The sequence below is a fragment of the Litoreibacter roseus genome (genome assembly GCF_009811795.1).
Taxonomy (GTDB): domain Bacteria; phylum Pseudomonadota; class Alphaproteobacteria; order Rhodobacterales; family Rhodobacteraceae; genus Litoreibacter; species Litoreibacter roseus.
Map to the genome: position 1 here is coordinate 627,932 of NZ_BLJE01000001.1, position 54,722 is coordinate 682,653.

A 54,722-nucleotide genomic window follows, 5' to 3' on the forward strand; every position below is an offset into this window, starting at 1 on the left:
GGTCGATTATCGCAGCGGTTTGGGTGATCCGCGGGGGCAGGCGGGCAATGCGTTGTCCGTCGACATGCACATGCTGACAGTCGACCGCTCACCCATTGAAAACCTGCTTTATTGTATCAAACGGTGTGATCTGGATCTCGCCGGGATCGCCTCTTCGTCCTACGCGGCGGGTATCTCGTCACTGGTTGAGGATGAGCAGGAGTTGGGCGCCGCGTGCATTGATCTGGGCGGCGGTTCTACCGGGCTGTCGATCTTCATGAAGAAGCACATGATCTACGCCGATACGGTTCGGATCGGCGGTGAGCACGTGACCTCTGACATAAGTCAGGGTCTGCAAGTTCCGTTGAATACCGCCGAGCGGATAAAGACGTTTTACGGTGGCGTGGTTGCCACCGGTATGGATGACCGGGATGTGATCGACCTAAGCAGTGATACCGGTGATTGGGAGCATGACCGTCGGTCCGTCAGCCGCGCCGAATTGATCGGAGTGATGCGCCCCCGGATGGAAGAAATTCTGGAAGAAGTGCGTGCGCGGTTGGACGCGGCTGGATTTGAACATCTTCCATCTCAGCGCATCGTTTTGACGGGTGGCGGCAGCCAGATTCCGGGGCTGGACGGCTTGGCAACGCGTATCTTGGGGCAGCAGGTGCGGTTGGGTCGCCCGCTTCGGGTTCAGGGTCTTCCACAATCTGTTACGGGCGCTTCGTTTGCGTCCGCGGTGGGCACATGCCTTTTTGCCGCACACCCTCAAGACGAGTGGTGGGACTTCGATATCCCGGTTGAAGGCTATCCCGCACGATCTTTGAAGCGCGCCGTGAAATGGTTCAAAGACAACTGGTGACCGCTACATTTCCGCAACGTGGCAACATCCCGCCGAATAGTAAGCTAATTCTTCCACATTTTGTGGCATATTTGTCATTTTTCACGTGACGGGTCGCCTGACCTTCGATACTGTGTCTGTCAAAGAGGCAGAAAAATAAGGGCCAAAAATCGGCCCAGCAGTGAACAGTAGTCAAGCAGGCGGACCAATTATGACCCTTAATCTTCGGATGGCAGAGCAAGTGGATTTGAAACCCCGGATCACCGTTTTTGGTGTCGGCGGGGCTGGCGGAAATGCCGTCAACAACATGATCGAGAAAGAACTCGACGGGGTTGAGTTCGTTGTCGCGAACACCGACGCACAAGCCCTTCAACAAGCACAGGCGCCTGCGAAGATTCAGATGGGTGTTAAAGTAACCGAAGGCCTTGGCGCTGGTGCGCGCCCTTCGGTTGGGGCGGCTGCCGCTGAAGAGACGATCGAAGAGATTGTTGACCATCTGGCGGGCGCACACATGTGTTTTATTACAGCAGGTATGGGCGGCGGTACGGGCACGGGCGCCGCACCGATTATCGCGCAGGCCGCGCGCGAATTGGGCGTGCTGACCGTCGGTGTTGTGACCAAGCCGTTTCAGTTTGAAGGCGGCAAGCGGATGCGTCAGGCCGAAGACGGCGTTGACTCCCTGCAAAAGGTTGTCGACACGCTGATTATCATTCCCAACCAGAACCTCTTCCGCCTGGCCAACGAGAAGACGACCTTCACCGAAGCATTCTCCATGGCGGACGATGTTCTCTATCAAGGTGTTAAGGGCGTAACCGATCTCATGGTTCGTCCGGGCCTGATCAACCTCGACTTTGCCGATGTGCGCGCTGTCATGGACGAGATGGGCAAGGCGATGATGGGCACCGGCGAAGCCGAAGGTGAAGATCGCGCCGTTCAGGCCGCGGAGAAAGCCATCGCCAACCCGCTTCTGGATGAGATCTCGTTGCGGGGCGCCAAGGGTGTTCTGATCAACATCACAGGCAGCCACGATTTGACATTGTTCGAACTGGATGAGGCCGCGAACCGCATTCGGGAAGAAGTCGATCCGGAGGCCAACATTATCGTCGGGTCAACGCTCGACACAGGAATGGAAGGCCGCATGCGCGTCAGCGTCGTAGCGACGGGGATCGACGCCAGCGAAGAGCTGCTGGAAACTCCGGTAACGCGTCGCAGCTTGGCTCGACCACTGGAAACAGCCACGACGGCAGAACCTGAAGCAGAAGAAATCGTAGAAGTCCCGCAGGTCGCAGCAGCAGCCTATGGTGAGCCTGCCCCGGAGGCTCAGGAACCGTCCCTTTTTGAGCGGATGCCGGACGCTGCAGGTGCAGAAGACACAGTGCCTGAACCGGTATACCAACCGGTGCCGCAGCAAGAGTATCTGGAAGCGGCAGAACCGGCTGAGGCGATCTACGAAGCTGCACCGCAGCAAGTTCGTGCAGCGGGCGAGCCATCCCCTGAAGCACTCGCGCGCCTTCGCGCTGCTGTGGGGCACGCAGCACCCTCTCAAGCACAACCGCAACAGCGTCCGACAGCAGTCCATCCTACGGCGGCAGAACGTCCTCGATTTGGGGGGATCAATTCATTGATCGGTCGGATGACAGGCGCGGGTGAGGGTGGCGAAGAGCAGGCACACGCGCGCAGACAGCCCCCCGTCAGCGGTCAGGAACAGGCGCCCGACGTCGATCCAGAGCGGGAAAAGATCGAAATTCCCGCCTTCTTGCGGCGTCAGGCTAACTGACAGAACGCCACGTAGTTTTCAGAGAATGGCCGGGGAGACCCGGCCTTTTTCGTTTAAGATCATATGGTTATAATCCCAAGATCGAAGTGTGACAGTTCTGTTGCAATCAGACATAAAGAGTGAATTGTCGCTCACACCCCGGGCGTCTATCTAATGTCTAACGAAACAACAGCGCAATTTGCGTGTTGGTCATTAGAATTTGAGGCAATGACCTCAGGGGTACTTACGGTGCAGGCAACGCTTAAATCAAAAGTCACCTTCAAAGGTGTCGGACTCCACTCCGGAGAGCAGGTGACGATGACGGTGAACCCGGCATCTGCGCGCTATGGCATCTGGTTTCGCCGGACGGATGTATTGGACCGCGACGGTTTGATCCCTGCGATCTACACGGCCGTTCAGGAAAAACCTCTCTGCACCCGCATCATGAATGAAGACGGCGTCGAGGTATCGACCATCGAACATGTCATGGCTGCGTTGGCTGGCTGCGGGATCCACAATGCGCTGATCGAGATTGATGGCCCTGAAGTTCCGATCCTTGACGGATGTGCGGCATCGTTCGTCCGTGCCTTCGTTGCACGCGGTTTGCGCCATCAGGACGTCCCGCAATACGCTCTGGAAATTCTGAAGCCGGTCTCGGTTGAAGAGGGCGGCGCAACGGCAACCTTGAGCCCTGCGGATACGTTGGAAATCGACTTCCGCATCTCCTTCGAAGATCGGGCGATCGGCACCCAGTCCAAAGCACTTGTCATGGAAAACGGCACCTTCGTACGTGAACTGAGCGACAGCCGGACATTCTGCCGTAAGGCTGATATCGATATGATGCACGCGCAAGGTCTGGCCTTGGGCGGCACCTACGAAAACGCTGTAGTCATTGATGGCGACGCTGTGGTCAGCCCGGGCGGTCTACGTCATCGGGATGAAGCCGTGCGTCACAAGATGCTGGACGCGTTGGGTGATCTTGCCTTGGCAGGCGCACCGATCCTTGGACGTTACACAGGCGTCCGGGCAGGCCATGCGATGACCAATCGGTTGTTGCACAAGCTCTTTGCAACGCCTGATGCCTACCGGGTCGTCACATGCAGCCCGGAGCAGCTGAGCCGCTTGCCCGGTGTCGGCGTGCGTCGTGCTGATCTGGCATTGGTTGCGTAACACGCAGGTGATGCGCGAAACGGCGTCAAAGACGTTTTGCACCGCAATTCTATGTGCTAGACCTCACCGAAAGAAGGCGCAGGCTAAGGGTGCGCCGTGTCGCTTCGGGGTTTTCTGGGAATGAGTTCAACTAAATCTGCGATGAAGCTGATCGCCGTCGGCCTTTTGGGTATCAGCCTTACCGCATGTGCCGGGGGACAGGACGGCGAGCGGCGCGAACTGTTCGGCGGCTTTTTTAGTAGCAATCAGGAAGCGTCGCTTGAGACACTCACCCCGGAACAGATCTATCGTCGCGCGGAAGCGGAACTTGAAACAGGGGATATAGATGAGGCGGTGCGCCTTTTCGGCGAGGTAGAGCGGCTCTATCCCTACTCAGAATTTGCCAAGCGCGCTTTGATCATGTCAGCTTTTGCCTACCATGCGGACAGGGACTACGAAAATTCCCGTGCATCGGCCCAACGGTTTTTGGATTTCTACCCAGCTGATGAAGACGCGGCCTATGCGCAATACCTTCTCGCCATCAGCTTTTATGATCAGATCGATCAGGTCGGGCGGGACCAAGGTCTGACGTTCCAGGCACTTCAGTCCTTGCGTACGGTGATCGAGCGGTATCCTGACAGCGAATACGCCAAATCCTCGATTCTGAAGTTTGATCTTGCCTTTGATCATCTCGCTGGGAAAGAGATGGAGATCGGGCGTTACTATCTAAAACGCGGGCACTACACCGCCGCCATCAACCGGTTCCGTGTTGTAGTGGAAGAGTTTCAGACGACCACACATACACCCGAAGCACTCCACAGACTGGTCGAGGCCTACTTATCGCTTGGTTTGACAGACGAGGCACAAACCGCCGGTGCAATCCTCGGGTTCAACTACCAGTCTTCGCCGTTTTATCAGGACAGCTTCAACCTGCTGAAGGGTCGCGATCTCGAGCCAGAAGCGCGCGGAACGGGCTGGCTGCGCGATATCTACCGTCAGGTTGTTCGGGGTGACTGGCTCTGACACCAGTCAACACCAGGATGGCCTATGCTTCTTAGTCTCGACATCCGCGATATGCTGATCATTGACAGGCTCTCGCTGGAATTCGAGCCGGGCCTCAACGTGCTGACGGGCGAGACGGGGGCCGGCAAGTCTATTCTCTTGGACGCTTTGGGTTTTGTTCTAGGCTGGCGCGGCCGGGCGGAGCTGGTGCGTGCTGGTGCGGAACGGGGCGAGGTGGTTGCAGCGTTTGATCTGCCCGCAGACCACGGGGCGTTTGCAGTCCTTGAAGAGGCCGGGTTCGAGGCCGATGGTGAGCTGATTCTGCGACGAGTGAATTATCCCGACGGGCGCAAACAGGCCTATGTCAACGACAGGCGGGCCAGTGGCGAAGTTTTAAGGGCCTTGTCGGATACGCTGGTGGAACTTCACGGCCAACATGACGACCGTGGATTGCTCAACGCACGCGGCCACCGTGCCCTTTTGGATGTGTTCGCGCAGGTGGATTTATCGGCCATCCGGACCGCCTGGCGCTATCTGTCAGACACGCGCAAGGCTTTAAGCGCGGCAGAAGACCGACTTGCCGCCGCGAAGGCGGAAGAGGATTTTCTTCGTCACGCCGTCGAAGAGCTAGACGCCCTTGATCCAAAACCGGGCCAGGAGGCGGAGTTGGATGCCCAGCGTCGGCTGATGCAAGCGGGGGAGCGTATTCGTGAAGATATCAGCAAAGCACTGCAGGCCATGGGGCCGAATGGGGCGGAAGGTCAGTTGGGTGACGCAACCCGCTGGTTGGACGGAATTGCAGACAAGGCCGAGGGACAGTTGGACGAGGGCCTCAGCGCTTTGGAGCGTACGTTGACCGAACTGGGGGAAGCCACGCAAAGTGTCGAAACTTGTTTGAGCGCCTTGTCTTTTGACCCCCGAGAACTTGAGGCGGTGGAGGAGCATCTTTTTGCCCTTCGCGGGCTCGCACGAAAGCATAACGTGCTGGCGGATGACTTGGCGGCATTTGCAGAAGATTTGCGCGCCCGACTGGCTGCTATTGATGGCGGCGCGGCTGAGATATCCGGATTGCGGGCAGAAGCAGATGCGGCCGCTACCGAGTATCAAGCGCAAGCGCAGAAACTTCGAAAAATACGTAGTACGGCAGCGGCACGTCTCGACAAGGCAATGGCGAAGGAATTGGCGCCCTTGAAGATGGAACGCGCGGTTTTCGCGACCGAACTGGCCGAGGATGCGGCGGGACCGGATGGCATCGACAGCGTTGCCTTTACCGTGGCCACCAACCCCGGCGCGCCGTCCGGCCCGTTGAACAAGATCGCGTCAGGGGGCGAACTGTCCCGGTTTCTGTTGGCGCTCAAAGTCTGTCTGACGGGCGGGGCGAAAGGCATCACGATGATCTTCGACGAAATTGATCGGGGTGTTGGCGGCGCGACAGCAGATGCTGTGGGCCGGAGATTGGCGGCGCTTGCTGACGGGTCTCAGGTCCTCGTTGTTACGCACTCGCCTCAGGTTGCAGCGCTTGGTGACCACCACTGGCGCGTTGAGAAACAGGTGCGGGGCGATCAGACATTTTCCACCGTTGTGCCTCTGGATGAGACAGCACGTGTCGATGAGATCGCTCGTATGGTGTCCGGCGACAAAATTACGGAGGCCGCGCGTGCTGCGGCACAGGCGCTGCTTGAAGGGTCTGCGGCCTGAGGCGAGGGCTTGGACCCCCTCCGCCTTTGGCCTAAGAAAGAGCAAAACCACGGTGCTGCAGACGCAGCGCGTATTTACTGAGTGACCGGATCCTTGTGTCTTGTGCGGGGGTCTCAACCGAAAGAGCCAGGGCAGAAATGGCCGAGCCCCAAACATCGCCCAAAGGCGCCAGTCTGAATAAAGTGGTTCAGGCCTGTAAAGATGGCTGGCACATTCTGCTTCACAAGGGCCCATCCCAGCTTCAGTTCTGGTTCATCGCGCTTGCCATCGGTATCGCTGCGGGGTTTGCAGCACTTCTATTTCGCAAGGGGATCGAGGCGCTGCAGGCGCTGCTTTATGGCACCGAGGACGTGCGCACGCTATCCACGGTTGTAGCGGATTTGGCGTGGTACTGGATTGTTCTTATCCCGATTTGCGGTGGCCTTGTGACCGGCATCATCCTTCATCGTTTCACGCGGGATGGAAGGGTGCGGTCTGTGGCCGACGTGATCGAAGGGTCCGCGCTGCACAATGGTCGCGTGGAAAAGCGTGCGGGTCTTGCCTCTGCAGCGGCATCGTTGATTACGTTGTCATCGGGGGGCTCAACCGGTCGGGAAGGCCCTGTCGTGCATCTGGCTGCGGTGATCTCAAGCTGGGTTTGCGGCCTGATCAAGGCGGACGGCATAACGGGCCGTGATCTGTTGGGCTGTGCGGTGGCGGCGGCCGTGTCGGCCAGTTTCAACGCACCAATCGCCGGCGCGCTCTTCGCGCTGGAGGTTGTGCTGCGCCATTTCGCGGTGCACGCCTTTGCCCCGATTGTCATCGCCAGCGCGGCGGGTACGGTGATCAATCGGCTTGAGTTCGGTGACGTTACGGAATTCACACTGCCAACCGACAACATCCTCAGTTTCTACGTCGAGCTTCCGGCATTTCTTATGCTGGGCCTTCTGTGTGGATTGGTCGCCGTTGTGTTGATGCGTACGATTTTCTGGGCGGATGATTTCGCCACCGATATTCAGTCTCGCACAGGCCTGCCGCGATGGTTACGTCCAGCCGTCGCCGGTTTGTTTCTGGGGCTGATCGCACTTGTCTATCCGCATATCATTGGGGTGGGATACGAGACGACCTCTGCCGCGCTGACTGGCGAATTGCTGTTTCGTGAAGCGGTCGTGTTTGCCATTATTAAAGTTGTCGCTGTCGCGATCACCATGGCCGGGCGCATGGGCGGGGGCGTGTTTTCTCCGTCACTCATGCTGGGCGCGTTGACCGGGCTGGCATTCGGCTGGATCGCTACAGGTATTTTCCCGGACGTCTCGGGATCGGAAACCTTGTATGCGCTGGCAGGCATGGGCGCGGTCGCGGCTGCCGTTCTCGGCGCACCAATCTCGACCACGTTGATCGTGTTCGAATTGACAGGCGACTGGCAAACAGGGCTCGCCGTGATGGTGGCGGTGTCTCTCTCGACGGCGCTGGCCAGTCGGCTTGTGGACCGTTCGTTCTTCCTGACCCAGCTTGAACGTCGCGACGTGCATCTGGCCGCGGGGCCTCAGGCTTACTTGCTGTCAATGTTCAGGGTTGCGAATGTCATGCGGATGCCGGACCATGCGAATGCGGCTGATCAGGCGCAGATTTGGGAAGCTATCGAAGACAATGTCTTTATTGCGCCCGATGCTACGCTGGAGGATGCTATGCCGGTCTTCGAAAAGACAAACCGGGCATTTATCCCCGTTGTTCGACTAGGGGCGGAGGGTCAGCCGCCCGAAATACTCGGCGCGCTTTTTCAGGTGGATGCACTGCTCCAATACAATCGCGCATTGGCCGCAACGGCCGCCGAAGAGCATTCCTAGGCTTTAGATTTCTTCTACCGTGACGCGGTCGGTGTAGAAAGCCAAATGTCCGGCGATATCCTCCAGACCCTCTTTCGGGGTTTCGTAGGACCACGCCGCGTTTTCGATCGGGCCGCTCTTGGCTTGTATTGTGAAATAGACCGCGTCGCCTTTATGCGGACAATGGCTTGTTTTGTCGGTCTGGTCGAAAAACGCCATCGCAAGGTCCCCGCGCGGAATATAGAGGACGGGCGCAGCGCTGCCTTCGCTCAGTTCAATCACTGCATTGCTTTCACCCAACACCGCTCCGGCGGCTCGGATCGAGTATCTGCCAGACGCTTTGCGCAATTTGATGTGATCGGCCATGGCCTTCCCTCCTCGAAATGAACGTTGTCGGAAAATGAAGGTTGAGCATGACAGGTATGTGTCATTTCGCAAGGGCACATTTACAGCGGTGCGGTCGCTTTTTTTAGCCAGTCTTCGGCCTCGGGCGAGGGAGTAACTCGCTTCAAGATGTCCGCGTGATAGTCGTCAATCCACGACCGCTCACCGGGGGACAACAGGTCCGTCGCAATCAACCGACGGTCAATTGGCACATAGGTCAACGTTTCAAAAGACAGCATGTCGCGATGATCGCCACCGGGAAGATCAGGCGCGGGTTCGACTACGATGAGGTTCTCGATCCGAATACCGAACGCACCCTCCCGATAGTAGCCGGGCTCGTTGGACAGGATCATGCCCGGTTGAAGTTTGGTCTCACTTTGACGGCTCAGACGTTGCGGCCCTTCGTGGACCGACAGATAAACACCAACTCCGTGGCCCGTGCCGTGGTCGTAATCAAGCCCAGCCATCCAAAGGGGGGCGCGGGCCAAAGCGTCAAGATCCCGGCCAGACAGACCTACAGGGAAGCGCGCCCGTGAAATCGCGATCATCCCCTGCAGCACGCGGGTGAAGCAGGCCTTCTGTTCATCGGTTGGCGATCCGATGGCGATTGTCCGGGTGATGTCAGTGGTGCCATCGACATATTGCCCGCCACTGTCGACCAACAGCAGATCGCCGTCGATCACGGTCCGATTGCTGTCCTCGGTGACCCGGTAATGGACAATTGCCCCATTTGGTCCGGAGCCGGAAATCGTCTCGAAGCTGATATCGCGCAGGGTGTTGGACGCAGTGCGGAAACCTTCCAGCGCGGATGCGGCATCGATTTCTGTAAACCCTCCGGCAGGTTGCCGATCCAGCCACGCCAGAAAATCGATCATCGCTTTGGCATCGCGAAGATGCGCGGACCGCGTACCGTCTATCTCCACCGGGTTTTTGCGTGCTTTTGGGAGGATGCATGGGTCGTCCGCATAGGCGATCTCCACCCCGCCTTCGGTCAGAATATCAGAGACCTTGAGGGGCGCTGTAGCCGCATCGACCCGCACTGGACCAGATAGATGGGTCAGCGCGGCCTCAAATCCGTCGTTGGGCAAGATGGTGATGTCCGGGTCTGTTTCTATCTCTGACAGCTTGGTCGCATCGATAAATAGGTCGACTTTCGCAGTGTCGTAGACAATCGCAAAACACTGGACGATAGGGATCCGGGCGATATCGGAGCCGCGGATATTCAGAAGCCACGCGATGCTGTCGGGCAGCGTCAGCACAGCGGCCCGGTGCCCGGCATCCTTCAAGAGTGCAGCTGTCTCTGCTCTCTTCTCAGACGATGGCTTTCCTGACAGCTCCAGTGGATAAGCTTCCACTTTGCCCGACGGACGTGGCGGGCGGTCGTCCCAAATGGCATCGATTAAATTGGGTGATGGCCTCAAACTGATGCTGCTGCCGTCAAGCCCGGCACGGATTTCATCAATCTGTCTTTTCGTGAAGAGCCAGGGATCAAAGGCAATAACGCCTTCGCTCAGCATGTCCTTCAACCATTCATGCGGTTTCGTTTCAGGCCACGCGACCGGTGTGAAATGATCGGTATCGACCTGCTCTTTTACCTGTACCCGGTAGCGGCCATCCACGAAGACGCCTGCCTTGTCCTTCAGAGCGATGCAAAATCCTGCCGATCCCGTGAATCCCGTCAGCCACGCAAGCCTTTCATCACAGGGGGCAACATACTCGCCTTGATGCGCATCGGCACGGGGCACGATGAACCCGTCAATTCCGTCCTTCTCCATCCGATCCCGCAATTTCGCAAGGCGAGGGGGACCCTGCTCTGGGGTGGTCGTGGGTGTGAAGGTTTGAAACATCAACTGGCCCGTTTCATTCCCATGACCCGCGCGCGCGCCCTTGGATCACTGTCGAATAGCGCGGCCAGCTGTTCCGTCATTGCCCCCGCCAATTGCTCGACATCCGTAATGGTGACCGCCCTGTCATAGTAGCGCGTCACATCGTGTCCAATCCCAATGGCGATCAGTTCAACGGCCTTGCGTTTTTCGACCATCGCAATGACGTCGCGCAGGTGTTTTTCCAGATAGTTCGCCGGGTTCACCGACAAGGTCGAGTCGTCCACTGGCGCGCCATCTGATATCACCATAAGCACTTTGCGGCTTTCGGGGCGTGCCATCATGCGGCGATGCGCCCATTCCAGCGCTTCGCCGTCGATGTTTTCTTTCAACAGCCCCTCTTTCATCATGAGCCCCAGATTGGGCCGGGTCCGCCGCCATGGCGCATCAGCGGATTTGTAGATGATATGACGCAGGTCGTTTAGGCGACCGGGTTGCTGCGGGCGACCTTCTTTCAACCATGTCTCGCGGGACTGGCCGCCTTTCCATGCCCGCGTGGTGAACCCCAAAATCTCGGTCTTGACCTGACACCTTTCCAGAGTGCGGGCCAACACATCCGCGCAGATCGCAGCGATTGAGATTGGGCGACCTCGCATGGAGCCCGAGTTGTCCAATAGCAACGTAACGCATGTGTCCCGAAATTCGGTGTCTTTCTCGACCTTGAAGCTGAGCGGTGTCGTGGGGTTCGCTACGACACGGGCAAGACGGCCGGCGTCGAGGATCCCTTCTTCCAGATCAAACTCCCAGGACCGGTTCTGTTGGGCCTGAAGCCTGCGCTGAAGCTTATTTGCGAGCCGAGAGACCGCCCCTTTGAGCGGATCAAGTTGTTGATCCAGATAAGCGCGCAACCGTTCAAGTTCTTGCGGCTCCGCGAGATCTTCTGCCCGAATTTCTTCGTCATACTCAGTCGCGTAAACAACGTAGTTGGGGTCCGCATCGGAATGAGGCGGCGGCGGGGGCGGGTCCATCGGCGCTTCGCCTTCTGGCATCTCAGCCTCGTCACCCATTTCTGCGTCGGCCATGTCATCAAGCTGAACAGTGGCTTGCGAAGCATCCTGTTCCTGCTCTTGGCTTTGCTCCGGTGCGGCGTCCGCATCTTCTGAGTTGTCCTCTTTGTCCGGGTTTGCGTTGTCGTCGGCGTCCTGCTCTTCTTCGTCCGCCTGCGCTTCGTCCTCTTGGTCATCATTTACGTCGTCTGGATCGTCGCCCAATTGATCACCATAGCCCAGATCCTCAATGATCTGGCGCGCGAACTTGGCGAACTTCGACTGATCATCAAGCACATCCTGCAGGTTTTCCAACGTGCCGCCCGCAGCACCCTCAATAAAGTCCTTCCAAAGGTTCATCACGTTTTGCGCGGCATCGGGCAGATCGCGGCCGGTGGCCAGATGGCGGATCAGATATCCCGCGGCCGTCGACAGAGGCGCTTGCCCTGCATCGGTGATCTGGCCGTAACCTTTCCTCTCGGCTTCGGAGCCGATCTTGGCGTCGATATTACCGGCGGTCCCGGGCATGGATCGCGCGCCCATCGCCTCGCACCGCGCGGTTTCCATCGCCTCATAGAGATCTCGCGCCATGTTGCCCTGCGGCTCGTAGCGATTGCTTGTGTTTTCGTTGTGGAACCTGCGGCGCAGTGCATAGGCGTCAGCTGTCCCACGCGCCAACAAAACCTCATCCCGCGTCATGCGACGCGTCACCTGGGGCAGCCGCACCTGATCATTAGTCATACCTGGGGGATCGACTGAGAATGCAACGCCAAGATCGGGATCATTGGCAAGCGTCTTGGTAGCCTCGGCCAAGGCCTTCTTGAATGGATCAGCGGGGTTGTCGTTCTTGTTCATGCTTCGTCCATTCGTGGCGGTGTCACTCCGAATTTCCGAAAAGGTCGCATAACTCGCGATCCTTCGAAACAACGCCGTTGTCGAACTCGGGGTCAGCTACCGTGTCTTCATAGGCCTGCGCCAAGCGCGCGATTTCCGAGTCAGCTGCGTCCTCAAGGGCTGCCCCTGTCAACGTGTCGCCGATCCCGTTCACAAGCGCAATTGCCCGCTTCTTGAACTGCGCCACATCGTCGATCCGCTCAGCCTCACCGTTCTTTGCATCATAAGCTGCCAGCGCGGCACATCTTATAGCGTAATCGGGGCCCTGCAGCGCGCCTGTCGGTGCTTCAGCCATCGGGATCAGACGCCATCCTTCGGCACCCGCTGGGTGCGCGGAAACAGCGACAAAGACAAGACCTATGGCCAAAAGCTGTTTCATCCGAGGCTTACGCTCGCGGCGCTTTCCGGCAATTCCTCGTCGAAGCAGCGCTGATAGAACTCCGCCACTGTTTCGCGCTCAAGCTCGTCACACTTGTTCAAGAAGCTTGTGCGAAACGCGTAGCCTACGTCTTTGAAAATCTGCGTGTTCTGCGCCCATGCAATGACGGTCCGAGGGGACATGAGCGTTGACAGATCTCCGTTCATGAAGGCCGTCCGTGTCAGGTCGGCGACGGTGACCATTTGGCTGACCATCTTGCGACCATCGGCCGTGTTGTAGATCGGGTTCTTCGCCAAAACGATGGCGGCCTCCGCATCATGGCTGAGATAATTGAGCGTCGTCACAAGGCTCCACCGATCCATCTGACCTTGGTTGATCTGCTGTGTGCCGTGGTAAAGACCCGTCGTGTCGCCCAGACCCACGGTGTTCGCCGTTGCGAAAATCCGGAAAAACGGATGGGGTTCGATGACTTTGTTCTGGTCGAGAAGCGTCAGCTTGCCGTCCACTTCCAGCACACGCTGGATCACGAACATCACGTCGGCACGGCCCGCATCATATTCGTCAAACACAATCGCGGTCGGATTCCGCAGCGCCCATGGCAGAATGCCTTCCTGAAATTCGGTCACCTGCACACCGTCTTTCAGTTTGATGGCATCTTTCCCGATCAGATCAATCCGACTGATGTGGCTGTCGAGATTGACCCGAACACAGGGCCAGTTCAGGCGCGCGGCCACTTGTTCAATGTGAGTAGACTTACCGGTTCCGTGATAGCCCTGGATCATGACGCGGCGATTATGCGTGAAGCCTGCAAGGATCGCGAGGGTGGTATCGCGGTCAAACTTGTAGGTGCTGTCAATCTCTGGCACGCGATCCGAGCGCTCGGCAAAGGCTTTCACCTTCATCTCGCTTTCAATCCCGAAGACCTCGCTGACCGAGATTTCTTCCGTCGGTTTTGCGCCCAAATCCATGCTGCCGTCTGCCATGCGTCGTATCCTTCAGGTGATCCACGTGGGGATGCTATATTTTCGGGCGAGGGGCAAGAGGAACTGGCCGTGCCCGGGCGCGAATGCCGCGCCTCTTTGCCCTGGTTACTTGCAGAAGCTCGATCCGACGCCGAGTGCTGTACTGGTGGCCAATTTCAGCTTACATGACCGCCAAAATTTTGTGACCAATGCTTACACGCCCAATCAGACAACCTAGTCCGCGAAGTTGCGGCTTTCCTTAATCTGATCCCAAGCCCAGACAACCTTCTGCAGCTGGTCTTCGTCCGCACGGTTGCCGCCGTTCATGTCCGGATGAAGGTCTTTGACGAGGCTCTTATACTGTTTTCGCAGATCGGCCTTCGTCATCGCGGCGTTGCCGTCCAGAATTTCCAGCGCCTGACGTTCGGTCGGCGGCAATTTCCGCCCCATTCCGCCAGATCCCCGACCGGGGTTGCGGGTCGCGTTCGCGCCCAGCACCGACATAGGATCGTCCACACCAAGCCGAGACCATGCACGCTGCTCTTCGCCTTTTTTCATGGGCTTGGTTTCACGCTCCCACACACGGTCGGATGACATCTGCCGTTCCATCTCTTCCTGCGTGTGCGTTTCGAAGAAGTTCCACTTCAGGTTATATTCGCGGGCGTGATCTTTGCAGAACCAGTAGTAGTCATCCAGCACGTCAGGGGACTTCGGCGCGCGGTACTTTCCCGCTTCCTCGCAGCCGGGCGCTTCGCATTGTTTTTGCGATGTTTCCACGGCGCCGGACATGCCGCGACGGCCGCGCGCGCGGCGCTTCTTGTCAGTCGACACCGAAATGTCGAACTCGAAAGGATCAAAGGGGGGACGTCCTGCCATGGCTACACCTTTCCGACTCGGAGCCAAGAGTTTAGGGTTATCTGAGCCGAGTTGAAGGGGGCATCGCACAAAAATGCCGACAGGTATGCCAATGGTTGAGCGGATTGAGACACGACTGCGCGAGGCGTTCGCGCCTTCGGTCTTAGCAGTCGTGGATGATAGCGAGGCCCATCGGGGTCATGCGGGCTATCAGGAGGGTGGTGAAAGCCATTTTACGGTGAAAATCGTCTCTGGCGCTTTTCAAGGGCAGACGCGACTTGCGCGCCACAGGGCGGTCCACAATGCCTTAGGTTCTGAAATCATTGGGCGGATTCACGCGTTGGCGATGGATATCTCGGCTGAGTGACGCCTACTCTGCGGCAAGCCCGGCGCTGTCGGATTTCGGAATATTCTTCTGAACACGACGCAATTTCGGTTCGGCGCGTTTTTCTGATACCTCGGCCTCTGCCATGGCCTCTGCCTCGGCAAGAACGCGGTCTTCCCACTCATCTATGGATTGGGGTTCTTTTGCGATGGTCGGGCTTGGCAAGGCCAGCTTCGGGGTAGCCGGTTCGGCTTCTCTAACTTTGCTGCCAACTGGCCTGCGGAACACGAGCATAGAATGATAATTTACGGTTTTGCCTGTGAGCCCCTGACGTTCTTCGCATGGCAGCGTGTCAGCTCGGACATATTCCCATCCGTCCGCGCCCAATTCGTTCATGACGCCTCCGACTGTATGCGCAAAGCGTTCCGGCACGCCGCGAATACCTTTGACCGCTTTGCTTTGCCGTGGCGCTGGAATAACGCGATACTCGAATTCAGACATATCTAGACCCCTCAGACGTGGGCTTGATATAGTAGATGGCTTAAAAACCTGTCTATCGATCCCAACTGATATGTCCCATAACGACTGAGAGGTGGTGCAGTTCCACAACGATAGCAGGTATTTCGCCTTATTATCGCCAAACCTGTTAACGATTAACGCCTTGATCTTAACCAGATCGTCGCCGCGATCAGGATCCCAGCTTCTTTGCGACAATCTCGTTTACGGCTTTCGGATTGGCCTTGCCGCCCGTGGCTTTCATGACCTGTCCAACAAACCAACCCGCAAGTTTCGGATTCGCTTTCGCTTTCTCGACCTGAGCGGGATTGGCTGCGATGATCTCATCCACCGCTGCTTCGATCGCGCCGGTATCGGTCACCTGACGCATACCGCGCGCGTCCACGATCTCTGCCGGATTACCGCCTTCCGTGTAGACGATCTCGAACAAATCTTTAGCGATCTTACCCGAAATATCCCCTTTTGTGATCAGCGCGATAATATCCCGCAACTGGCCGGGGGAAACCGGGCTGTCGGTAATGTCCTTGTCATCGTCCTTTTTAAGACGTCCGAAAAGCTCGTTGATTACCCAGTTCGCAGCGAGTTTTCCGTCGCCCGCCTGCGCGACCTCTTCGAAATAGGCTGCATTTGCGACATCCGCAGTCAGGACGGAGGCGTCGTATTCCGACAGCCCGAACTCCTCCATGAACCGTAGGCGCTTTTCGTCTGGCAGTTCAGGTAGACCGGAGGCGATGTCATCGACCCAGGATTGTTCAATTTCCAGTGGCAGAAGATCGGGATCCGGAAAATAACGGTAGTCATGGGCCTCTTCCTTTGAGCGCATGGACCGCGTTTCGCCTTTGTCCGGATCGTAGAGGCGGGTTTCCTGCACAACCTCGCCGCCGCCTTCAACGATCGCGATCTGACGCTTGGCTTCAACATCAATGGCCTGCTGGATGAACCGCAGAGAGTTCATGTTTTTGATCTCGCACCGGGTGCCCAAATGTGAGAAATCCTGTGTCTCCTGATATCGTTCATAGGCACCGGGCTGGCAAATCGAGACATTCACGTCGGCACGCAGGTTTCCATTTTGCATGTTGCCATCGCAAGTCCCGAGGTAGCGCATGATCTGACGCAGCTTCGACACATAGGCCGCGGCTTCTTCCGGGCCGCGGATGTCCGGCCGGGACACAATCTCCATCAGGGCGACGCCGGTTCGGTTGAGATCGACGAAAGACATTGTTGGGTCCATGTCATGGATGGATTTGCCAGCGTCCTGCTCAAGATGGATCCGCTCGATCCGCACCACGCGCGCGATGCCCGGAGCCATATCAACCAGTACCTCACCCTCACCGACGATGGGGTGGTACAGCTGACTGATCTGGTAGCCTGGCGGCAGATCGGGATAAAAATAGTTCTTTCTGTCGAAAGCGGAATAGAGGTTGATGTCAGCTTTCAGGCCAAGACCTGTGCGGACGGCTTGCGCCACGCATTCCTCATTTATAACGGGCAACATCCCCGGCATTCCGGCATCGACGAAAGCGACGTTCGAGTTTGGCTCGGCCCCAAAAAGCGTGGAGGCGCCTGAGAAAAGTTTTGCGTTGGTGGCTACTTGTGCGTGAACCTCAAGGCCTATGACCAGTTCCCAATCCTGCTTTGCGCCAGCGATGATCTTCGGTTTCGGAGCGTCATAGGTGAGGTCAAGCATGGGGCAGGGCCTTTGGTTTGGGTTGCGCAGGAATTAGCCTTTGGCAGATGAGAGTGCAATCCGAACTTGCGCCAGTGGCCCACTGCGGCAGAGTGCCGTTATGGTAAGACAATTCCTGACCCTTCTCGCGTTGCTTGTAACAATCTCAATGGCGTCGGCCGAGACGGAAAGTCCCTTGTGGGGCGGCCGCCCGGAGGCTTCTGTTTGGAGCAAGGCGACCCGTGATGCTCTGAGCAGTCACGGTAAGGGGCTTTTGGAGACCGTGCCGCAGGATATTCGGACATGGTGCCCGGCGTATCCGCGCAACGATAAAGCGGAACGGGCGGCCTTTTGGACGGGGTTCCTGTCCGCCTTGGCCAAGCACGAAAGTACGTGGCGGCCTGCGGCGGTTGGCGGCGGGGGCAGGTGGTTCGGGCTTGTGCAAATTCAGCCTTCAACGGCCCGGGCCTATGGGTGCGCAGCGCGAACGGGATCAGCACTGAAGGACGGGACGGCCAACCTCAGCTGTGCCATCCGCATCATGGCGAAGACGGTTCAGCGCGATCAGGCCATTGCCAGGCGTGCCGGTGCGCGGGCGGGTGTTGGTGCCGACTGGGGCCCTTTGGTGCAGCCACGCAAAAGGGCGCAGATGATTGCCGCTGTGAAATCTCAGCCCTATTGCGAGGATATCCGCAGCGTGGTGCCAGCAATCCGCCCGGAGGAGGCAGGTTAGCGCCCGCCTGTGACATCCAGAGATGTGCCGGTGATGTAGCTGGCATCTTCAGACATCAAGAACAGGATCGCCGCGGCGCATTCCTCAGCCGTTCCGGCCCGCTGCATAGGGACAGATGGCGCCATGTCGTCCGCGCGGTCGGGCAGTCCGCCTTTGGCGTGGATTGCCGTTTCGATGATACCGGGGCGAATGGCGGCCACTCGAATCCCCTCGTTGGCAACTTCGTCGCTCAAACCCTTCGTGAATATGTCGATGCCCGCCTTGGTGGCCGCATAGTCCACGTATTGGTTCGCAGACCCAAGTCGTGCCGCAGCGGATGACAGGTTCACGATCACGCCACCATCGCCCCCATATTGCGTCGACATTCTGAGAACCGCTTCTTTCGCGACCAGAATGGCGCCGACCAGATTCACGCTGACCATGCGATGCAGGCGCATGGGCGTCATTTCATCCACGCGAGCGGGCACATCGACAATCCCTGCGTTGTTCACCAGCGCATCCATCTTGGGAAATGCGAGATCGAACTCGTTGAAAAGCCGCGTGATGTCATCACTGTCGCCCACATTTGCCTGAAAAACCCGGGTCGTTGCGCCGACTTCCTGACAGAGCTGCGAGACCAGAGTCGCGCCCCTTTCATCAGAATTGTAGTGGATTCCGACGTCGTAGTTTGATTTCGCAGCCAGCAACGCTGTGGCCGCCCCAATGCCCGAGCTGGCACCGGTGATCAGCACTGTTTTACGGGTCATACCTTGCACCTTCTAAGTGCCAGCCAAGCGCCTTCCCCAAGTCGCCTGCTGGCGGCTCAAGTGTACGAGAAGATTGGTTAATGTGAAAGGGCATGGTGAGAAACGGACTGTTTTGCGGCTGGCTCGACCTGCTGCCATCAGGACCCCATTACGTTAACGAAGAATGAAGCGCCCGGAGGGCGTCGCGAACAGGTCTTTTATTGCCTACAATTTAAAGGCGCGCTTCACGTCATCCAAGGCATCTCGCTGCTTTTTGTTCAGGTCGCCATCGGACGCGGCGAGAATGCTTTTGAGTATTTCCATCAGCGGTGTGATCTCGCCTGGACCGCCGATCTTGTGCAACTTGCGCGACAGCCGAGGAATGGCTGCATCCGGACCGTTGCATTCAGTCATCATCCAGCGCCCAAGCACGGTCAGTTCTTCCGCGGCAGTCAAGTTGATCCGCAATTCGTTCTGCAGTGCCCGCAGCATCGCGTGGCGCTGCTCCTGTGCGGGGTAGTCGTCCAACTCAAGAAAAGACACCGCAATGCCCGCGATGGCGATATTGGGGTCTTCAATGTCCTCGACCGGGTGGCGTGCAGTGTTCCGCTTGAACCCGAACCGGCGCGCAGCGGCTTTGACATCCTGTGCGACGTCCAATAGCTCGCGCCCGGCATCAGCGGCATGCCTGGCGCGCATGCTCCAGTAGATAACGGCACCAATGGCCCCAATAACCGCGAGAATAATAGGCATAGCGACCCCTTTTCTGCGGGGAAGATATTACCAAAAGGTGAATAGATTACGGCATCATGCGGACAATATTCGGGTGACCATCTCCGTCACATCGCGGCTGAGGCCGTCGGCGCTTCTGATCCTTTGCAGGGCCGCACGCATCAAATCCTGACGGTCCGCATCATAACGTTTCCATGTTTCGAACACGGTCGACATGCGCGCGGCGGTCTGTGGGTTCTTCTCATCCAGCTTGATGAGCCAATCTGCCATCAGATCATAACCCGCCCCCGATGGGTCGTGAAACCCGGCCGTGTTTCCTGCGAGTGCCCCAAACACAGACCGAAAGCGGTTCGGATTGGTCATGTCGAAGTCGGGGTGAGCGGTCATTTCAGCCGCTTTCGGCGCCGCTTGATCAAGCTTGGCGAAGGACACCTGCATCGCGAACCATTTATCGATCACCAGTCGGTCCTGCTTCCACTGATCATAGAAGGCGGCGTTTTGCGTATCCCCCTTTTCGATCCACAACAGCGCGGCCAGCGCACCCATCTGCTGGGTCATGTTGTCCGCTTGCGCGTATTGCTGCTTTGCCTGCGTACCGCCGTCCATGCGGTTGAGATAGGCGAGCGCCCGGCCTTGCAGGGCGCGCTTGCCTGCGGCTTCCGCGTCAGGGGAATACGGCCCCTCCACCGCCATTTCCGCATAAAGCCGCGGCAGGATATCCTGCAAATGCTGCGCGACGGTTTGCGCCAGTGTATCAGCGGCGTGAAAGATTGCGGTCGGGTCAGGGGTCTGCCCGCCATCAAACAGGGTCTGCGCAATGTCGTCCTGGCTGGGCAGCGAAAGGGCCAATGCGCGGAATGCGGGGTCGAGTGTGTCGTCGCGGGCCACGGACAAAAGCGCCTCTAGATAGGCGGTGTCAGGTGGCGTGTCGTCGACCACCATGCGGACCATCACGTCTTTGCCCAAGGCGCGACCGGCATCCCATTTCACGAACGGATCCGTGTCATGGGCCAACAGAAACGCACGCTCGGCATTTGTCTGGTCACGCTCAAGAATGACGGGTGCCGAAAAACCGCGCAAAATCGAAGGAATGGGCGTTCCATTCAGCCCCTCGAACGTAAAACTCTGCTGCGCCTCCGTCATCTCAAGCACGGATGTTTCCTGAACCTCGCGCCCGTCCGCATCCAAGAGCCCGACAGCGATCGGAATGACCTTCGGGTCCTTCTGATCTTGGCCGGGGGTTGGCGGCGTGGATTGGGAAAATGTGAGGGTGTAGCTGCCGTCTGCATACTCTTCATCGACCCGAAGGCGAGGCGTGCCGGCCTGTTCATACCACCGTTTGAACTGAGTCAGGTCGCGGCCGGTCGTGTCCTCGAAACATTTGAGCCAATCCTCGATGGTGCAGGCCTGTCCGTCGTGGCGCGTGAAGTAGAGATCGCACCCTTTGTAATAGGCTTCATCTCCGATCAACGTCTTCAGCATTGCGATGATCTCTGCGCCTTTTTCATAGACGGTCGCGGTGTAGAAATTATTGATCTCTACGAAGCTTTCAGGTCTTACGGGGTGGGCTAGGGGGCCGTTGTCTTCACGGAATTGACGCGCCCGCAGGGTCAGAACATCGCTGATCCGCTTGACCGCATGTCCCCGCATATCCCCGGTGAATTGCTGGTCGCGGAAGACGGTCAGGCCTTCCTTCAGGCACAACTGGAACCAGTCGCGGCATGTGATGCGGTTGCCTGTCCAATTGTGGAAGTATTCATGTGCGATGATCGCCTCTATGCGTTCGAAATTTCCGTCGGTCGAGGTTTCAGGACTTGCCAACACCGCGGAGGAATTGAAAATGTTGAGGCCCTTGTTTTCCATCGCCCCCATGTTGAAGTCGTCGACGGCCACAATATTGAACAGGTCAAGATCGTACTCGCGCCCGTACACCTCCTCGTCCCATGTCATGGAGCGCTTCAGAGCTTCCATTCCGAAGGCACATTTGCCGATGTCGTCCTTTCGGACCCAAATATTCAGATCAACATCGCGCCCTGATTTCGTTTTGAACGTATCGGCATGGGCGATTAGATCACCGGCGACGAGTGCAAAGAGATACGCAGGCTTTGGCCACGGATCGTGCCATTTCGCTATCCCATTCTCATCCGAAATCGGGTTGCCGTTTGACAATTTGACCGGTTCGTCGCCCTCGATCTGCACCGTGAAGACCGCCATGACATCGGGCCGATCCGGGTAGTAAGTTATCTTGCGAAATCCCTCTGCCTCGCACTGGGTGCAGTACATCCCCTTCGACATGTACAAGCCCTCCAGCGCTGTGTTGGTAGATGGGCTGATCTCGACTTCGGCCTCCCAAAAGAACGGCGCGTCGGGCACTTGGGCGGTCAGACCCAGATCCGTGATGTGAGGCGAAATTGCCGTCCCATCAATCTTGGCTGATATGAGCTTGAGTGCTTCGCCATGAAGGTAAAACGTCTTGTCCTTGGCATCCGGGTTGGGCCGGAACTTTATCCGGCTGTTCACTCGCGTTTGGGTTGGGTGCAGCCGGAACGTCAGGTGCACCTCATCCACCAGAAATGCGGGGACCGTGTAGTCGCTGAGGTAGATTGCCTTGGGGCTTGCGTCTTTCATGGCTTGGACCTTCGCATTTGGGTTGGAACTTCGTGGCGCTGCCAAACGTTATGGGCATAGGAAACGCTGCGCAATGTGTGCAGCATCACGCCAGATGATTGGAGATAGAACATGTCTGCACCCGATACCAACCTTGAAACACAAAAGAGCCGCCATCGCGGACCGTTGGGTGGTATGGCGATAATCTTGACCTTCGCTGGAATTTTGCTCTTGGCACTTCTGGTGTGGACATTCTTCAACGGGCTCGAGCCCGGTGGCACGGATGCTCAGATTGACGGCCGGACGGGCGCAGCCGTCGAAAGCGAATAAACTGACCGGTCTCGATGGGGCGGATGCGAAAAAAATCTGATCTGCCTCAGAAAGTCTGTGCGTATTGCGGATTACCATTCGCATGGCGTAAGAAATGGAAAGATGATTGGGAGCATGTAAAATATTGCTCCCAACGCTGCCGAAATTCCCCAAAACAAACAGAAGCACAGCCGAAAGAGCGGTAATATTCTTTTACCAATCCTTGTTGCCTATCGGAAACTTTCTGATAACAAACGCTACAGAACACCAGTGTTCTGCACTGGGAAGTAGCCGAGGAGGATGTGCTTTTGACCGATCGCGTTGAGAAATCTGGCTTGCAGGTCGATAAGGGACTAGCAGAGTTCATTGAAAAATCCGCTTTGCCGGGAACGGGTATTCTCGCCGACCATCTTTGGCGCAGTTTTGCCGATCTTGTTGCCGAGATGGGGCCGCGCAACCGAGATCTTTTACAGGTCAGGGAAGATCTCCAAGCCAAGATTGACGCATGGCATATTGAGCGACGAGGCCAGGACCATGACCCGGAAGCCTACCGAGCCTTCATTGAGGATATCGGTTATCTCGTTCCAGAGGGCACTGAGTTTCAGATCGAGACACAGAACGTAGATCCTGAGATTGCGAATATTCCCGGCGCTCAGCTTGTCGTGCCGATTATGAATGCGCGGTATGCTTTGAACGCTGCGAACGCCCGCTGGGGCAGTCTTTACGATGCGCTCTACGGAACGGATGCCATGGGCGATCTGCCAGAGGGGCCGGGCTATGATCCACAGCGGGGGCAGCGGGTCGTCGCGTGGGCGAAAGAATTTCTGGACGGTGCCGTTCCGTTGGTCTCGGGCAGTCATGCGGATGCGCAAGGCTACCGTGTGGTCGATGGCAAGCTCGAAGCCATCATGCTTCTGAGCGAAGACTTCCGCGCAGGACAGACAACTCAGGATGCGGATCGGTCGCCAAACGGCGATGCGCCAGAAGCGTTTACCGGAATGCAACTGGCCAATCCCTCTGCCTTCGTTGGATATCAGGGGGGGGCGGAAGCTCCGACGGCTGTGGTTCTGCAGAACAACCACCTCCATATCATTATTGAGATTGATCGCGACAATCAGATCGGGGCGACCGATGCGGCTGGGGTTGCGGATGTCCGGCTTGAATCTGCGATTTCGACTATAATGGACTGCGAGGACTCCGTCGCAGCAGTGGACGGTGAAGACAAAACGCTGGCCTACTCGAACTGGCTCGGCCTGATGAAAGGTGATCTGTCTGAGACGCTTGAAAAGGGTGGGCAGACACTTACCCGCAAGCTGAATGAGGACATCGTCGCGACCGCGCCAGATGGCAGCGAGATGGCCCTTAAAGGGCGCGCATTGATGTTGATCCGCAATGTGGGCCACCTGATGACGAACCCCGCCATTCTGGACACCGAGGGGAACGAAGTCGGCGAAGGTCTGATGGATGCCATGTTCACCACGCTCATCGCGATTCATGACCTGAAGCGCGACGGCGGAAACTCAGTCGAGGGATCGGTGTATGTGGTGAAGCCCAAGATGCACGGACCCGAAGAAGTGGCCTTCACAAATGATATATTTACGGCTGTCGAGAACGCACTCGGATTGCCGCACTATACGGTGAAAATCGGGATCATGGACGAGGAACGGCGCACCTCGGTCAATCTCAAGGAATGTATCCGCGCGGCCAAACACCGGGTTGCCTTCATCAACACTGGTTTCCTTGATCGCACCGGTGATGAAATCCACACATCCATGGAGGCGGGGCCGTTCCTGAAGAAAGGCGACATGAAATCAACGCCTTGGATCTTGTCTTATGAGGACCGGAACGTTGATATCGGCTTGGCTTGTGGCCTTCAGGGCAAGGCACAGATCGGCAAGGGGATGTGGGCGATGCCAGACCGAATGGCTGAGATGCTGGAGGCAAAGATCGGCCACCCCATGGCAGGGGCCAATTGCGCTTGGGTGCCGTCGCCCACCGCCGCGACACTTCACGCGACGCATTATCATAAAGTCGATGTTTTCGCGCGGCAGGATGAGATCAAAGCTGGCGGCGCCCGCGGCACGCTTGAAGATCTGCTGACCATACCGGTGTCCAAGGGGCAAAACTGGTCGGATGAGGAGATCGCGACTGAGATCGAGAACAACGCGCAAGGTATTCTCGGCTACGTGGTCAGATGGGTCGACGCCGGTGTCGGGTGTTCAAAGGTGCCTGACATCAATGACGTGGGCTTGATGGAGGATCGTGCGACGTGCCGGATCAGTTCTCAAGCTTTGGCAAATTGGTTGCATCACGGGGTCGTCTCAGATGAACAGGTAATGGCCGCCATGCAGAAAATGGCTGCCGTCGTTGATCGCCAGAATGCAGGTGACCCGACCTACACGCCGATGGCGCCCGGCTTTGACACCATCGCCTTTCAAGCCGCCTGTGATTTGGTCTTCAAAGGCCGCATGCAGCCGTCAGGCTATACCGAGCCCGTGTTGCATCAACGGCGCCTTGAATTGAAGGCAAGCTGATCGACTGGGAAATCAAGGAAAGGAAGGGGTGAGGCCATGGCCAGCATATCACTTAACAAAGCACGTACGATAATTCGCAAGGCATTGGCAAAAGGACGTGAGATGGAACTGAAGCCGCTGTCCGTCGTTGTGCTCGACGCGGGCGGGCACGTTCTCGCTTTCGAGCGAGAAGACGGCGCGGCGCCGGGCCGTTTTGACATTGCGCGCGGCAAAGCCTACGGGGCCGTGATGCTGGGCATGGCGGGCGAGGCGCAGATGGCCCGCGCGGAACAGCAGCACTATTTCATGACCGCGATGAACGGGCTGTTCGGCGGTGCTGTTGTGCCCGTGCCTGGTGGTGTTCTTGTGCAGGACAAACGCGGCGAAGTGATCGGCGCTGTCGGTGTAACGGGCGATACGTCTGATAATGATGCGATTGCCGCCGTCGCGGGTATAGAGGCCGCCAATCTGACCGGCATTACTTGACACGATCAGACACTCTTCATTCTTTGATGCGATAGTTTCTGCAGGGTGTTTGTGCGCTGGCTCATATCGACGGGGCTGGCAAAACGCCTTAGAACGATTCGAAATAGAATGCAGGAGTGGCCAAGGATGAGTGCGCGCCCCGTTATCGGGATCATTGGAAACAGCTATCTTATCAACGATGAATACCCGGCTCATGCTGCGGGTCTGATGAACTCCGCCGCTGTGGCAGAGGTTTCCTGCTGTACGCCGCTTATCGTGCCCTCTGATCCTTCGCTTGTGCAAATCAACGATTTGCTGGCGACCTGTGACGGCTTCCTCTTCACAGGCGGACGGCCCAACGTTCACCCCGAGGAATACGGTGAAGAAGAGACGGAAGCGCATGGCACGTTTGACAGGGGACGCGACCGGGTTGCGCTGCCGTTGATCCGGGCGTGTGTTGATCGGGGGCAGCCTATTTTGGGCGTTTGCCGTGGGTTCCAGGAGGTAAACGTCGCGATGGGTGGCAGCCTTTATCCTGAGATCCGAGATCTGCCCGGTCGCATGAACCACAGGATGCCGCCTGATGGTACGCTTGAAGAGAAATTTGCCCTTCGTCATACAGTGACGTTTAGTGCGGACGGGCCGTTCACAGCGCTCATGGGTGCGCAAGAAGTGATGACCAATACGCTCCATGGCCAAGGTATTAAAACCGCAGGTTCGCGGGTGGTAATCGATGGCACTGCATCTGACGGCACACCTGAAGCGATTTACATCAAGGATGCGCCGGGTTTCGCATTATCTGTGCAATGGCACCCAGAATATCGCGCGGCGGACGATCCGGTTTCGAAGCCGCTCTTCGAAGCCTTGGGCAACGCAGCACGTGCGTGGAAAACTGATGCGCGTCCAAACTTACAGTTGAAGTCAGCCTAAGCCGTCAGGATAGAACTGACTTTCAGCGCGCGGGTCGTGTTTCCATCAACCTTTAGTTTGCCGGACATGAACGCCATCACCGGGTTCTGAGATCCATCAAGGATGGCACGAAACGTATCTTCGCTGGCCATCAGCGTCACATCCGCCAGCTCGTCGCCTTCGTATGCACCTGTCTCGGACAGCATAATTGTGCCATGAATGCCGATCTGTAGCTTAGCGGTGCCTTTGATCTGACCTTTTGCCTTGGGGTGCAGCGTTTCAACAAAATTCTCGATAACAGCGGACATCGTTCAATTCCTGAAAATGGATAACCGGAGTAATCAATGCTGTCAGCTTAACCGGTTGACGCAAGCAGTACGTCACGTCACAGGATCAAATCCATATAGCTGTTCAGGCGTCTCAACCATGATGCGTCGGCGCATGTCCGCATTAGTCACAACCCGGTGTAATGCATTGAGCAAATCCGCAGCATCCGGCATCTTCGCCCCGTTTAGCATGATGTAGGGGTAATCGCTGCCCCAGAGACAGCGCTCCGGGTTCGCGCGGACCAGCGCGGCAACGAAATCGTCGGTCGCCTCATAGGGTGCGCTTGCGAGGCGGTAGAGCCCCGACAGCTTCACGTAGACATGTCCTTCTGCCATCAATGTGCAGAGGGTTTGGAACCCGGGATCGTCTGCACCTTTGGCGAGATCGGGCCAGCCGATGTGGTCAATAACCAGTGGGACCGGCAGGGCGCGAATGTCGTCAGCCAGATCTACGATGTGCTCGTCGGTATTCAGCAACATCTGGATGTGCATGTTTCGATCGGCGAGGGCAGGGGCCAGCGCTTGAACGCCGTCCCAACTGAGAACGCCGCCGTGCACGAAGTTCAGGCGAATGGCCTTGATGTGAGCTTCGGCAAGCGCGTCGAGTTCCGTTTCTGCTGCACCGTCCTTGACCAATCCCACCCCGCGCGCAGCGTTCGATCCCAGCCTGCGGATAGCTTCAAGCGTGACACTGTTGTCGGCGCCGTAAAGGATGGAGTGGACGATGACCGCGCGTGCGATCCGCAGACTGTCCATCTGCTGGCGGTACCGGGCAATAAACCCGTCCATGTCGAGCCCCTCGGCAGGATTTTCCCCGCGTGTGTGTGACAACGCCGCCTCTTCCGGTCCGGCAAGGATATGGATGTGACTGTCGATTGCGCCGACCGGCGCCGCTTTCTCTGGTGCGCTTGACGGGCGTGGTGGTTGGCTCGTGGGGATCATAGCGTCCTCTTTAGCCATAGGTTTCGAGCATTTCTTTCAGGTCGTCCAGAGTATTGGCCTCTTGAATGGGTTTGTCGTGCCGCCAGCGCGACATGCGTGGAAATCTCAGCGCCAAACCGGATTTATGCCTGGGCGAGGCTTGTATACCTTCAAAGGCGATCTCGAAGACATGTTCGGGGGTCACTTGCCGGACCGGTCCATAACGTTCCAGCGTGTTCTTGCGGACCCATGCGGTGATCTTGCGAAACTCAGCGTCCGTCAGGCCGCTATAGGCCTTTGTGAAGGGCACCAGATCATTGCCATTCCAAACTGCAAAGGTGAAATCGGTGAAAAGGTTCGCCCGCCGTCCATGTCCCGCTTGGGCGTAGATCATGACCGCGTCGATCACTAAGGGATCAACCTTCCATTTCCACCAGTCCCCTTTCTTGCGCCCTGACAGATAGGGGCTGGACCCGCGTTTGAGCATTACACCCTCGGCCATCCGATCCCGAGATGTCTCACGTGTCGCGGCAAGCGTGTTCCAGTTGTCAAAATCAAGGGACGCCGACAAGCGAAGCGGTACAGTCGGCGGCAGATCGGCGATCAATGCCCTGAGATGATCGCGTCTCGTGTCATATCCCGCGTCCCGAATATCTTGCCCTTCGTGTTCCAAAAGATCGTAGGCATAGAGAATGGCGGGCGCTTCGCTCAGCAGCTTCTTCGGGACCGTCTTACGGCCGATCCGTTTCTGTAGCGCGTTGAAGGGCAGGGGTACTTCATCGCCCCACGCAAGAATTTCGCCGTCGAACACCGTGCCGTTGCCGATGAAATCCGGGATTTGCGCGAATTCCGGGAAGCGGTCGGTGATCAACTCTTCCCCTCGCGACCAGAGAAAGTGCTGACTGTCCCGGACGATCAATTGGCCCCGGATGCCATCCCATTTGAACTCTGCCCGCCAGTCTTCGGGCGATCCAAGGTCATCCAGATCATCCAGTTGATAGGCGAGGTAGAAGGGATACGGCTTGGATGCATCCGCCGTCGGATCCTCCGTCAACACCAGCGCTTCGTAGGTTGTGCTGTGGGGTGTCCAGTCGCCCATGATCCGATGCGCCAGCGCGGTTTCTTCGATACCGGTTGCTTTTGCGAGGGCGCGGGTCATCAACTTTTGACTTACGCCAATACGCATGCCGCCCGTAATGAGTTTGTTGAACAGAAATCGCTCAATGGGCGGCAAGCTGTTCCACGCGGACAATACTCGTTCTTTTTTATCGGCGACCTCCAATTTTCCGAGGCCCGCAACTACCTGCATCCAGTCGGTCAGTGTCTTGGCGGAAGTTTCTTCGGCGACCGGTAAAACCAGTGCGATCGTCTCGCTCAAATCACCGACAATCGGATAGCTTTCCTCGAAGAGCCAAAGTGGGATAGCCGCACGCTCCGCCGCCCATTCGCGGAGTAATGTCGTATTGACCCCGCGTTTGGGACGCCGCCCGGACAAAAGAGCGATGGTCCAGAGCTTGTCCTCGTCGGAGGCTGCGGCGAAGTAGTCCGCCAGCGCCGCCACCTTCGCATTTGTCTTGGTGGTCTGGTCCAGCGCCGTGAAAAGCTGGGCGAAACGCTTCACTCCACGACCTCGGCGTCAGGCTGATCCAGACTTTCCCCTTCGAATTCGGTCTCGACAATCCCGGCGTCGTAGCCTTGTTCGGACAGCCAACGGGCAAAGACGGAGGTGTAGCCGTGGGTGACGAACACACGCTCGGCCCCGGTCGCTTTGATTGCTTCGTTGAGACCGTCCCAATCCGCGTGGTCTGACATGATAAAGCCGCGGTCTGCGGCTCGCCTGCGCCGGACACCTCTCATAGCCATCCATCCAGAGGCAAAAGCGGTGGAGGCCTGTCCGAACCGTCGCATCCATGGCCCGCCCATGGCGGATGGCGTCGCCATAACCAATGCGCCGGGATGGTCCTTGACGTTCGTCTCTGGTGTCACCCGGGTCGTGTCGGGCAGGCTCAGGCCCTGATTGCGTAAGATCTCGTTGGTGTTCTCGACGGCGCCGTGGGTCAGAATCGGACCGATCGAGGCGTCGACATTTGCCAAAATACGTTGGGCTTTCCCCAAAGCGTAGGCGCCCAGCACGGAAAACCTGCCCTCTTCCTTGTTCTTTTGCCACCACCCGTTGATTTGGGCCACGACATCATCTTGCTTGTCCCAAGTGAACACGGGAAGGCCGAACGTGCATTCCGAAATGAATGTATGGCACCGGACGGGCTCGAAAGGTTCGCTCAGACCGTCGTCGACGGTTTTGTAGTCGCCTGAGACCACCCAGACCTCCCCGTTCACCTCCACGCGGATCTGCGCGGATCCCGGGACATGGCCTGCCGGGTGGAAACTGACGCGGGCCTGGCCGATTTGACGGGCTTCCTCATACTCAATGGTGTCCAACGTGATTTCACCAAGCCGGAAGCGCATTACGGGGGCCGCCGCCTTTGTGGCTAGGTAGCTTTTGTGCCCCCACCTTGCATGATCCGCATGACCATGGGTTATCAGCGCGCGGTCCACGGGCCGCCACGGATCAATGAAAAAATCACCGGCCGGGCAGTAGATGCCTTGGGGTCTGAATTCGAGAACCATGAGAGCCAAACTAGCGGCGGTGGATTTGGTTGCGAGGGTGGCAGGTGAGTATTTTTGCCAGAAAGAAATCTGGAGTGGGGTTTTACGGTTCCATGCTTGCCCCTAGGCTGCCGCAAAACATGGGAGATGAGATATGAGTTTTGCCACATTGAAGGCGCGTATGGTTGGCGGCGAAAAGCTGGTCGGCAGTTTTTTGAAGACACCTGCGGTGGAACTGATCGAAATCCTGTCTGGATCCGGACTTGATTTTCTGTGCCTCGATGCGGAACACGCGCCGTTCGATCGGGCCCGGCTGGACACATGTCTTGCTATCGGACGCGCGCTGGATTTCCCGATCCTCGTACGGGTCCCAGCCGGAACGCCCGAGGAGATTTTGAAAGTGATGGATGCAGGCGCGGTCGGTATTGTCGTGCCCCATGTGGACAGCGTCGAGAAGGCGCAAGCCGTGGCGAAAGCAGCCCGATTTGGGCACGGCGGTCGGGGTTTTGCGGGATCGACCCGCTGGGCTGGATTTGCCACGCGCACGATGGGCGACATTCTTGACCAGAGCGCGACCGAGACTTTGGTGATCGCTCAGATCGAGGAACCGGAGGGCGTGGATGCAATTGACGGAATTGCCGGAACCGAAGGTATAGACGGCGTCTTCATCGGACCGGCGGATCTGTCGGTCGCCTACGGCAAACGTGACCTGTCCTCTGACGCTTTGAAAAATGCCATGAAGAAAGTCGGCGAGGCGGCGCGTACGGCAGGCGTGGCCTATGTGACATGGGTCCCGGATGCGAAAACGGCAAAAGACTGGTCCGTCCATGGTTTCACGACGTTTGTGGTGGCGTCAGAACATGCCTGGATGCTGCAGGGCGCCAAGCGCGTCGTCAGCGAAATGCCTTAAAGAGCCGCAAGAAAAACCCAATTCCAACAGAGTTTTTCAACAATCATACTCCATTGTTGATCCTGAATTCCCAGTCCGACGCGGTTCTGCGGAGGGTGGTTATTTGGGAGAGCGATATGGAACTGTTCAAACGTCGACCACTGAATCTGGCGCTGCTTTTCGCGGGGGTCTGCGCAGTGTCGACCTGCGCACCGGTTGCCAATCTGTCCCGCGCGAATGCGGAAACGCTTCCAGCGCTTTCCGTGATGTCGGAGGATATGGGCTGGGACGTGATCTCGATCCACGTTCAGGATGCCCCGCCCCATGTCATGGCGCTGATGACGGATGCTGCATGGCTGGGTCTGCGTCATCTGAAAGGCAACGAGGATGTCGTTGGCGTTTTGCGAATGGCTCAATTCAGTACCAATTCCGGGACGACATTTGAGATCGCGTTCTACAATCCTGCGACAGGCCAGTTGGTGGAAGCACCGCAGATCCTGTCAGTGCGGGGGGCGTCCATTCATGACATGCAACTGGCGATCGTTCGAGAATTGCGGGAGGCCTTCCCAAAGGCGCGCGATATGCAGATCGTGAGCGCTGCAAAGTAAGGGTTTCTGCGGCGTGCGTTCCGGTCTAAGGGGGACGCCATGAGTGATGCTGCATATCCCGTCGTCCGGCTGAAACCGAAAATTGACACGCGTGCCCTGAAGCAGGGTGCGCCTTGGGTCTATGCGGACGAACTGGTCACGGACAGGCGGACCAAGGCGCTTTCGGCGGGTAGTCTCGCTGTTTTGCAAGATACCAACCGCAGCAATCTGGGATTGGTGACCGTTAACATGGGCTCGAAGATTATTGCGCGAACGTTGGATCAGGATGTCGACGCCGCCATAGACCCACAGTGGTTCGCAGCACGGATTTCTAGCGCCCTTGCCCTGCGCGAGCGGCTTTATTCAGCGCCATTTTACCGTCTGATCCATGCAGAGGCGGACGGTCTGCCGGGCGTAATTGTAGATCGGTTCGGTGATGTTTTGGTCGTTCAGCCCAACGCAGCGTGGGCAGATGTGCGGATCGATATGTTGGCTGATACGCTTCTGGCTGTCACCGGGGCATCGACGATCGTCAAGAATGCGAGCGGGCGGGCGCGGGCGCTGGAAGGTCTTGATACCGAGACGAAGGTCATCCGTGGCGCGCATCCGGGCGTTGTCGAAGTGCCGATGAACGGTGCGATCTACATGGCCGATCTCGCAGAAGGTCAAAAGACAGGTCTTTTCTATGATCAGCGAGACAATCATGCATTCGCGCAACGCTTGGCCGATGGTGCGCGCGTTCTGGATGTTTTTTCCCATGTGGGTGGTTTTGGTCTAGCGGCCCTTGCCGGCGGTGCGACACACGCTTTGGCAGTGGACGGCAGCGCGCCCGCGCTTGATCTGGCAACGCGCGGCGCAGAGGCCAGTGGATGGGCCGACAGATTTGCGACCCGCAAAGGTGATGCCTTCAAGGTGATGGAGGCGTTGCAAGAAGAGGGCCAGACTTTCGATCTGGTGATCGCAGACCCACCAGCCTTTGCACCGTCAAAAAAGGCACTTCAGAACGGTCTCACAGCCTATTCGCGCGTGGCGATGAACGCCGCAAAACTGGTGGCAGCGGGTGGATATCTTGTGCTCTGTTCCTGTTCCCATGCGGCTGATCTGGCAAAATTCCGGCAAGCCAGTTTGCGTGGGATCGCACGGGCGGGACGAACCGCGCAGGTGATCCATACGGGCGCTGCCGGACCGGACCATCCGGTTCATCCTGCGCTCGCGGAAAGCAGCTATCTGAAGGCGCTGTTCTTTCGATTGTCATGATGCGGGTGTGCCTAGACGCCTGCGTCCTGTATCCAACAGTCCTGCGTGAGATCTTATTGGGTGTCGCGGCAACTGGTCTTTATCAGCCTCAATGGTCAGATCGTATTCTGGAGGAGTGGGCGCGGGCTACGGTCAAGCTCGGGCCGGGCGCAGAGGTGCAGGCGCGCGGTGAGATCGCGATGTTGAAAACCCGGTGGCCGGACGCCTCGATTGCCCCAAGGGACTCCGACTTGGCGCGGCTTTGGCTTCCGGATGAAAACGACATTCATGTCCTTGCGGCGGCAGTCGCTGGGTCCGCTGACGTGATTGTCACCTTCAACGCCAAGGATTTTCCGCGTGCCACGCTGGCTGAGGAGGGCGTCAAAAGAGCTGCGCCCGACGAGTTCCTGATGCAGCTTTGGCTGGAGCATCCTGATCAGGTCGCCGACGTTGTCCGGCGCGTGCATTCGGATGCTGAGCGGTTAGCAGCCACGGACATTGCCCTGCGCTCTCTGTTGAAGCGGACACGCCTGCCACGGCTTGGAAAGGCGCTCAGCGTTTAGTCAGTCTGTAAGGACCACTTGGCTTCGTTGGCCTCGATCGCCGCAATCCTCTCCGCCGTCTTGGGGTGGCTCATGAGCCATGCAGGTGCACCGGCCCCCATCGCACCCGTCAGCTTCTCCAGCTTTGTGAACAGACTTTTCTGTGGCCCGGTCCCGATTCCGGCCTTGGTCAGCAATGCAGATGCATAGGCGTCGGCTTCGTACTCGTCCTGACGGGACAAACGCGCTGCCAGAAGGGAGGTCAGCGCATTTGCAACCCATACACCGATCACCGGAATAAACCGACCGATCACTGTGGCCAACACAATGCGGATGGCGTTCTGCCCGGAAAAGTCGATCATTCTGCGGCGCGAATGGCCAAGCGCCACATGACCCAGCTCGTGCGCGATCACGCTGGCCATCTCTGCCGCAGTCACCTCGCCCGCTCGGTATTTGTTGTAGAACCCGCGTGTGATGAAAATTCGGCCATCGGGGGCTGCCAATCCATTCACCGGATCAATTTCATAGATGTGAACTTTGATCTGTGGAACATCCAGAGCCTGAGCCATACGCATGTTCAGAGCCTTAAGATCCCGGTCAGCAAGTCGGGTGGATTTCTCATCCAGCGTGCGCTTCGTGTTCCACGCAGAGAACTTGTACATGGCCAGTGCATAGAGCACGGCAAGCAGAATGGGGGTCAACTTCAACATAGGAGATATATAGGAGGCGCGCCGCCGGTGTCAGGACCAGTGGAACCGAATTTGAACCGGTGCGTCCTTTTAGACAGGATAGGGAGTTACCGATGCCAAGTTTGTCCACACTCGCGCTACAAATCGGAGAGGCGCTGATGATGGTGGCGGTGATCATCCTTTTGACCCGTATCGCGGGCCTCCGATCATTTTCAAAAATGTCCGGCTTCGATTTCGCCATAACCGTCGCTATGGGCTCGGTTCTGGCGTCCGTTGTTGTTGGCACCCAGACAAGCGTGGTGGTGGGTGTTGTTGCGCTGGCCGCGCTCTTCGGGGTGCAGGCTATCGTGGCACAGATGCGGATGCGGTGGTCTGGCGCGGAGCGATTGCTCGACAATGCGCCGCTGTTGATCATGAAGGACGGCGAAATTCTGGAAGAAAATATGCGACAGGCCGAGATGACCCGCTCGGACCTAATCGCGAAACTGCGGGAGGCGAATGTTTTGCGCATTCAAGACGTCCGCGCGGTGGTTGCAGAGACAACCGGCGATGTCAGCGTACTTCATGGGGACAGTCTGGAAGATGATCTGCTAGAAGGCGTTAGGTCCTGACTGTCAGGCGATCGAAGCTTTTGCGGATGCTTCAATTCCGACACGCGGCATCGTGAATGTGAATACGGTTTCGGTCTCATCGGAAGACATGGACAATTGTCCTCCATGACGCTGGGCGATTTCGTTTGCGATGAAAAGGCCCAGGCCTAATCCCTCGCCATCTTGGCGTCCTTCCAAGCGAACGAACGGTTCAAACAAGAGATGTCGCGCGGTGTCCGGAATGGCGGCCCCGGCGTTCGTCACCGATAGCGTGAAGTGGCCGTCCTTGTCCTCGGCTTTGATCCGCACTGGTTTATTTAAAGACCCATGGTGCACAGCATTCGAGACAAGATTGGAGGCCAATTGAGAGATCCGTGCGGGATCGCAATTCATAGGCTCATCAAAGGCATAGTCTTCTCGAAATGTCGCTTCGGGGTGGCTGACCCGTACTTCTTGAACGGTTCTCGCAAGTATCGACCGCAAATTCTGAACATCTTCGCGCTTGACGACAATGCCGGCGCCCAGTCGTGCGCGGGCGAAATCCATGACATCGTCAATGAGGCTCGACATGCGCCTGACCGATTGGCCTACGGCATCCAGCATTTCCTTCGACTTTTCGGTCTGCGGTTGGCGTGCGGCAATCCGGGCTGATGCCCCAATCGCGGCGAGGGGGTTGCGCAGGTCATGGCCCAGCACGGCCATAAATTGCTCGCGAAGTCGGGCTTTCTCTTCCATCGCCTGCAGAGCGGCCTCGTTTTCCTTGGCTTCGGTGACATCGCGCGCGCTGCAAAAGAACCGATCCCCTTCTGGCACAGCATTCCAGGACAGCCACCTATAACTGCCATCGGCATGGCGGTATCTGTTGATGTAATTGAGAATAGGTTGACCGTTCTGAATATCTTGGAATGCGATCTCGGCGGCGGCTATGTCATCTGGATGAAGAAATTCAAAGAACGGTTTGTTTTCAATATCTTCCGGTAGAATTCCTAGTGTCGTGTGCCAAGCCGGGTTTGTATGGGTGAACAGACCGGATTTGTCCAAAATCCCCAGCAGATCCGGGGTGACTTGCCACGTGAAGGTTCCTTTTTCCGTCTTCTCCAGCAAGAGGGCCCCCGAATTTCACGTTGTGCGATACATCGTTTGAAATTCTATCACAGATTGTATCAAAAGAAATAAAGATGCGGGATCCGCGCCTATTTCGACAGAGCCCGCATTCCGCGATCAATACCGTTGAGCGTCATGGGCACCATCCGTTCGGGCGTAAAGATGTCTTGGATCATCTGAATGGACTGGGTGTAGCGCCAGTATTTCTCATCCAGCGGATTGATCCAGAGATGATCGGGCCATTGGTCACATGCTCGGTTCAACCAGACCGAGCCAGCCTCTGCGTTCATGTGCTCGTTCGCACCGCCGGGATAGGCAATCTCGTAGGGGCTCATCGAGGCATCGCCCACGAAGATGCATTTGTAGTCAGACCCGTAGGTTCTCAGCACGTCCCATGTCGGCGTTTGTGCGTTCCACCGTCGCGCATTGTCTTTCCAGACACCTTCATAAAGGCAATTGTGGAAGTAGAAATGCTCCAGATGTTTGAACTCGGCTTTTGCCGCTGAAAAAAGCTCTTCCACGATTTTGATATGCGGATCCATGGATCCGCCGACGTCCAGAAAAAGCAGCACCTTGACCGCGTTGCGCCGTTCAGGCCGGGTCACGACATCTAGGTAACCATGCTCTGCTGTCGCGCGGATCGTTCCGTTCAGGTCTAGTTCTTCAATTGCGCCATCTCTGGCCCATCTGCGCAGCCGCTTGAGCGCCACCTTGATGTTTCTGGTGCCCAGTTCAACGCTGTCATCGAGATTGCGGAATTCGCGCTTGTCCCAGACCTTCACGGCGCGTTGGTGGCGGCTTTCATGCTGACCGATCCGCACGCCTTCAGGATTGTACCCATACGCCCCAAAGGGCGACGTCCCCGCCGTTCCGATCCATTTGTTTCCGCCTTGATGGCGGCCTTGCTGTTCTTCCAGTCGCTTTTTCAGCGTTTCCATTAGCTTGTCGAACCCGCCAAGAGCTTCGATCTCAGCCTTTTCGGTGTCGCTTAACGTTTTCTCGGCCAGCTTGCGCAACCAGTCTTCTGGCACTTCTGCAGCACCGACAAGGTCTTCAAAGCTGATCGCCTCCAGACCTGAAAAGGTTGCAGCGAATGCCTGGTCGAACCTGTCCAGATGGCGCTCATCCTTCACCATGACTGCACGGGCCAAGTAGTAGAACCCGTCGATGTCATAGATCACGAGTCCAGCCTTCATACCCTCCAGAAATGCGAGAAATTCCCGCAGCGAGACAGGGACCTTTGCGGTGCGCAGATTTTCAAAGAAGGGCAGGAACATCGTGAATTACCCCGCCGCGTTGCGCGCCAGAAATATTGCGACGAAAAGACCGATAAGCCCGAAAAAGATAGCATAGGCGGCCGCGTATTGCGCCATGTCCAACCCGCGCCCGCCCTTGCGTTTTGCGATGATCGCGCCTGTCGCCGCCCCTAAAACCAATCCAATTACCGGAGCCATTGCGTTGCCCTTATGCTTTTGGCGCCAGCGATCTGATCTTGCTGAGCCGCTTATTGATGTTTTCTGGTGAGCCAAACCCATACCGCCCCCATGCAAGCGAGTCGAGCCGCGCCGCGCCGGCGTTTGATTTGCGACCAAGCATGTCCAGTGCTTCGGCCTTGATCATCAACAGGGTGGAATAGGCGGCCGCGTTCTGCGCCTTTTTTGCCGCCGCCAGACCCGCATCGACATGGGACAGGGCGCGGACTGGCTGTCCTGCGCTTAGGGCCAAGGCGGAGAGCTGGGTTGCGGTCTGTGCGAGGTGTACTGACTTGCCGTAGAAGGCGGTGTAAAGTTCATCGGCTTCCGTGAACCTTCGGGTGGCCGCAGCGGCATTGGTCCTCGCCAAAATCTTGCCTTCGACGTACAGGCTGAAGGCCAAACGGTTGTCCTGCCATCCCTGCCGCTTTGCAATCTTGACGGCCTGAGCTGCGAGGGCGGCGCGCCGGCTTAACGATGTCCGCATCGACTGCGCACCATTTATGGCCGTGAGCCATTGTTTCGGCGTGTTGGTTGCGATCTCCGCATTTCCCCTCCGACCCCTTGGATTGATCCGGTTGAAAATCCCAGGCAGGCGTTTGGCGACCTGATCTCGGCTCATCCCGCTCTTCAGGCTTTTGTCGTAGGTCGCCCGAAGCATCAGCATATCAAACCCCGTCAGGACGATGTGAAAGTCATCGTCGTTGAACACGCTGTCGGGCAACCGGTAAAGATCGTTGAGCGGCCCCAGTGCCTGGGCAATTTCCTCATGTAGGCAACTGCGGATCTCCTGCGGGCTGATGTCTGCCGGCAGTATAACCGTGACACGGTCCCGCGTCGTCAGCTTGGCCCAGTCAACCTTTGATCGTGCGCGATTACGGGTCCGTTTGTAGTCTTTCCAGCCTGATACATTGGGTGCCACAAAACAGGCGGCTTGCGGGACTGCGCGTTTCAAAGCCGCGTCCGGAATAGCTTGGATCACGATCTGTGCTCGCTCGCCGCGCTTGGCTATTGTGATCGGAACCCGTGCCTCTTTCCGCAATCTGGCGAGTAAGTCCTTCAGATCCCGGTCGAGCGTGGACGGGGCGGGACTTGCCACCGCGACCTTTATGGGCCCCTCAAACCGGGTGAACACCGGCAGGCGCTGACCGCGCTCGAGTTGAAAGGACAATTCCAGAAAATCCTGCGCCAGCGCGGCATTGCTGCGCGAGCTCGGGGCACCGCGTCTTGCACTGAAGGTCTTTGCCGGCGGAAGCTCATCGAACACCGCACGTCGCTGCGCGGGCTCGGAACTTTTAGTCTGCGCGCACGCGGTGATGCACAGGGCGGCAAGAATCAGGACTAAGCGAAAAAACATGGTGGAAGCTAACCCCGTTTGTATTTGATAAACGGTGTTTTTTGTCCGATCCGGTCGTAAAGTTTGCGGGCTGTGACGTTAAAGTCCTGCGTGGTCCAATAGACGTCTGGCGCACCCGCTGCATCCGCAGCGGCATAGACGGCCTCGATCAAAGCGCGGCCGACGCCCTTGCCTCGCGCTTCAGGCGCCGCGTAGAGGTCTTGAAGGTAGCACGTGTCCTCGATGGTCCAGCCGTGGCGGTGAAAGAGATAGTGTGCCAATCCCACCGCCGCGCCGTCCACCCTCGCGATCAGACCAGAATACTCTTGTGGATCGTCGCTGAGGAGCCGCGAGAAGGACGTTTTGTAGACCTCCTCACTTACCTCGCTTTCGTAAAATTCCAGATACGCGGTCCAGAGCTTGCGCCATTCGGCTTCGTCCTCGGCCTTCAGTGGACTGATCTCGACATCGCTCATCTTTGCCTCCGAGCCATGAAGGCCAAACGCTCGAACAGATGCACGTCCTGTTCGTTTTTCAGGAGCGCACCGTGCAGCTTGGGCAACGCGCTTGCTCCGTCGCGCTTCAGGTCCTCAGGGCTTAGATCTTCGGCCAGAAGGAGCTTCAGCCAGTCCAACACTTCAGACGTAGACGGTTTTTTCTTCAAGCCAGGCGTTTCGCGGATCTCGTAGAATTGGGTCAGTGCGGTGTTGAGCAGGTCGGATTTCAGCCCTGGGTGATGCACCTCGACGATCTGGCGCAGCGTGTCCATGTCGGGGAAGCTGATATAGTGAAAGAAGCAGCGGCGCAGAAAGGCGTCCGGCAGTTCCTTTTCGTTGTTTGACGTTATGATGACGATCGGGCGCTCCGCCGCCTTGATCGTCTCACCGGTCTCGTAGACGTGGAACTCCATCCGGTCGAGCTCTTGCAGCAGGTCGTTGGGAAATTCGATATCCGCCTTGTCGATCTCGTCAATCAGCAGAACAGTTTTGCGGCCCGCTTCGAACGCCTGCCACAGCTTACCGCGCTTGATGTAGTTCGCAACGTCGTGAACCTTCTCGTCGCCCAATTGGCTATCCCGCAACCGGCTGACTGCGTCGTATTCGTAAAGGCCCTGCTGCGCCTTGGTGGTGGATTTGATATGCCACTCGATCATGTCGAGCCCAAGCGCGTCCGCAACTTGCCGGGCCAGCTCCGTTTTGCCTGTTCCGGGCTCCCCTTTGACCAGTAGGGGCCGCTCCAAAGTTACCGCAGCGTTAACCGCGACTTTGAGGTCTTCGGTCGCGACATAGGCGTCGGTTCCTGTGAATTTCATACGCTTGTCCCTTGGCCTGCCAACAAATTTTCGTGTTTCCACTTTGCCTTCTTAGCGCCGCATATCTGCGTGACAAGATGTGGACGTTGCGTTAGATCGTGCGCAGGGACGCCACAGGCTGTCCGGGGACGAGTCGTTTACACAGAGCCTCGGGTGTGTCGCGTATCAGTTTTAGGGAGCCGGGGATGAAAGCTGAAACATTTCTACCAGAAGACTACAGTCCTGCAGAGGATGAGCCTTTTATGAACGAACGCCAGACTGAGTATTTCCGTCGTAAGCTGTTGGACTGGAAACAATCGATACTGGATGAAAGCGCACTTACAATCGAAGGGATGCAGGACGCGACGCGCAACATCCCTGACATCGCGGACCGCGCGTCCGAGGAAACCGACCGCGCGCTGGAGTTGCGTACCAGAGATCGCCAACGCAAGTTGATCGCAAAAATCGACGGTGCTTTGCGCCGGATCGAGGAAGGCGAATACGGATATTGTGAAGATACCGGCGAGCCGATTTCTTTGAAACGCTTGGACGCCCGCCCGATCGCGACGCTGAGCCTTGAGGCTCAGGAACGCCACGAGAGGCGCGAAAAAGTACATCGCGACGATTGATCCTGTCAGAATTTGATCTCAAACGCCGGGCTTTGTCCCGGCGTTTTTGTGTGTAAATTGCCCCGATGCTGACCTTTGCCGCCGCCGTCTTTCTTTTGATCATCACACCGGGCCCTGGCGTTCTATCGCTTGCGGGGATTGGCGCCGCGTTCGGCTTCCGCGCGGGCGTCCGGTATCTGATCGGGCTTTTCATCGGCACCAATTTGGTGGCACTTGCTGTGGTCACAGGACTGGCTGCGCTCATCTTGGCCAACCCGGTGATCCGGACCCTTCTATTTGCGGCATCGACCGCCTACTTGCTCTATCTCGCAGCCAAGATCGCGCTTGCTGGCAGCCGAATTGGTTTTGTTGAGGCCAGCCGCCAGCCGGGTATCCGCGACGGTATCTTGCTGCAGGCGATCAATCCGAAGGCCTATGTGGTCAACACAACGCTCTTTTCCGGTTTTGTGATCTTTGCAGAGGCTTATGTGGCAGAGGTCAGCGTGAAGTTCGTGATCCTCAACATCATCTGGACCGCGATCCATTTTGTTTGGCTTTGGGCGGGCGCATCATTGAAGCGGATGAACTTGTCGGCCCAGACCCAACGCCGCATCAATATTGGAATGGCGCTGGCGATGCTGAGTGTCGTGGTTCTGGCAATCGCTGCCGCCTAGGCCGCCAGATCAACCCAGATTGGAACGTGATCCGACGGCTTCTCGCGACCGCGGATCTCGGCGTCGATCTTGCAGTCCTTCAACAGATCCGCGCATTGGGGCGTCATCAGGAAGTGGTCGATGCGAATGCCGTCGTTTTTGTTCCACGCTCCTGCCTGATAGTCCCAGAATGTGAATTGCTCCGGCGCTTGATTGCGCGCCCGAAAGGCTTCCGTGAACCCCAGATTTACAATGCGGCGCCATGCGGTTCTGCTCTCAAGCCGATGCAGGGCATCGTCCTTCCAGGCCTCGGGCCGCTTGGCATCTTCAGGCTGCGGGATGATGTTATAATCTCCCGCCATGAGTGCGGGCATTTCATCATCTAAAAGCGCTTGCGCGCGGTCATAAAGCCGCGCCATCCAGTCTAGCTTGTAGTCATATTTCGGTCCCGGCGCCGGGTTGCCGTTGGGAAGATAAAGTCCGCAAAGCCGCACAGCATGGTTCTCTCCCATCACAGTGGCCTCAATCCAGCGGGCTTGCTCGTCCGTGTCGTCGCCAGGAAGGCCGCGCGTTACATCCTCCAATGGCAGCTTCGACAGGATTGCAACCCCGTTGAACGACTTCTGTCCATGCGTTTCGACGTTATAGCCAAGGTCTTCGAAATGCTGGCCGGGAAAACCCTCGTCGATGGATTTGATCTCTTGCAGCAGCGCGACATCGGGTTCGGCTTCTTTCAACCAGTCCGTCAGGGCATCGATCCGGGCTTTTATTCCGTTGATATTGAAGCTGGCAATTTTCATCGGGTGCAGTCCGTTTCTGATCGATTGGATGCGGCAGTATTCCGACAGTTGTCGCGGCGCGACAACCCCCGCTGTTTACGCGTGCGCCTCGGCGATTTCCTTCGATGCGCTCGCTGCATTCATCCAAAGATCGTCGATCCTGCGCAAAGCGGCTGCGTCGAACTGATCTTGAACCTCCCAGTAGCGACCGGACAGGACCATATAGCCCAAGTCACGTTCCGCTGCCCGCGCGGCGTCGGCGGCGCTGCCGCTCCAACATTCGGCCTTTGCGCGCCGAAGGTCTTCGGGGGTCGACCGTGGAAAGACCAGCCTACTTTTCTGACCAGACAGATTGATCATCGCACAACCTTGCTCGGCAGCCATAACCTTAAGGCGCGCGGATTTTGCTTCGAGACTTTGAAGACTGATATCAGCGCGGAGAGGATCCGCAGCACCCGTTCCATAGAAATGCGTCCCACCCTTCCGATTGTATACCATATCGCAACCCAAATAGGCGATAACGTTGGGCCGAAAGTGGTGGAGCGCCCAATACCCCGCCGTAAACGCCATGGTCCCGCCAGCATATACAAACCCACCGTAGCTGTTCTGTGCTGGTACGTAGTCCAAAGCGGTGACATGGCGCTGGCCCCTGCGCGGAGCGGGACGACGGTCTTCCGGAAAGTCTTCCGGGTAGATCAGGCTGTCCCAATCAGGGCGCACGGCCCATGCGTTGTTAATTGCGATGATATGATCAAACGGTGTCCGATCCCAGTCGCGACATGTGACAACGTCGGGACCGCTGCCCAGAATGAGGACGGTCTCGGTCATGAAAATATAGGCTCCCTGCCGCCTGATGTCCTTGCAGGGTCTCCCTTACATCGAGAAAGACGTCCCGCACCCGCAGGACGATGTAGCGTTGGGGTTTTCGATGACAAATCGCGCGCCAATAAGTTCGTCGGAAAAGTCGATGACTGCGTTCTCAAGGAACGGCAGAGAAACCGTATCTACCACGACTTTCATCCCGTCTTTTTCGAGCACCAGATCATCCTCGGCCACGTCGTCTAGCTTGATCTCGTACTGGAAACCTGAACATCCGCCACCTTCGACGGCCACCCGCAATGCTTGTGCACCCGGCTCAATCTCGGCCAGACGCTCAAAGGCGCGGTCGGTTACTTTCGGGGGCAGGGCAAGTGTCATGTTTTGCTTCTCGTATCTAGTACAATGATAATATAAGACGGCACCAAAGCCGACACAAGAACAGGCGCAGGTGAAATGCTCGCACCCTATGCATGCGATCCGACAGACAGCCGGGGCAGGCTTTATCCCGAAAACGAAAGCACATTTCGCAGCTGTTTTCAGCGGGATCGGGACAGGATCATCCACGCGAGCGCCTTTCGACGGCTCAAACACAAGACGCAAGTGTTCATCGAGCATGAGGGAGACTATTTCCGCACGCGGCTGACCCATTCCATCGAGGTGGCCCAGGTCGCGCGGACCATCGCGGGTACGCTGAACCTCAACACTGAACTGACAGAAGCGGTCGCGCTGGCCCATGATTTGGGGCACACGCCGTTCGGGCACACGGGGGAAGAGGCACTCGACGCGTTGATGGAGCCCTATGGCGGGTTCGATCACAACGCACAAGCCCTTCGGATTGTCACATCACTGGAGCGGCACTATGCCGAATGGGATGGGTTGAACCTAACGTGGGAAACCCTTGAGGGGATTGCCAAACACAATGGTCCGGTCATCGGTGTCTTGCCCTATCCGCTGGCCGAGTACACAGCGCGGCACGATCTGGAACTGGACACCTACGCGAGTGCAGAGGCACAGGTGGCCGCGCTGGCAGACGACATCGCCTACAATCACCACGATCTACATGATGGCATTCGCGCCGATCTGTTTACATCGGATGATTTGATGGCGCTGCCGCTGGTGGGCGGATGTTTTGCAGCGGTGGATCGTGCGTATCCCGAGCTTGAACATCACCGGCGGCTGCATGAGGCGTTGCGACGGTTTTTCGGTTTGCTGGTCGAAGATGTGATGTCCGTCGCCCAGTCCCGACTTCAGAATCTTCAGGCCGAAAATGCCGCTGATATTCGCCATGCGGGCCGATCTATGGTGCAGTTTTCGGACGATATCTGGATTCAACTCAAAGACATCCGGCAGTTCCTGTTCGAACGGATGTACCGGGCCCCGCGTGTTGTCGAGATGCGCGAGCGAGTGACGATGGTGGTTAAAGAATTGTTCCCGCTTTTTCTGGAGGAACCGGAATTGTTGCCCCGTGAATGGCGTGATGACGTGGCCGGAGCCGGAGATGAAACAGCTCTCGCGCGGATCGTTGCCGATTACATCGCAGGCATGACGGATCGCTTTGCCTTGCAGGAACATGAGCGCCTGATGGGGCGCGAAGTCCTCTAAGCGGCATAAGTCCCGCTGGACGTCAGGGCAGGGCGTGTTAAACCGCCCGCCTAGTCGATTGGGCCGCTCCGTTGAAGGTGAGAGACATGAACCTGTTTTCCGATATCCGTGCGCTTGTTGTGACCGCGCTGGATCAGATGGTGGCTGAGGGCCAACTCCCCGCTGATCTGGACTATGCAAATGTCGCGGTCGAGCCTCCGCGCGATGCCGCCCATGGGGACATGGCAACGAACGCCGCGATGGTGCTGGCCAAGCCCGCGGGGCTGAAGCCGCGTGATATTGCCGACGCCTTGGCGGAAAAACTACAGGCCGACAGTCGGATCACCGTGGCCGAAGTTGCGGGACCTGGATTTCTGAACCTGCGGCTGGCATCCGGCGTTTGGATGGATGTCGTCAAAACAGCTCTGACGCAGGGCCAAAGTTTTGGGCAGTCCCAGATGGGCGCCAACCGGAAGATCAATGTCGAATATGTTAGTGCGAACCCCACAGGTCCCTTGCATGTGGGCCACACGAGAGGCGCTGTGTTTGGGGATGCACTGGCCAGCCTTCTGGCTTACGCAGGATATGACGTAACGCGGGAATACGTCATTAACGATGGGGGCGTTCAGATCGATACGCTGGCCCGGTCCGTTTATCTTCGATACCTAGAAGCGCACGGGCAGGACGTACAGTTTCCTGACGGGGTCTACCCCGGCGACTACCTGATCCCCGTAGGCCAAGCGTTAAAGGACAAATACGGCGACGCGTTCCTCGACAAAGGGGAGCAGTTCTGGATGGAAGACATCCGCAACTTCGCCACCGATGCCATGATGGATCTGATCCGCGCGGACATGGCACAACTTGGCGTCGAGATGGATGTCTTCTTTTCGGAAAAATCGCTCTATGGCACCGGCAAGATCGAGGCCGCGCTCGCGTCGCTTCAGGAAAAGGGCCTGATCTATGAAGGCGTGCTGGAGCCGCCCAAAGGAAAGAAACCCGAAGATTGGGAGCCGCGCGAGCAAACACTCTTTAAATCAACGGATTATGGTGACGATGTGGATCGTCCGATCAAGAAATCGGACGGCACGTGGACCTATTTTGCGCCCGACATTGCCTACCACTACGATAAGATCGAACGGGGCTTTGACGAATTGATCAACGTCTTCGGGGCCGATCATGGTGGCTATGTCAAACGGATGAAAGCGGCGGTTGCCGCACTCTCGGAGAATAAGGTGCCGCTGGATATCAAGCTGACTCAACTGGTGCGGCTGTTCAAGAACGGTGAGCCGTTCAAGATGTCCAAGCGAGCGGGGACGTTTGTCACCTTGCGCGATGTGGTGGATCAGGTTGGGCCGGATGTGACCCGCTTTGTGATGCTGACCCGCAAAAACGACGCGCCGCTAGATTTTGACTTCGACAAGGTGCTGGAACAGTCGAAAGACAATCCGGTCTTTTATGTCCAGTATGCCAATGCCCGGGTCTGCTCGGTTTTGCGAAAAGCGCAGGACGCGGGGCTGACTGTTGATGACGAAACGCTCGCGGAGGTTGATGTCTCAGGCAACACTCATGACGCAGAGCTCGCGGTTGCAGCCAAGCTCGCCGAATGGCCGCGTCTGGTCGAAATTGCCGCCCGGACCCATGAGCCGCATCGCATCGCGTTCTATCTCTACGAATTGGCGGGCGAGTTCCACGCACTTTGGAACCGGGGCAACGATGTGCCAGAGCTCCGCTTCCTGCAGGACGACAGTGCGGCATCCTTGCCGAAAATCGCTCTTGCCCGGTCCGTGGCGATTGTTATTTCCGCCGGTCTTGATATTCTTGGCGTGACTCCGGTCGAAGAAATGCGTTGACGCCTGAACGATCGACGCCGATCCGCGAGTGACGAGCAGTTTTAAAGACAGACCACCCGGGCACGAATTCGGGGGCGGAGAGGCGATATGGCAAACGTGGAATTCGACACGAGAGTGGCGTCTGACGGCGACACGACTGGACTTTTGGCACGGATGATGAACTGGGTCGGGGCCGCATCCTCCGTCGCGCTAATTGCGGGACTGGGTGTGTGGGGCTATCAACTCACCGTCCGGGACGTCAGCGGGGTGCCCGTTATTCAGGCCCTCGAAGGCCCGGCGCGTGTTCAACCGAACGAACCGGGCGGTGAACTGGCGCAAAACCAAGGTCTTGCGGTAAACGCACTTCAATCAGAACAAGCGACCACCGACGACACAATCCCCGCGCCTCAGGTTGTGCTGGCCCCGGCGCCGTTGGATCTGGAGGCCGAGGACCGGGTGGTCACCGCACCTGCCCTTGATGTTGCTGCACCGGCTGAACGCATCGTGCCGCAACCTGCCGTTCTGAGCGCGATCAACACCGATGATGCGGTGGCAGAGGCTTTAGGGCTTACACGGCCCAACGCTCAGTTGGCATCGCTTTCCACATCCGCGCGGGTCGACCCCTCGATCCCAGGTGTGCGTAAATCTTTGCGCCCGGCACTGCGCCCAAAGGTCGATATGGCCCGCATCGCGCAGCAGGCGGGATATTCCCCTGCGCCTGTCACAGACCTTGATCCGGCCGCCATCCCAACCGGTACACGTCTGGTGCAGCTTGGAGCCTATGATACCCGCGCCGAGGCGGAAGCGGAATGGGATAGGGTTGGCATGCAGTTCACCGATTACCTGACTGGCAAGTCACGCGTCATCCAAGAGGCCCGGTCGGGCGGCGGCAGCTTCTTCCGCCTGCGTGCCGCTGGATTTGACGATCTTGATGCATCCCGCCGTTTCTGCACAGTGCTTGAGGCAGAAGGCGCGCGGTGTATCCCGGTCTCGGCCAAGTAGCGCATGGCGCAAGATCACCCGCCAGACACCACGGGTGCTTACATTTTCGGATGTGCGGGCGAAACGCTCAGCGATACTGAACGCGCATTCTTTACCGAGAGCGCTCCGTGGGGCTTTATCCTTTTTGCGCGCAACATCACGGACCGCGATCAGCTAAAAAATCTCACCGATGATCTGCGCGAAGCGGTTGGCTGGAACGCACCTGTGCTGATCGATCAGGAAGGGGGGCGGGTTCAGCGTATGGGGCCACCGGTCTGGCGCAATTATCTGCCTGCTTTGGATCAGGTTGCCGCCAGCGGCGCCCATGCCGCTCGCGCAATGTATCTCAGAAACAGATTGATCGCGCATGATCTTCACGAAGTTGGTATCGACGTCAATTGCGCGCCGCTTGCCGATGTCATCCGTCCTGAAAGCCATCCGATCCTGAAGAACCGCTGCTATGGCGAGGATGTCGAAACGGTCGTCGCGCTTGCTAGGGCGTGCGCCGAGGGTCTTGCAGATGGGGGCGTTGTGCCTGTTTTGAAGCATATTCCGGGTTACGGGCGGGCTGTGGTCGACGGACACAAGGCTTTGCCAGTTGTAGATGCCCCGATGTCGGAATTGCAGGCCGTGGATTTCGCGCCCTTCGCCCAGCTGCGTGATCTGCCTATGGGGATGACGGCCCACATCGTGTTGTCTGAGCTAGATTCTATGCCCGCGACGACCTCGCCCAAGGTAATGGAGATGATCCGCACGGAGATGGGGTTTCAAAACCTGATCATGACGGATGATATATCCATGGAGGCGCTGTCGGGTTCCGTGGCTGAGCGATCCCGTGCGGCGCTTGATGCCGGGTGCGATCTGATTTTGCATTGCAACGGTGATATGACCGAGATGGCGTCCGTCGCTGCCGCTTGCGGCGTGCAGACGCCTGACATTCAAGATCGGTGCGCGCGCGCGCTATCCCATCGCAAAGCCCCAACGGACATTGACATTTCGGCGCTAGACAGTGAGTTTCAGGCCCTTATTGCGGGGTGAGCATGTCCGAGACAGGTGAAGACGATTGGGAGGCCGACGATGTCGAAGCCCGGCTTGCTGCCGAGGCTCTTATTGTCGACGTCGATGGCTTCGAAGGACCGCTCGATCTGCTCTTGACCTTGTCACGCACGCAGAAGGTCGATCTGCGCAAAGTGTCCGTGCTGCAGCTGGCCGAGCAGTATCTGGCGTTTATCGACCAAGCGAAGGCCTTGCGTCTGGAGTTGGCTGCCGACTATCTGGTGATGGCGGCATGGCTGGCGTTCCTGAAGTCTCGTCTGCTCTTGCCGCCTGATCCTTCTGAGGAAGGTCCATCGGGCGAAGACCTCGCCGCCCACCTTGCCTTTCAGTTGGAACGTCTGGCCGCGATGCGGGAGGCCTCTGCCAAGCTGATGGCGCGGGACCAGCTGGGGCGTGATTTCTTTGCGCGCGGTATCCCCGAGGATGTGACGCGTGTGCGCCGCGTAACGTACTCTGCCACACTTCTGGACCTGATGCAGGCCTATAGCCGGATCCGCACGAAAGATGATTTCCGCCCCTTTGTGATGGATCGGGAAAAGGTGTTCACGATGGAGCAGGCTCTGGACCGCATGCGCGGGTTGATCGGGTTTGCAGGTGATTGGACCGAACTGATCAGCTACCTGCCCGAGGGTTGGGAGGCTGATCCGGTCAAACGGCGCAGCGCAACGGCGGCAACCTTTGCAGCGACGCTGGAACTGGTAAAAGCCGGTCAGATTGAATTGCGGCAGGGCGACGTCTTCGCCCCGATCCAGATCCGCAAAAAGGGCACGTGATGGACGATAAGGTGAACGAAACGCTGTTTGAAGCACCGCCCATGGCGGAGCAGGAGCGTATGGTCGAGGCGATCCTTTTTGCCACGGCCGAGCCTATAACGGTGCGTGAGCTTGAGGCGCGGATGCCGCACGGGTCTGACCCGGCTGAAGCTCTGGTCTACCTCAAGAAGCGCTATGAGGGCCGAGGCGTTCAGGTCATGCGGGTCGGGGATGCATGGGCCATCCGAACCGCGGGTGATCTGGGCTTTCTCATGCAGAAGGAAACTATCGAGACCCGCAAGCTTTCGCGCGCTGCCATAGAAACACTGGCTATTGTGGCTTATCATCAACCGGTAACACGGGCGGAGATCGAAGAAATTCGTGGCGTTAGCGTTTCGCGGGGCACGATTGACCAATTGATCGAGCTGGAGTGGATTCGGTTCGGGCGCCGGCGCATGACGCCAGGGCGGCCTGTGACATTCGTCGTCACGCAAGGGTTCCTTGACCATTTCGGTCTAGAGAACGCGCGCGACTTGCCGGGTCTGAAAGAGCTGCGGTCCGCCGGGCTGCTGGACAATCGACCGCCGCCCGGCGTGGGTGCCGCACTCGACGATGATGAAGACGAGAGCCCGGACGGGCAGGACGAATTGTTCGAAGACTAAGCCAAAAGGCGAGAGAGGTCAGATCATGAACCGGATCATCAATATGGTATTGCGCCAACTGACGCGCCAGTTGGTCAGGCGCGGTGTGAACTCTGGCCTGAATTATATGACCAAGCGGGGCAAGAAGTCCGCAGCAAAGGCCGACCCGTCAAAGCCTGTTCCAAACAATGCGAAGCAGAACCGTCGCGCAATGCGGATCATGCGGCGCTTCGGGCGGTTCTGAGCACCAAGGCATCCAGCACGGCGATACTGACGGACACTGCAGCTAGAACGGCGCAGGCAGCGTACCCGTACGCCTCAAAAACAGGGCGGAAACCAATCGCTCCGGCGAAGACGCAGATATATGTTATGGAGGAATTCAGTCCAAGGATCGCGCCCCGTTGATCCGGATCAAGCGCCACCATCCGACTAACAATAAGTGTCAGGCCCAGATGCTGTACGACCCCCCAAATGAAAGCCAAGGCGATGAATGCCGACAGGTGATCCACGGCTTGTGACATCAGCAGATAGACTAAGGCAATCGCGCTGAAGATCGGCAATGACATGCGATGAGCTCCACGCCGGTCAATCCAGCCATCAAGCAGAACGGCCAGCCCGAAGCCGATCCCGTAGCTCAAGGGGATCAATCCGGTTTGTGCGACCGAGGCCCCTAGAACGTCTTTCATATGCGCGCCCAGAAAGCTGTAGAAACCATAGAACGCCAGCATGAAAGCCGCCGCGACCAAAAGCGCCCGCGTGATGCCAGGCACCTGTAACGCCGTCAGTGGCGTCGTTGGAGTGCCCGCGCGGATATGATTGGGTAGGCCCGCCCGCAAGAGGGCGAGCAAGATGAGACCGCTGAGCGCGACCATCGTTACATAAACCGCGCGCCAGTGGATCATGTCCGCGATAAGCGCAGCGAGCGTAACGCCAGCGACGAGGCTCAGCGTCCATCCGGTCAGAACTGTTCCGATTGTTTTGTTCTGTTGGCCGGGTGGCGCGATTTGCGCGGCCAATGCATACGCGGCGGGCAGGGCGATACCGGCGGCGATGCCGGCAATTCCTTGAGCCAAAGTCAGAAGCCACAGGGCGGGCGCAGCCGCACTCAGGGCTAGAGCGGCCAGCATTATGTAGAACGCCCTAAAGAGCGCACGATCCGCACCAATCCGATCCACCTGCGGGGCGAGAAACAAGGCGGAACCCGCCGTGCCAAGCCCAAAGACCGCTGCGGCTTGCATCACGGTAGGCGCGTCGGCGCCGGCAAAGCTCTCGGCGACTGCACCGGAGATCGGCGAAAGGGCGAGCGAATTTGCCCCAACGATGCCGACCGCTGCGGTCAGTAGCAGTATTTTTACAGGTGGCATAGCGGTTTCCGTGAATATTTTCTTGTCCGAGCGTATATATGAAAGATAAAATTCGGAAAAGAGCGGGGGGCGTGATGGTGGAAAAAACAGAAAATATTCAGAAAACCGCAGGGCGAGGTCGCGATTTAGACGCCGTGGACCGAAGAATATTAGGTGAATTGGCAGTTGATGCGACGCAGTCATTTGCAGCATTGGGCGAAACTGTTGGACTTTCGGCTCCCGCAGTTCATGAGCGCGTCAAGCGGTTACGCAAAGCAAAAGTGATCAAAGACACGGTCGCGGTGCTGGACGGGGCCGCTGTTGGCAAGCCGCTTTTGGCGTTTGTGCATCTCGATACAGTAGGCTGGGGCAAGACGACAGAGCTGATGGAGTTGGCCAATCTTCCGGAGGTGGAGGAAATCCATTCGGTGACTGGCGACACGGGGCTGATCCTCAAGGTTCGGGTGGCCTCGTCCGTCGCGCTCGAAGGTCTTCTTTCCCGTATTTATGATCTGCCCGCCGTACGAACCACCCGAACTTACATGGCCCTTTCGACGCGGCTTGAGCGCACGCCGCAGGCAGGTATCACCGAGGATCTGACCGCCGGTCCGCACCTGAAGTAGGGATCAGATCGCCTTGAAATGCTTGGAAAGCTTCAGGCCTTGCCCTTGATAGTTGGACGCAATACCAGCGCCGTAGAGTTGATCCGGCACCTCAGACATCTGCTCATAGACCAGCCGCCCCACGGTCTGGCCGTGCTCCAGCACGAAAGGTGCTTCGTGGCAGCGGACCTCTAGGACGCCGCGTGAGCCGGTGCCGCCCGCTGCGACATTTCCAAAGCCGGGATCGAAGAATCCCGCATAGTGCACGCGGAATTCGCCCACCATTGCCAGATAGGGCGCCATCTCGGCGGCGCAGGCTGGTGGGATATGCACGGCTTCCCGACTGACGAGAATGTAGAACGCCCCCGGATCCAGAATGATACGGCCCTGGGTGGTTCGGATCTCTTCCCAAAACTCTGCCGGGTCATAGGCCCCGATCAGATCCATATCGATCACGCCGGTGTGGGGTTTGGCGCGATACCCGACAAGATCCGTATCCGTCGGTTTCAGATCGACGGAAAATCCCAGACCTTGATCGATATGGGCTGTCCCGGAGACGAGCGTTTCTTTCTCATGCAGTGCAAGCAACGCGTCATCATCCAGAATGGCCTGTCCCGCACGAAACCTGATCTGATTAAGTCGCATGCCTGGGCGAACGAGGACGCTGAAAGAGCGCGGGCAAATCTCGGCGTAAAGAGGGCCGTCATACCCCGGTTCTATCCGGTCGAACTCGACACCATCATCGGTGATGACCCGTGTAAGCAAATCGAGCCTGCCCGTGGAGCTTTTGGCGTTGCAGACGGCCTGCACGCCCTCTGGCAAATGTAGATGCTCCATCAGTGGGACAACGTAGACGCAGCCCTTCTCAAGTACAGTGCCTGGAGTCAGGTCCACCTCATGCATTTTGAACTCGGCCAGACGATCCGCCACGCAGTTGCCTTGCCCGGCAAGAAAAGATGCGCGCACCCGGGTTGCGGTAGTGCCAAGGCGCAGATCTAGGCTGGCTGGTTGGATTTGGGCGGCATCGATAGCGGGCGTCGCGCCGAGCGTGCCATCCTCTATCATACGTCTGATTTGCTGGCTGGCCAGAACACCCGTGGTCATCGCACGCCCTCCTAACTCCGTTCCCAGCTTACACAAAACGCCCGGCGCCAAGGCACACGGGCGTTTGATGATTGGTCGGGCTAGCAGGACTCGAACCTGCGACCTTCCGTCCCCCAGACGGACGCGCTACCAGGCTGCGCCATAGCCCGACGAATGCCCCTTCATACTGCATTTGATCTTGGGGGCAAGAGCCCTGTTGCAGCCATCCTCGCGTCAGGATGACAGCCCTTCGGCCATCCGATCCCGAAGTGTTTGCAGCCGCGCTTGCAGGGCGCGGAGCTTTTCCATATCGCCTTTGGCAGCTGTCGCCCGGCGCAAATCCGCGATGGCAGCGGCGCGATCCTCAGCCCCTTCGGGTGGTTTGACCTCGGCGGGGTCCGGATCTTCCGGAACGGGTTTGACAGGCGGTGCGTCCGCGACGATTTCAGGCTCAGGCTCAGGCTCAGGCTCAGGTAACACTTCCGCGTCTTCGATAGGTGCTACGACAGGTTCCGGATCGTCAAAAACGAACTCAGGATCAGGCCGGGTGTCGTTATCCAAGGTCACCTCGGCCACGTCCTCGTCCGTCGTGACCACTTTGATTTTCGGTTTGGAGCGCTTCATCGGAACGACGTTGCCGACACCCTTTTCCGGCGCCTCTTCGGCCACTTCGATAAACGGTGCTTCGTCCACCGCCTCCTCTTCCGGCCCTTTGTCATCATCCTGAACGGGGGTCAGACCGTGCTCTGCCTTCAGGGGCGGTGTCTCGCGGCGGATCTCTGCGCTGCGGGCGCGACGGCTCTCCCGGCGGGTGGCGCGTTCCAACGTTGCATCAGCATCGACGGGCGTTTCAATATCAGGCGACCGGGCGGCGACATGCTTGACGCCTTCTTCCTTGAGCATCTTCTGGACGCCCCGGATCGTCAAACCGTCGTCATGCAGAAGCGTTTTGATGCCCCCGATCAACTCCATGTCAGTGGGGCGGTAATAGCGTCGCCCGCCCGCCCGTTTGACCGGTTTAATTTGCGAAAACTTACTTTCCCAGAAGCGCAGAACATGGGCGGGAACATCCAGCCAATCCGCAACTTCCGTTATCGTTCGAAACGCTTCGCGCGCCTTTTTCGACATACTACTGCTCCCTCACGCGTTCTGCGCACACTCCGCAAGCCACGTATGACCCGGAGGGGATATAAAACCCGTTAATTATTTGTTTCCGGACGCCACACGGTCTTTCATCAAGTGAGAGGGGCGAAAGGTCAGAACGCGGCGCGGGTGGATGGGCACCTCTTCCCCCGTTTTCGGGTTGCGGCCGACACGGGCGCTTTTTTCCCGCACGCTGAATGTCCCAAACGAGGAAATCTTAACCTGCTCGCCGCGCACAAGCGCGTCTGACATATGGGTCAGCACACTTTCCACCAGATCGGCGGATTCATTGCGCGACAATCCAACTTCTCGGAAAACGGCTTCACTTAAGTCCATACGCGTTAAGGTTTTCGACGTCATTGGCAGTCCCCCACTTTTCCAGAGACGATAGGGGACGGGCAATTTCCGAGTCAATATCAAGGACTTGGAACTCTCCCTTTACGCGCATCTTTTCGCACCTAAAGGCGTAAAACGACCGAACCCCACGCCAAACCACCGCCGATGGCCTCCATCACAAGCACGTCGTCGGGTTTAAATTTGCCTTCAGCGTTCGCGACAGACAGGGCAAGGGGAATCGATGCGGCAGATGTGTTGCCATGATCTTGCACTGTGAGAACGACCCGATCCATCGGCACACCCATTTTCTGGGCAGTGCGCGTGATGATACGCAAGTTGGCCTGATGAGGGACAATCCATGTGACGTCATCGGCCGTTAGCCCGGCCTTACCCAGGGCGGTTTCCGCAGTGGCAGCCAGCTTTTCGACCGCGTGACGGAACACTTCCTTGCCCTGCATGACCAGCACACCCGCCGTTTGGGTGCTTGATACGCCGCCGTCAACGTAAAGCAGATCCCGGTAGGTACCGTCAGAGTTCAGGTCAGTCGCCAGAATGCCTGTGTCGGCGTTGTCGCCCGCGCCTTCTTGCACTTCCAACACGACGGCACCTGCACCGTCCCCGAAGAGGACACATGTTGTACGGTCTTCCCAGTTCATGATGCGGGAAAACGTCTCGGCACCAATGACCAGAACCCGATCGGCCTGCCCGGATACAATCAAAGCATTGGCATTGGCCATCGCGTAAACAAAACCTGCGCAAACCGCTTGCACATCAAATGCATAGCCCCCTGTCTTGAGTGCTGCCTGCACCACGGTTGCGACAGACGGGAAGGTGTAGTCGGGGGTCGAGGTTG

Annotated in this window: 58 protein-coding genes and 1 tRNA gene (2 of these 59 running past the window's edge); 28 read left to right on the forward strand and 31 right to left on the reverse strand. The window is 57.8% G+C overall.

Annotated elements, in window-relative coordinates:
- The 6 genes from ftsA to KIN_RS03155 form a co-directional block, all read left to right on the forward strand.
- Positions 1-841: the 3' portion of a cell division protein FtsA gene (ftsA, locus tag KIN_RS03130; protein ID WP_159804489.1), read on the forward strand. 494 nt of this gene lie to the left of the window's left edge; only the last 841 of its 1,335 coding nucleotides appear in the window; its start codon lies beyond the left edge, outside the window; its stop codon occupies positions 839-841.
- 190 nt (positions 842-1,031) lie between these two features.
- Positions 1,032-2,597, forward strand: coding sequence for a cell division protein FtsZ (ftsZ, locus tag KIN_RS03135; protein WP_159804490.1), 1,566 nt, complete (start codon positions 1,032-1,034; stop codon positions 2,595-2,597).
- Positions 2,598-2,825: 228 nt separating this feature from the next.
- Positions 2,826-3,746, forward strand: coding sequence for a UDP-3-O-acyl-N-acetylglucosamine deacetylase (lpxC, locus tag KIN_RS03140; RefSeq protein ID WP_159805323.1), 921 nt, complete (start codon positions 2,826-2,828; stop codon positions 3,744-3,746).
- Positions 3,747-3,866: 120 nt separating this feature from the next.
- Positions 3,867-4,748 (forward strand): outer membrane protein assembly factor BamD, encoded by an 882-nt coding sequence (locus KIN_RS03145; RefSeq protein ID WP_159804491.1) that lies wholly within the window; start codon positions 3,867-3,869, stop codon positions 4,746-4,748.
- Between the two features lie 24 nt (positions 4,749-4,772).
- Positions 4,773-6,425 (forward strand): DNA repair protein RecN, encoded by a 1,653-nt coding sequence (gene recN / locus KIN_RS03150; protein ID WP_159804492.1) that lies wholly within the window; start codon positions 4,773-4,775, stop codon positions 6,423-6,425.
- A 137-nt stretch (positions 6,426-6,562) separates the two neighbouring features.
- A complete protein-coding gene (locus KIN_RS03155) occupies positions 6,563-8,251 on the forward strand; it encodes a chloride channel protein (protein WP_159804493.1) in 1,689 nt (562 codons plus the stop codon).
- Between the two features lie 3 nt (positions 8,252-8,254).
- Here the strand turns inward: KIN_RS03155 and KIN_RS03160 are convergent, their stop codons facing one another.
- The 6 genes from KIN_RS03160 to KIN_RS03185 form a co-directional block, all read right to left on the reverse strand.
- Entirely contained in the window at positions 8,255-8,596 is a 342-nt protein-coding gene (locus KIN_RS03160; RefSeq protein ID WP_159804494.1) for a DUF427 domain-containing protein, read from the reverse strand.
- 80 nt (positions 8,597-8,676) lie between these two features.
- Positions 8,677-10,461, reverse strand: a complete 1,785-nt coding sequence (locus tag KIN_RS03165) for an aminopeptidase P family protein (RefSeq protein ID WP_159804495.1) — start codon at positions 10,459-10,461, stop codon at positions 8,677-8,679.
- Positions 10,461-12,338 carry a cobaltochelatase subunit CobT gene (gene cobT / locus KIN_RS03170; RefSeq protein ID WP_159804496.1) on the reverse strand — a complete coding sequence of 626 codons (1,878 nt, stop codon included), beginning with the start codon at positions 12,336-12,338 and terminating at the stop codon, positions 10,461-10,463. Before cobT ends, KIN_RS03165 begins: the two co-directional genes overlap by 1 nt.
- 22 nt (positions 12,339-12,360) lie before the next feature.
- Entirely contained in the window at positions 12,361-12,756 is a 396-nt protein-coding gene (locus KIN_RS03175; RefSeq protein WP_159804497.1) for a hypothetical protein, read from the reverse strand.
- Positions 12,753-13,739 carry a cobaltochelatase subunit CobS gene (gene cobS, locus KIN_RS03180; protein ID WP_159804498.1) on the reverse strand — a complete coding sequence of 329 codons (987 nt, stop codon included), beginning with the start codon at positions 13,737-13,739 and terminating at the stop codon, positions 12,753-12,755. Before cobS ends, KIN_RS03175 begins: the two co-directional genes overlap by 4 nt.
- A 213-nt stretch (positions 13,740-13,952) precedes the next feature.
- The gene (locus KIN_RS03185; RefSeq protein WP_159804499.1) at positions 13,953-14,594 is read right to left on the reverse strand and encodes a J domain-containing protein; all 642 of its coding nucleotides are present in this window, start codon (positions 14,592-14,594) and stop codon (positions 13,953-13,955) included.
- 85 nt (positions 14,595-14,679) lie between these two features.
- Between KIN_RS03185 and KIN_RS03190 the strand changes: the two genes are divergently transcribed.
- Positions 14,680-14,940 carry a BolA family protein gene (locus KIN_RS03190; RefSeq protein ID WP_159805324.1) on the forward strand — a complete coding sequence of 87 codons (261 nt, stop codon included), beginning with the start codon at positions 14,680-14,682 and terminating at the stop codon, positions 14,938-14,940.
- A 3-nt stretch (positions 14,941-14,943) separates the two neighbouring features.
- On the opposite strand, the gene KIN_RS03195 is transcribed toward KIN_RS03190, so the two are convergent.
- Positions 14,944-15,399, reverse strand: coding sequence for a DUF4177 domain-containing protein (locus KIN_RS03195; protein ID WP_159804500.1), 456 nt, complete (start codon positions 15,397-15,399; stop codon positions 14,944-14,946).
- Between the two features lie 187 nt (positions 15,400-15,586).
- On the reverse strand, positions 15,587-17,101 hold the full coding sequence (gatB, locus tag KIN_RS03200; protein ID WP_159804501.1) for an Asp-tRNA(Asn)/Glu-tRNA(Gln) amidotransferase subunit GatB: 1,515 nt from the start codon (positions 17,099-17,101) through the stop codon (positions 15,587-15,589).
- A gap of 100 nt (positions 17,102-17,201) precedes the next feature.
- Between gatB and KIN_RS03205 the strand changes: the two genes are divergently transcribed.
- Positions 17,202-17,813, forward strand: a complete 612-nt coding sequence (locus KIN_RS03205; protein ID WP_159804502.1) for a transglycosylase SLT domain-containing protein — start codon at positions 17,202-17,204, stop codon at positions 17,811-17,813.
- Here the strand turns inward: KIN_RS03205 and KIN_RS03210 are convergent.
- From KIN_RS03210 to pepN, 3 genes are all read right to left on the reverse strand, one after another.
- The gene (locus KIN_RS03210) at positions 17,810-18,559 is read right to left on the reverse strand and encodes an SDR family oxidoreductase (RefSeq protein ID WP_159804503.1); all 750 of its coding nucleotides are present in this window, start codon (positions 18,557-18,559) and stop codon (positions 17,810-17,812) included. The genes KIN_RS03205 and KIN_RS03210 overlap by 4 nt on opposite strands.
- A gap of 204 nt (positions 18,560-18,763) precedes the next feature.
- On the reverse strand, positions 18,764-19,291 hold the full coding sequence (locus tag KIN_RS03215; RefSeq protein ID WP_159804504.1) for a hypothetical protein: 528 nt from the start codon (positions 19,289-19,291) through the stop codon (positions 18,764-18,766).
- 54 nt (positions 19,292-19,345) lie between these two features.
- Complete coding sequence (gene pepN, locus KIN_RS03220) at positions 19,346-21,898, reverse strand: aminopeptidase N (RefSeq protein WP_159804505.1); 2,553 nt, start codon at positions 21,896-21,898, stop codon at positions 19,346-19,348.
- Between the two features lie 111 nt (positions 21,899-22,009).
- Between pepN and KIN_RS03225 the strand changes: the two genes are divergently transcribed.
- The 5 genes from KIN_RS03225 (at position 22,010) to KIN_RS03245 (ending at position 26,094) form a co-directional block, all read left to right on the forward strand.
- Positions 22,010-22,207 carry a hypothetical protein gene (locus KIN_RS03225; protein WP_159804506.1) on the forward strand — a complete coding sequence of 66 codons (198 nt, stop codon included), beginning with the start codon at positions 22,010-22,012 and terminating at the stop codon, positions 22,205-22,207.
- Between the two features lie 23 nt (positions 22,208-22,230).
- The gene (locus KIN_RS03230) at positions 22,231-22,392 is read left to right on the forward strand and encodes a DUF2256 domain-containing protein (protein ID WP_306438993.1); all 162 of its coding nucleotides are present in this window, start codon (positions 22,231-22,233) and stop codon (positions 22,390-22,392) included.
- Positions 22,393-22,494: 102 nt separating this feature from the next.
- Positions 22,495-24,720 carry a malate synthase G gene (locus tag KIN_RS03235; RefSeq protein WP_159804508.1) on the forward strand — a complete coding sequence of 742 codons (2,226 nt, stop codon included), beginning with the start codon at positions 22,495-22,497 and terminating at the stop codon, positions 24,718-24,720.
- A gap of 36 nt (positions 24,721-24,756) precedes the next feature.
- The gene (locus KIN_RS03240) at positions 24,757-25,185 is read left to right on the forward strand and encodes a GlcG/HbpS family heme-binding protein (RefSeq protein WP_159804509.1); all 429 of its coding nucleotides are present in this window, start codon (positions 24,757-24,759) and stop codon (positions 25,183-25,185) included.
- Between the two features lie 126 nt (positions 25,186-25,311).
- The gene (locus KIN_RS03245) at positions 25,312-26,094 is read left to right on the forward strand and encodes a gamma-glutamyl-gamma-aminobutyrate hydrolase family protein (protein WP_159804510.1); all 783 of its coding nucleotides are present in this window, start codon (positions 25,312-25,314) and stop codon (positions 26,092-26,094) included.
- Here KIN_RS03245 and KIN_RS03250 read toward each other — a convergent pair.
- The 4 genes from KIN_RS03250 to KIN_RS03265 form a co-directional block, all read right to left on the reverse strand.
- On the reverse strand, positions 26,091-26,381 hold the full coding sequence (locus tag KIN_RS03250) for an SCP2 sterol-binding domain-containing protein (protein ID WP_159804511.1): 291 nt from the start codon (positions 26,379-26,381) through the stop codon (positions 26,091-26,093). The genes KIN_RS03245 and KIN_RS03250 overlap by 4 nt on opposite strands.
- A 72-nt stretch (positions 26,382-26,453) precedes the next feature.
- Positions 26,454-27,341: an amidohydrolase family protein gene (locus KIN_RS03255; protein WP_159804512.1), complete on the reverse strand. Its 888-nt coding sequence runs from the start codon at positions 27,339-27,341 to the stop codon at positions 26,454-26,456.
- Positions 27,342-27,351: 10 nt separating this feature from the next.
- A complete protein-coding gene (locus KIN_RS03260; protein WP_159804513.1) occupies positions 27,352-28,941 on the reverse strand; it encodes an ATP-dependent DNA ligase in 1,590 nt (529 codons plus the stop codon).
- Positions 28,938-29,948 carry a ligase-associated DNA damage response exonuclease gene (locus tag KIN_RS03265; RefSeq protein ID WP_159804514.1) on the reverse strand — a complete coding sequence of 337 codons (1,011 nt, stop codon included), beginning with the start codon at positions 29,946-29,948 and terminating at the stop codon, positions 28,938-28,940. Before KIN_RS03265 ends, KIN_RS03260 begins: the two co-directional genes overlap by 4 nt.
- 133 nt (positions 29,949-30,081) lie before the next feature.
- On the opposite strand from KIN_RS03265, the gene KIN_RS03270 reads away from it, so the two are divergent.
- The 4 genes from KIN_RS03270 (at position 30,082) to KIN_RS03285 (ending at position 33,202) form a co-directional block, all read left to right on the forward strand.
- Positions 30,082-30,837: an HpcH/HpaI aldolase family protein gene (locus KIN_RS03270; RefSeq protein ID WP_159804515.1), complete on the forward strand. Its 756-nt coding sequence runs from the start codon at positions 30,082-30,084 to the stop codon at positions 30,835-30,837.
- A 116-nt stretch (positions 30,838-30,953) separates the two neighbouring features.
- Positions 30,954-31,424, forward strand: coding sequence for a hypothetical protein (locus KIN_RS03275; protein WP_159804516.1), 471 nt, complete (start codon positions 30,954-30,956; stop codon positions 31,422-31,424).
- Between the two features lie 39 nt (positions 31,425-31,463).
- The gene (locus KIN_RS03280) at positions 31,464-32,660 is read left to right on the forward strand and encodes an RSP_2647 family RNA methyltransferase (RefSeq protein ID WP_159804517.1); all 1,197 of its coding nucleotides are present in this window, start codon (positions 31,464-31,466) and stop codon (positions 32,658-32,660) included.
- Positions 32,660-33,202 (forward strand): RSP_2648 family PIN domain-containing protein, encoded by a 543-nt coding sequence (locus KIN_RS03285; RefSeq protein WP_159804518.1) that lies wholly within the window; start codon positions 32,660-32,662, stop codon positions 33,200-33,202. Before KIN_RS03280 ends, KIN_RS03285 begins: the two co-directional genes overlap by 1 nt.
- Here KIN_RS03285 and KIN_RS03290 read toward each other — a convergent pair.
- Positions 33,199-33,891, reverse strand: coding sequence for a M48 family metallopeptidase (locus KIN_RS03290; RefSeq protein ID WP_159804519.1), 693 nt, complete (start codon positions 33,889-33,891; stop codon positions 33,199-33,201). The two genes, KIN_RS03285 and KIN_RS03290, sit on opposite strands and share 4 nt — an antisense overlap.
- Positions 33,892-33,983: 92 nt before the next feature.
- Between KIN_RS03290 and KIN_RS03295 the strand changes: the two genes are divergently transcribed.
- A complete protein-coding gene (locus KIN_RS03295) occupies positions 33,984-34,481 on the forward strand; it encodes a DUF421 domain-containing protein (protein WP_159804520.1) in 498 nt (165 codons plus the stop codon).
- A 3-nt stretch (positions 34,482-34,484) separates the two neighbouring features.
- Here the strand turns inward: KIN_RS03295 and KIN_RS03300 are convergent, their stop codons facing one another.
- From KIN_RS03300 to KIN_RS03320, 6 genes are all read right to left on the reverse strand, one after another.
- Positions 34,485-35,564 (reverse strand): PAS domain-containing sensor histidine kinase, encoded by a 1,080-nt coding sequence (locus KIN_RS03300; RefSeq protein ID WP_243144798.1) that lies wholly within the window; start codon positions 35,562-35,564, stop codon positions 34,485-34,487.
- A gap of 89 nt (positions 35,565-35,653) precedes the next feature.
- Positions 35,654-36,841 carry a vWA domain-containing protein gene (locus tag KIN_RS03305; RefSeq protein WP_159804521.1) on the reverse strand — a complete coding sequence of 396 codons (1,188 nt, stop codon included), beginning with the start codon at positions 36,839-36,841 and terminating at the stop codon, positions 35,654-35,656.
- 6 nt (positions 36,842-36,847) lie between these two features.
- A complete protein-coding gene (locus KIN_RS22225) occupies positions 36,848-37,018 on the reverse strand; it encodes a hypothetical protein (protein ID WP_174239088.1) in 171 nt (56 codons plus the stop codon).
- Between the two features lie 10 nt (positions 37,019-37,028).
- Positions 37,029-38,393, reverse strand: coding sequence for a DUF2927 domain-containing protein (locus KIN_RS03310; RefSeq protein WP_159804522.1), 1,365 nt, complete (start codon positions 38,391-38,393; stop codon positions 37,029-37,031).
- Between the two features lie 8 nt (positions 38,394-38,401).
- Positions 38,402-38,848 (reverse strand): GNAT family N-acetyltransferase, encoded by a 447-nt coding sequence (locus KIN_RS03315; protein ID WP_159804523.1) that lies wholly within the window; start codon positions 38,846-38,848, stop codon positions 38,402-38,404.
- Entirely contained in the window at positions 38,845-39,684 is an 840-nt protein-coding gene (locus tag KIN_RS03320) for an AAA family ATPase (RefSeq protein ID WP_159804524.1), read from the reverse strand. The genes KIN_RS03315 and KIN_RS03320 overlap by 4 nt, the downstream gene beginning before the upstream one ends.
- Positions 39,685-39,869: 185 nt before the next feature.
- On the opposite strand from KIN_RS03320, the gene dksA reads away from it, so the two are divergent.
- Positions 39,870-40,292 (forward strand): RNA polymerase-binding protein DksA, encoded by a 423-nt coding sequence (gene dksA / locus KIN_RS03325; RefSeq protein ID WP_159804525.1) that lies wholly within the window; start codon positions 39,870-39,872, stop codon positions 40,290-40,292.
- A 65-nt stretch (positions 40,293-40,357) separates the two neighbouring features.
- Positions 40,358-40,945 (forward strand): LysE family translocator, encoded by a 588-nt coding sequence (locus KIN_RS03330; protein WP_159804526.1) that lies wholly within the window; start codon positions 40,358-40,360, stop codon positions 40,943-40,945.
- Here the strand turns inward: KIN_RS03330 and xth are convergent.
- The 3 genes from xth to KIN_RS03345 all read right to left on the reverse strand — a co-directional run bounded on the left by xth (position 40,942) and on the right by KIN_RS03345 (position 42,900).
- On the reverse strand, positions 40,942-41,724 hold the full coding sequence (gene xth, locus KIN_RS03335; protein ID WP_159804527.1) for an exodeoxyribonuclease III: 783 nt from the start codon (positions 41,722-41,724) through the stop codon (positions 40,942-40,944). The genes KIN_RS03330 and xth overlap by 4 nt on opposite strands.
- A gap of 75 nt (positions 41,725-41,799) precedes the next feature.
- Entirely contained in the window at positions 41,800-42,531 is a 732-nt protein-coding gene (locus tag KIN_RS03340) for a hypothetical protein (RefSeq protein WP_159804528.1), read from the reverse strand.
- A 45-nt stretch (positions 42,532-42,576) separates the two neighbouring features.
- Positions 42,577-42,900, reverse strand: coding sequence for a HesB/IscA family protein (locus KIN_RS03345; RefSeq protein ID WP_159804529.1), 324 nt, complete (start codon positions 42,898-42,900; stop codon positions 42,577-42,579).
- Positions 42,901-42,975: 75 nt separating this feature from the next.
- On the opposite strand from KIN_RS03345, the gene KIN_RS03350 reads away from it, so the two are divergent.
- The 7 genes from KIN_RS03350 to KIN_RS03380 all read left to right on the forward strand — a co-directional run bounded on the left by KIN_RS03350 (position 42,976) and on the right by KIN_RS03380 (position 49,606).
- Positions 42,976-44,124 (forward strand): deoxyguanosinetriphosphate triphosphohydrolase, encoded by a 1,149-nt coding sequence (locus KIN_RS03350; RefSeq protein WP_159804530.1) that lies wholly within the window; start codon positions 42,976-42,978, stop codon positions 44,122-44,124.
- An 86-nt stretch (positions 44,125-44,210) separates the two neighbouring features.
- A complete protein-coding gene (argS, locus tag KIN_RS03355; protein ID WP_159804531.1) occupies positions 44,211-45,953 on the forward strand; it encodes an arginine--tRNA ligase in 1,743 nt (580 codons plus the stop codon).
- A gap of 87 nt (positions 45,954-46,040) precedes the next feature.
- Positions 46,041-46,934 carry an SPOR domain-containing protein gene (locus KIN_RS03360; protein ID WP_159804532.1) on the forward strand — a complete coding sequence of 298 codons (894 nt, stop codon included), beginning with the start codon at positions 46,041-46,043 and terminating at the stop codon, positions 46,932-46,934.
- Positions 46,935-46,937: 3 nt separating this feature from the next.
- The gene (gene nagZ / locus KIN_RS03365; protein WP_159804533.1) at positions 46,938-47,951 is read left to right on the forward strand and encodes a beta-N-acetylhexosaminidase; all 1,014 of its coding nucleotides are present in this window, start codon (positions 46,938-46,940) and stop codon (positions 47,949-47,951) included.
- A gap of 2 nt (positions 47,952-47,953) precedes the next feature.
- Complete coding sequence (locus KIN_RS03370) at positions 47,954-48,742, forward strand: segregation and condensation protein A (RefSeq protein WP_159804534.1); 789 nt, start codon at positions 47,954-47,956, stop codon at positions 48,740-48,742.
- Positions 48,742-49,383 (forward strand): SMC-Scp complex subunit ScpB, encoded by a 642-nt coding sequence (gene scpB, locus KIN_RS03375; RefSeq protein ID WP_159804535.1) that lies wholly within the window; start codon positions 48,742-48,744, stop codon positions 49,381-49,383. The genes KIN_RS03370 and scpB overlap by 1 nt, the downstream gene beginning before the upstream one ends.
- Positions 49,384-49,408: 25 nt before the next feature.
- Positions 49,409-49,606: a hypothetical protein gene (locus KIN_RS03380; RefSeq protein WP_159804536.1), complete on the forward strand. Its 198-nt coding sequence runs from the start codon at positions 49,409-49,411 to the stop codon at positions 49,604-49,606.
- Here KIN_RS03380 and KIN_RS03385 read toward each other — a convergent pair.
- Positions 49,581-50,726 carry an MFS transporter gene (locus KIN_RS03385; protein WP_159804537.1) on the reverse strand — a complete coding sequence of 382 codons (1,146 nt, stop codon included), beginning with the start codon at positions 50,724-50,726 and terminating at the stop codon, positions 49,581-49,583. The genes KIN_RS03380 and KIN_RS03385 overlap by 26 nt on opposite strands.
- A gap of 74 nt (positions 50,727-50,800) precedes the next feature.
- On the opposite strand from KIN_RS03385, the gene KIN_RS03390 reads away from it, so the two are divergent.
- Positions 50,801-51,328 carry an Lrp/AsnC family transcriptional regulator gene (locus KIN_RS03390; protein WP_159804538.1) on the forward strand — a complete coding sequence of 176 codons (528 nt, stop codon included), beginning with the start codon at positions 50,801-50,803 and terminating at the stop codon, positions 51,326-51,328.
- 3 nt (positions 51,329-51,331) lie between these two features.
- Here the strand turns inward: KIN_RS03390 and KIN_RS03395 are convergent, their stop codons facing one another.
- The 5 genes from KIN_RS03395 to KIN_RS03415 all read right to left on the reverse strand — a co-directional run.
- Complete coding sequence (locus tag KIN_RS03395) at positions 51,332-52,411, reverse strand: 2'-deoxycytidine 5'-triphosphate deaminase (RefSeq protein WP_159804539.1); 1,080 nt, start codon at positions 52,409-52,411, stop codon at positions 51,332-51,334.
- 72 nt (positions 52,412-52,483) lie between these two features.
- Positions 52,484-52,560, reverse strand: a tRNA-Pro gene (locus tag KIN_RS03400).
- Positions 52,561-52,624: 64 nt separating this feature from the next.
- Complete coding sequence (locus tag KIN_RS03405; RefSeq protein ID WP_159804540.1) at positions 52,625-53,518, reverse strand: MerR family transcriptional regulator; 894 nt, start codon at positions 53,516-53,518, stop codon at positions 52,625-52,627.
- Between the two features lie 75 nt (positions 53,519-53,593).
- Positions 53,594-53,893, reverse strand: coding sequence for an integration host factor subunit alpha (ihfA, locus tag KIN_RS03410; RefSeq protein ID WP_159804541.1), 300 nt, complete (start codon positions 53,891-53,893; stop codon positions 53,594-53,596).
- A gap of 98 nt (positions 53,894-53,991) precedes the next feature.
- A protein-coding gene (locus KIN_RS03415; protein WP_174239097.1) for a beta-ketoacyl-ACP synthase III crosses the window boundary here: on the reverse strand, positions 53,992-54,722 show its 3' portion. Its footprint extends 238 nt past the window's final position; the window shows 731 of its 969 coding nt (coding positions 239-969); its start codon lies beyond the right edge, outside the window; its stop codon occupies positions 53,992-53,994.

What these genes read in the sequence shown, in the direction of transcription:
- KIN_RS03405 (WP_159804540.1), bottom strand. Translation starts at nt 53,518, where the DNA reads ATGTCGAAAAAGGCGCGCGAAGCGTTTCGAACGATAACGGAAGTTGCG.
- KIN_RS03380 (WP_159804536.1), top strand. Translation starts at nt 49,409, where the DNA reads ATGAACCGGATCATCAATATGGTATTGCGCCAACTGACGCGCCAGTTG.
- KIN_RS03240 (WP_159804509.1), top strand. Translation starts at nt 24,757, where the DNA reads ATGGCCAGCATATCACTTAACAAAGCACGTACGATAATTCGCAAGGCA.
- cobT (WP_159804496.1), bottom strand. Translation starts at nt 12,338, where the DNA reads ATGAACAAGAACGACAACCCCGCTGATCCATTCAAGAAGGCCTTGGCC.
- KIN_RS03310 (WP_159804522.1), bottom strand. Translation starts at nt 38,393, where the DNA reads ATGTTTTTTCGCTTAGTCCTGATTCTTGCCGCCCTGTGCATCACCGCG.
- KIN_RS03350 (WP_159804530.1), top strand. Translation starts at nt 42,976, where the DNA reads ATGCTCGCACCCTATGCATGCGATCCGACAGACAGCCGGGGCAGGCTT.
- recN (WP_159804492.1), top strand. Translation starts at nt 4,773, where the DNA reads ATGCTTCTTAGTCTCGACATCCGCGATATGCTGATCATTGACAGGCTC.
- KIN_RS03280 (WP_159804517.1), top strand. Translation starts at nt 31,464, where the DNA reads ATGAGTGATGCTGCATATCCCGTCGTCCGGCTGAAACCGAAAATTGAC.
- gatB (WP_159804501.1), bottom strand. Translation starts at nt 17,101, where the DNA reads ATGCTTGACCTCACCTATGACGCTCCGAAACCGAAGATCATCGCTGGC.
- KIN_RS03245 (WP_159804510.1), top strand. Translation starts at nt 25,312, where the DNA reads ATGAGTGCGCGCCCCGTTATCGGGATCATTGGAAACAGCTATCTTATC.
- KIN_RS03160 (WP_159804494.1), bottom strand. Translation starts at nt 8,596, where the DNA reads ATGGCCGATCACATCAAATTGCGCAAAGCGTCTGGCAGATACTCGATC.
- KIN_RS03370 (WP_159804534.1), top strand. Translation starts at nt 47,954, where the DNA reads ATGTCCGAGACAGGTGAAGACGATTGGGAGGCCGACGATGTCGAAGCC.
- KIN_RS03285 (WP_159804518.1), top strand. Translation starts at nt 32,660, where the DNA reads ATGCGGGTGTGCCTAGACGCCTGCGTCCTGTATCCAACAGTCCTGCGT.
- KIN_RS03395 (WP_159804539.1), bottom strand. Translation starts at nt 52,411, where the DNA reads ATGACCACGGGTGTTCTGGCCAGCCAGCAAATCAGACGTATGATAGAG.
- nagZ (WP_159804533.1), top strand. Translation starts at nt 46,938, where the DNA reads ATGGCGCAAGATCACCCGCCAGACACCACGGGTGCTTACATTTTCGGA.
- KIN_RS03305 (WP_159804521.1), bottom strand. Translation starts at nt 36,841, where the DNA reads ATGTTCCTGCCCTTCTTTGAAAATCTGCGCACCGCAAAGGTCCCTGTC.
- KIN_RS03210 (WP_159804503.1), bottom strand. Translation starts at nt 18,559, where the DNA reads ATGACCCGTAAAACAGTGCTGATCACCGGTGCCAGCTCGGGCATTGGG.
- KIN_RS03205 (WP_159804502.1), top strand. Translation starts at nt 17,202, where the DNA reads ATGGTAAGACAATTCCTGACCCTTCTCGCGTTGCTTGTAACAATCTCA.
- KIN_RS03265 (WP_159804514.1), bottom strand. Translation starts at nt 29,948, where the DNA reads ATGGTTCTCGAATTCAGACCCCAAGGCATCTACTGCCCGGCCGGTGAT.
- KIN_RS03155 (WP_159804493.1), top strand. Translation starts at nt 6,563, where the DNA reads ATGGCCGAGCCCCAAACATCGCCCAAAGGCGCCAGTCTGAATAAAGTG.
- ihfA (WP_159804541.1), bottom strand. Translation starts at nt 53,893, where the DNA reads ATGACGTCGAAAACCTTAACGCGTATGGACTTAAGTGAAGCCGTTTTC.
- KIN_RS03185 (WP_159804499.1), bottom strand. Translation starts at nt 14,594, where the DNA reads ATGGCAGGACGTCCCCCCTTTGATCCTTTCGAGTTCGACATTTCGGTG.
- KIN_RS03195 (WP_159804500.1), bottom strand. Translation starts at nt 15,399, where the DNA reads ATGTCTGAATTCGAGTATCGCGTTATTCCAGCGCCACGGCAAAGCAAA.
- cobS (WP_159804498.1), bottom strand. Translation starts at nt 13,739, where the DNA reads ATGGCAGACGGCAGCATGGATTTGGGCGCAAAACCGACGGAAGAAATC.
- dksA (WP_159804525.1), top strand. Translation starts at nt 39,870, where the DNA reads ATGAAAGCTGAAACATTTCTACCAGAAGACTACAGTCCTGCAGAGGAT.
- KIN_RS03390 (WP_159804538.1), top strand. Translation starts at nt 50,801, where the DNA reads ATGGTGGAAAAAACAGAAAATATTCAGAAAACCGCAGGGCGAGGTCGC.
- KIN_RS03255 (WP_159804512.1), bottom strand. Translation starts at nt 27,341, where the DNA reads ATGATCCCCACGAGCCAACCACCACGCCCGTCAAGCGCACCAGAGAAA.
- xth (WP_159804527.1), bottom strand. Translation starts at nt 41,724, where the DNA reads ATGAAAATTGCCAGCTTCAATATCAACGGAATAAAAGCCCGGATCGAT.
- KIN_RS03385 (WP_159804537.1), bottom strand. Translation starts at nt 50,726, where the DNA reads ATGCCACCTGTAAAAATACTGCTACTGACCGCAGCGGTCGGCATCGTT.
- KIN_RS22225 (WP_174239088.1), bottom strand. Translation starts at nt 37,018, where the DNA reads ATGGCTCCGGTAATTGGATTGGTTTTAGGGGCGGCGACAGGCGCGATC.
- KIN_RS03360 (WP_159804532.1), top strand. Translation starts at nt 46,041, where the DNA reads ATGGCAAACGTGGAATTCGACACGAGAGTGGCGTCTGACGGCGACACG.
- KIN_RS03295 (WP_159804520.1), top strand. Translation starts at nt 33,984, where the DNA reads ATGCCAAGTTTGTCCACACTCGCGCTACAAATCGGAGAGGCGCTGATG.
- KIN_RS03275 (WP_159804516.1), top strand. Translation starts at nt 30,954, where the DNA reads ATGGAACTGTTCAAACGTCGACCACTGAATCTGGCGCTGCTTTTCGCG.
- KIN_RS03165 (WP_159804495.1), bottom strand. Translation starts at nt 10,461, where the DNA reads ATGTTTCAAACCTTCACACCCACGACCACCCCAGAGCAGGGTCCCCCT.
- KIN_RS03290 (WP_159804519.1), bottom strand. Translation starts at nt 33,891, where the DNA reads ATGTTGAAGTTGACCCCCATTCTGCTTGCCGTGCTCTATGCACTGGCC.
- argS (WP_159804531.1), top strand. Translation starts at nt 44,211, where the DNA reads ATGAACCTGTTTTCCGATATCCGTGCGCTTGTTGTGACCGCGCTGGAT.
- scpB (WP_159804535.1), top strand. Translation starts at nt 48,742, where the DNA reads ATGGACGATAAGGTGAACGAAACGCTGTTTGAAGCACCGCCCATGGCG.
- KIN_RS03320 (WP_159804524.1), bottom strand. Translation starts at nt 39,684, where the DNA reads ATGAAATTCACAGGAACCGACGCCTATGTCGCGACCGAAGACCTCAAA.
- KIN_RS03215 (WP_159804504.1), bottom strand. Translation starts at nt 19,291, where the DNA reads ATGCCTATTATTCTCGCGGTTATTGGGGCCATTGGTGCCGTTATCTAC.
- KIN_RS03345 (WP_159804529.1), bottom strand. Translation starts at nt 42,900, where the DNA reads ATGACACTTGCCCTGCCCCCGAAAGTAACCGACCGCGCCTTTGAGCGT.
- pepN (WP_159804505.1), bottom strand. Translation starts at nt 21,898, where the DNA reads ATGAAAGACGCAAGCCCCAAGGCAATCTACCTCAGCGACTACACGGTC.
- KIN_RS03190 (WP_159805324.1), top strand. Translation starts at nt 14,680, where the DNA reads ATGCCAATGGTTGAGCGGATTGAGACACGACTGCGCGAGGCGTTCGCG.
- KIN_RS03230 (WP_306438993.1), top strand. Translation starts at nt 22,231, where the DNA reads ATGCGAAAAAAATCTGATCTGCCTCAGAAAGTCTGTGCGTATTGCGGA.
- KIN_RS03340 (WP_159804528.1), bottom strand. Translation starts at nt 42,531, where the DNA reads ATGACCGAGACCGTCCTCATTCTGGGCAGCGGTCCCGACGTTGTCACA.
- KIN_RS03175 (WP_159804497.1), bottom strand. Translation starts at nt 12,756, where the DNA reads ATGAAACAGCTTTTGGCCATAGGTCTTGTCTTTGTCGCTGTTTCCGCG.
- KIN_RS03250 (WP_159804511.1), bottom strand. Translation starts at nt 26,381, where the DNA reads ATGTCCGCTGTTATCGAGAATTTTGTTGAAACGCTGCACCCCAAGGCA.
- KIN_RS03225 (WP_159804506.1), top strand. Translation starts at nt 22,010, where the DNA reads ATGTCTGCACCCGATACCAACCTTGAAACACAAAAGAGCCGCCATCGC.
- KIN_RS03145 (WP_159804491.1), top strand. Translation starts at nt 3,867, where the DNA reads ATGAGTTCAACTAAATCTGCGATGAAGCTGATCGCCGTCGGCCTTTTG.
- KIN_RS03330 (WP_159804526.1), top strand. Translation starts at nt 40,358, where the DNA reads ATGCTGACCTTTGCCGCCGCCGTCTTTCTTTTGATCATCACACCGGGC.
- KIN_RS03270 (WP_159804515.1), top strand. Translation starts at nt 30,082, where the DNA reads ATGAGTTTTGCCACATTGAAGGCGCGTATGGTTGGCGGCGAAAAGCTG.
- KIN_RS03315 (WP_159804523.1), bottom strand. Translation starts at nt 38,848, where the DNA reads ATGAGCGATGTCGAGATCAGTCCACTGAAGGCCGAGGACGAAGCCGAA.
- ftsZ (WP_159804490.1), top strand. Translation starts at nt 1,032, where the DNA reads ATGACCCTTAATCTTCGGATGGCAGAGCAAGTGGATTTGAAACCCCGG.